This is a genomic window from Actinomyces timonensis DSM 23838, assembly GCF_000295095.1.
In the GTDB taxonomy this organism is placed as follows: Bacteria; Actinomycetota; Actinomycetes; order Actinomycetales; family Actinomycetaceae; genus Actinomyces; species Actinomyces timonensis.
The window spans coordinates 69,042-120,969 of sequence record NZ_JH806634.1 but is presented as its reverse complement, the minus strand read 5'-3'; the positions used below and the strand labels follow the sequence as shown (position 1 = coordinate 120,969).

The window sequence follows — 51,928 nt, the reverse complement described above, 5'->3', positions numbered from 1 at the left end:
TCAATAACGTATCGCGTTATGCATGGGAGGCTGGGTTTTGTCCTGGGGAAAGCGCTCAGAGGTAGTGGGCGCGGAGCTCGGCGGGGTCCTTCGGGGACAGGTCGGCGAGGGTGACGTCGAAGACGGTGCGGGCGCCGGTCTCGCCGCGGGCGGCCATTCGGGCGGCGGCGCGGCCCATGGCGGTCACGACGGAGCCGGTGAACTCGGGGTTGGAGTCCAGGGCGAGCTCGAAGGTGATGCGCTCGGCCACGCCGTCGGAGGTTGTGCCGCGGCGGATGACGGTGCCGCCGTGCGGGATGCCGGCGTGCTTGGCGGCCATCTCCTCGGCGGAGATGAAGGTGACGGTGGTGTCGTAGTCGGCGAAGTAGTTGGGCATCTCCACGATCTCCTTCTCGATGCGAGCGAGATCGGCGCCCTCGGCGGCCACGACGTAGCAGTCGCGGCGGTGCATGGAGCGGGTGGTGAGCTCAACGTCCTCGCCGTTCTTGACGGCGTCGACGGTCTCGGGCACGGGGAGCGTGTACTGGCGGGCGTCGAGCACGCCGTCGATGCGGCGCACGGCGTCGGAGTGGCCCTGGGAGACGCCGGGGCCCCAGAAGGTGGTGGTGGTGCCGTCGGGGAGGACGGAGTCGCCCAGGACGCGCAGCATGGAGAACAGGCCCGGGTCCCATCCGGTGGAGATGATGGCGAGGTGGCCCGCGCCCTTCGCGGCGGCGTCGACGGCGGCGAAGTAGGTGGGGATCTCGGCGTGGGTGTCGAAGGAGTCGACGGTGGTGAAGTGCGCGGCCGCGGCGGGGCCCTGCTCGGCGAGGTCGGTGGCGGATCCGCCGCAGTTGAGGCAGACGTCGACCTTGTCGGCCCAGGCGGGCATGTCGTCGATGTGGGCGACGGGGGCGCCCTGGGTGGCGATCGAGGCGGGGTCGCGCCGGGTGAAGACGACGAAGAGCTCCATGTCCTCGCTCTTGGAGATTGCCTGCTCGGCGCCTCGTCCGAGGTTGCCGTATCCGTTGATCGCGACCCTGATCATGAGTCCTCCTAGGAGTTCGTCGTGCCGTCCCTTGGCGTTTGGGCCACGGCGCGGGCAGGGGCCTGGCCGGGGACCGCAGAAGCGTAGGCACCGCCCATATGTCCAGCGCGTGACGACCGCTCTGCGGACGCCGCGGGGAGGAGGCGGGCGGCCCGACGGCGCTGGCAGGCCGGGCGGAGGCCGGGAGGCAGTTGGACAGCACCCTTGGCCCGGCGTTGCGCCCTCAGCCCGCCGTTGCGCCCTCACCCCGCTCCCGCCGTCTCATCCTCGCAGTTCGAGGGCGCAAGGGCGGGCCGAGACGGCGGGAGCGGGGTGAGGGCGCGTTTGAGGCCACGAACCGGAGCCACATGGCCCCGGCGCGTCTCACGCCTCTCAGTGCCGCGCCTTGCCCCCGGGCAGGAGGCCGGCGTCCTGGAGGAGCTCGGCGATCCAGGTGCCACGCAGGCGCTTGAGGGCCTTCGTCTGGACCACTTTCGGCAGGCGCATGGGCAGGGGCTCCTCGAGGATGGTCTTGCGGTCGCGCAGGTAGTAGGTGGCTTTGAGCAGCTCGCGCAGGTCGTAGGCGGAGGAGAAGACCTCGGGCACGCCGCGGTCGACGTCCATGAGGGCGTAGACGGCCTCCATGGCGGTGCGCACGGAGTACTCGGTGGTGAAGACCGTGTCTCGGGTGGGTGATTCGGCGAAGTTGCCGATGAAGGCGAGGTTGCGCGAGCCGGCGGGGACGACGTCGGGGCGGTCGCCGGGGCGGCGAGGCATGAAGTAGGAGGTGATGAAGGGCATGTAGCAGGGAACCGTGTTGACGGATTCCTGCCTGGCGAGCTCATCGATGCGGTTGGGCTCGACGCCGAGGTGGTAGAGCCACTCGCGGGTGATCTCCTCGCCGGTGCAGTCGACGATGCGCTTGTGGACGTAGTCGCCCTCGGTGTCGGAGTAGAGCCCGTAGATCCACACGACGGTCTGGTTAGGGGCCTGCTCTTTGAAGTGGGGCTGGCGGTGGATGGCGAAGCTGAGCATCCAGCTTGAGTCGGTGATGGTGATGATGCCGCCGGTGTTGACCTTGCCGTCGTGGAGGTCGCGCTGGGTGAGCCGCTCGATGTAGGAGTCGATCTGCGTGTTCTCGATGGTGGCGGTGGCGGAGATGAACCAGGAGCGCTCGGGCAGGTCCTTGTAGAAGACACTGGGGCGGCCGAAGTCGGGGCTCTGGGCGGCCAGCTTCTCCCACAGGGTCCAGGAGCCGCCGGGCTCGCTCGTGGCGGGGGCCGGGGTGTGGTGATCGCCGTAGGTGGTGGACTCGGTGATGGAGCCGTTGGTGATGAGGACGAGGTCGTCCTCGCCCAGGGCGATCTCCTTCTCCTCGCCGTCAACGGTGACGAGGAGCGCGGTGGCGGTCTTCTTCCCGCCGTCGGCGCTCACGCGCACGTCGCGGGCGGCGGTCCCGTAGCGGATGTCGACACCGTGGTCCTTGAGGTAGGCCAGGAGGGGTTTCACCATCGACTCGTACTGGTTGTACTTGTTGAATTTCAGGGCGGTGAAGTCGGGCAGGCCGTTGATGTGGTGGACGAAGCGCAGGAGGTAGCGGCGCATCTCGGCCAGGGAGTGCCAGCGCTCGAAGGCGAACATCGTGGCCCAGTAGGCCCAGAAGTTGGACTCGAAGAACTCCTCGGAGAAGTAGTCGTCGATGGTGCGGGCGCCGACGCTCTCCTCGCTCATGAGGAACAGGCCGACGATCTCCTTCTGCGAGGCCTCGGAGAGGGTGAAGTCGCCGTCATCGGCCACGCGCTCGCCGCGGTTGTGGATGAGGCGGCAGTTGGAGGAGTTGGGGTCGTCCTTGTCGAGCCAGTAGTACTCGTCGAGGTAGGAGGCGCCCTCGACCTCGAGGGACGGGATCGAGCGGTACATGTCCCACAGGCACTCGAAGTGGTTCTCCATCTCGCGCCCGCCCCGGGTGATGAAGCCGACGTCGGGGCGCTTGACGCCGTCGAGGGAGCCTCCGGCCAGGGGGAGCTCTTCGAGGAGGTGGATGCGATCGCCGGGGACCTGGGCGTCGCGGATGAGGAAGACGGCGGCGGATAGGCCGGCCAGTCCGGTGCCGATGATCCAGGCGGAGGCTCGCTCCGCGCGCTCGGGCTTGCGAGGGCGGGCGAAGGCCTCGTAGTTGCCGCTGGAGTAGTACATGGCGCATCTCCTTCGGTGCGGGTGACGTTCCGGGGTCGTGTCCAGGGCGGCCTCGGGCTCGCACAGCATTGTGCTCCCATGGGGCGCCCGGCGGTGGGCGCCCTCGGCCCGGCGTTGCGCCCTCGGCCCGCTCCCGCCGTCTCATCCTCGCAGTTCGAGGGCGCAAGAGCGGGCCGAGACGGCTTCTGCGGGGTGAGGGCGCAAAGAAACGACGACGCCTGCTTGATAAACTTATCAAGGCCCCCCAGTCTTGATAAACTTATCATCGTGCGCACGCCACTCGACTCCCCCTTCAGCCCGGGCTCGGACACCGTCCCCCAGGTCTGGGCGGGCCGCACACCTCAGCTCAGTGACTGGAGGGATGTGCTCAGGCCGCGCAGGATCGCCGGGATCCCAGAGCGGGGCAGAACGATCCTGGGCGAGGCCGGCACCGGCAAGTCGTCTCTCGTGAGGAGGATCGCCACCCAGGCCGCCGCTCAGGGCGACTGGGTGACGCCGCAACTCCGCATCCCCTCGGGCAGCGACCCGATCAAGCGCGTCGCCTCGGCACTCCTCGACCTCGCGGGCACAGCCGGCCTAGCCACAAGGCGCGAGCGGCGCATCGCGGAGCTCCTGAACCGGGTTCAGACGGTCGCCGCCTCGGGGGTTTCTCTCTCGCTACGCCCCGGCGAGGGCCCGGAGCCGTACATGGCGCTGACTGATCTTCTCGTGGAGATTGGCCTGGCGGCAGAGCGGCGCGGCGATGTCATGGTGCTTGTCCACATCGACGAGGCTCAGAACATCCATGACAGCAATGCTCTCTCGCAGCTGCTCATCGCCCTGGGCGATTCGCTCACCTTTGAGCACGAGGCGCGTGCCCCGGGCGGACTGAGCGTCAGCAGGGGCCTGCCAATCGCCGTCTATCTCACGGGACTACCTGAGTTCGCGGAGATCGCGGGAGCCAGAGAGGGCGCGACGTTCGCTCGCCGCTTCCAGACGTCGATCCTGGGCGCAATCGACGACGACGCCCTCATGACCGCGCTTCAGCCCCTGGTCACTCAGGGTTGGGAGATCCCGAGCGATCACGGAGCTCAGCGCGTTTTCATGGAGCCAGCCGCCCAGCGCAGGATCGTGGATCTTGCTTGCGGGGAGCCGTTTCTCTTCCAACTCGCGGGCGAGCGGGCCTGGTACGCGGGCACTGGTGACATCATCACGGATGATGAGGTGACGCGGGGCTGGCGCGATGCGGCATTGGAAGCGGAGGCCCATGTCCTGCGCATCCTGGATCGCCTGCCCGCTCGCGAGCGCGAGTTCGTCGAGGCGATGGCCTCGCTTGAACCGGAGGACCGAACGTTGACGAATATTTCCCGGCAGCTGGGGCACAAGGCAGTGACCGCCGCCGGGCCGACCTCCCAGCGCCTGGACGTTGTGCGCGGGATTATCCAGCGAGGGAAGCCATATCGTTTCCAGCGTCGCGCGGTGGAGACCTATCTGACGAGCGACTGGCCGAGGGCTGCGCGGTAGGTCGACGTACACTTCTTGGCGAGAGTCCCCGCCCTCGCTTCCCCGCTCCCTTGGTTTTCGCAGCCTGGCCGAGGTGCAGGCTCTTGCCCGCATGTCCCACCACTGGCGGTGGGGCACGGGCCGGAACATGGAGGAATCCCATAATGAACCTTCGTCGATCCGCGATCGGGACGATTGCGGCGTTCTCGCTCCTCGGAGCAGTTATCCCCGCCGCGGCCGCGGATGAGCCGCCGTCTCCCGACGCGCCTCTCGCGACGGCAGCGGCGCCGTCGCCCACCGCGATCTGGACGACGGCGCCCCAGCCCGCGCCTGCGCCGCAGGCAGGGTGGGTGTGGAGCAACGGCGGCTGGTACTTCTACAAGGCAGGCGAGCCCAGGACTGGGTGGATTCCCGACGGCGGCGCCTGGTATTTCCTGAAGTCCGACGGCGCGATGGCGACGGGCTGGGCTCATGACGGCAAGGCCTGGTATTACCTCAATGGTTCCGGAGTGATGCAGTCCGGCAGGTGGCTGGACTCGAGCGGGACCTGGTACTACCTGCTCCCGTCCGGGGCGATGGCCGCGAATCAGTGGATCGCCGACGGCGGCGCCTGGTATTTCCTGAAGTCCGACGGCGCGATGGCGACGGGGTGGGCGAAGGCGGGAGCCTCCTGGTACCACTTCACGCCGACCGGAGTGATGGAGAGTGGGATGTGGATCGGCTCGGGGAGCAGTTGGTACTACCTGACGGCGTCGGGCGCGATGGCGACGAGCATGTGGGTGGGTGACTACTACCTCAAGGCCGATGGCTCGATGGCTATTGGTTGGGCGCAAGATGGCGCCACGTGGTACCGGTTCAGCGGGAGTGGGCGTGTGGCGAGTCGCTACAACCCGGGGACGTACACGTGCCCGAGCTGGGCGCAGGTCAAGGGCAACGGGGAATCGAAGATCTACCACCGTCCCGGCCAGCGCTTCTACAACCAGACGAAGGCTGAGGAGTGCTTTGTGAGCGGCGCGGACGCTGAGAACGCTGGGTACCGCGCCGCGAAGGTGTGAGTTCGGCGGGCGCCTTCCCGAGGCGCTACTGAACGGGCGAGGGGGTGCGCGGAGCGGTTGCTCCGCGCACCCCTGCGCGTTGCGTTCGACTGGCCGCCGATGGTTGGCGCCGGTTCAGTCCTCGGTGAGGTCCTTGATCGCGGCGTCGGCGGCGGCGCGCTGGACGGCCTTGGTTCCCTTGACCGCAGCGGCCTTGGTCTCGTAGGCCTGGCCGGTGGCGACGACCTCGCCGTTGCCGGCCTTGAGGCGGAAGCGGAACTTGCCGGAGCTGTCTTCGTAGACCTCGAACTTGCCTGCCATCGTCTTCTCCTCTGTGTCAGGGACAACTTAAAACGAGTATGACACGGCGAGCCCGGCCCGCAAAGAGGCTCGAAGGCCGAAGCAAGTTCGCCCCATGGCAGCGACAGCAGTATCGCCCCGCCTGCCACTCATGTCCGAACAACCGCGCCTTGACGCCACGCCATGCTGAGCAAGGAGCCCCCAGAGACACCCCTGGCCCATCTGCAGCACCATGGCCGACGGAGCCCGACAGTGTTACCTTGGACGCCATGGAGGATCCGATCATCGCTCGGTCCGCGCTCAAGTATGGACTCGATGAGGCCGCGATCCTTCACGCCTACCGGAACCCAATCCGAGCATGGGATCTTGGTGACGGGTTTACGATGATCATCGGCGCAAATGAGGCCGCGCTGATCCTTGAGGTCGGCTACATACGAGCAACGACTACCGTCGTTATCGTTCACGCCATGCAAGCTCGCAAGAAGTTCCTGAGGTGACCATCATGCCGCGCACAGTTGAAGAAATCCTCGCCAGCTCGGACAAACTTGTCGCCCGCTTCGAGGAATACACTCCGTCACCCGAAGATGAACTCGACGTAACCGCAGTGAACGCGCTTCGCGCAGCAGTCGCGGAGCGGTCAAACGCCGAACGTCACCTGAAAGACGTCGTACAAGCAGCCCGGAGAACCGGCATGTCTTGGGATTCGATTAGCACCTTCGTTGGAAGCTCAGCCCAGCGGATTCAGCAAGATTACGGCGATTTTGTCGCCTGACATATGAGCCAATTCGCGGCCGCCAGCCTTACCGCCGCGACCGCTTGCCACCACTAGTGGCGAAGACGCTGGCACAGAGCTTGTCCGTCTGCCGGAGGCCTTTTGGGGCTCTTCCGGTTTGAGGGTGCGGGCGGGATGCTGTGCACGCGGGGCCGAGGGACGGCCTCCTCCTGCCCGAGGCCACCCGACCACGTCCGGAGAACGACGACATCTGCGTCGCTCAGGAGTCGGGTTCTAGAGCCACCAACCACTCGCGCGCTTCCCGGGAGACCGCCCGCAACTGTGAGTTCTCTTGCACGATTTGGCTCTGCCGCTCTGCTGGCAACCCGAGCTCGTGCAGAACATTGAGGATAACGACTGCTCTCGTGGTCTCGACGATCGCCACCAGCTCATCGATAGAATGCTTAGGCGTCCGGCCCTCGTGTGCGAGATAATTACGGGCTTGCGTCGTCCGCTTCGCCCATTGATCGACGTTCGGCACAAGCTGCGCAATTGCTTCCGGGTCCGGGCGAGCGGCGAGGGAACGAAGTCTGTCTCGGAGTGTCGGATCGTTTCTGATCATCCCCTTGAATCTGCTGCGGTGTTCTTCGGGCACCTGGCGGAGCACGGCGTCGCGCATCGCCGCGAAGTCCACCTCGGGGAATGGCTTCTCATCGATGCGGAGGCCACGGTGCAGGACCTCGGCAGCACCTACCGCCATCAGGAGGCTGTTCTCGATGAAGCGGTCCGGCGCGTAGCGCAGACCCAGGATCATGTTGATCGCTGCCTGCAGTCGACCATGCGCCTCGCACCAACGGGGCACGATTTCCTCGAACGGGATTTCGTCACAAGTGAAAAAGACGCGGCGAGGATCCGCAGCCTTCGCGTCATGCTTACCAAGCGCCAGGGGAGAATAGAGGACATCGGCCTTCCTGCGCGGAACCCGCTGACCGTTCCGGCGGACCGACTCGGTCCCAGCAACCTCCAGCTGGAGCCAGATCACGCCAGCGGCGCGGTGCGTTGCCAGCGCGATCAGATCCTGTATGAGGTTCGCCGCCTCCAGCGCCGCCCTCAGGGCGAACGGCTCCGCCCGGCACACACGGACGGAGACCGTCTCGCGCATGCGTCCGACGGTTTCACCCTTGCGCCAGTTGAAGTACGGCAGGGTGTGAGTGTGCACGAGGCGGTATTCTGTGCCATCGACCGTCACCGCCTGGGGCTCGACCGGTTTCACCGAGATGGTCCCACTCCCGTCAATCTTGTCTCCGGAAGTACCGACCGTGGTCTCGAACACAGACGATGCAGCCCAGTACGTCAAGTCTTCAACCGAGACCTCGGCCGCCGCGAACGCCGCGCCCTCTTCTCCGCTGACGTGCGCACCGATGATCGCTATCGTCGCGGTCACGGTCTGCGTATCTGGGCTCTTCCCCTGCACCAACACGGCCCGTTTCGAACGGATAGGGATGCAGCCCAGGAGCGTGACCTCACGTTGCCCGGCCATACCGTAGATGACCTCCCACGTCCTGGCGCCCTCATGAACGACCATTACCCCCGGTTCCGGGTTAGAGGTGATGCGGTCCTCGAATGCGCCGATCAATGAGAGTGAAGGGTTGCCTTCTCCGTCGTACCGCATGACGCCTGGGAGCTGATTCTCAGGGTCGTCCGGCAGCCACCACAAGCCAGCCCACTCGGCAGCCTCATCGAGATTCAGAGGATCTCTGGCCATCGCTCTCCCATGGCGACTACTTTTCCCACTAGATGTAAGCCCAACTCACACATTGAACCGGAACTCCACTCGATAGCCGCCACCTTCAGGTTCGTTCAGGACCGTCCGCCGACACGGATCGAACCTCGACGACGACTCGCGCTCTGCAAACGGGAGTCCTGCTCTTCCGGCTCTCCGTCGACAGCAGCGTGCAGCCAAGCGGAGAGGAAGTCCGTGCCACGAACTTCAGCGTCTGCCTCAGACTCGGTGGCCATTGCAATGACAAGTTCCGAGAACTGATATCCGGTCTCTTCCGAAGCAGTACGAAACGCCCGCTGATACACGCGGAGCAGCAGTTCGGCACCAACCGCAGACTGCGTCAGTTCATTCAGCGCAGTGGCACCGACCATTACCGCCGTGTTCGGCGAACAACGTTCGACTGCCCCACGGGAACGGTGACCGCGAAGTGTGTTCCCGACGATCGCGACGTAGAAGGTGTCAGCGCCGTACAGCCCCTCTAGAGCACGCAGCTGCTCACCCAACCTCTTGCCATCCCCGCCTTTAGCCGAGCCGGTCTTGCTCTTGACCTGGAACAGCCGAAGCGCGTCGGGCCTCTCAGGAACGGGCACCTGACCGACATCAGCTCCAGGGAACGGATTGAAGATTGGATGAAGGGCCTCTTTGCCCTCGGCCCCCTGAGGCTCAGGCACTCGAAAATTACCCCGGATATGACCAATGACCCCCTCATGAAGGTGTCCAAGGAGGTCTTCGATCTTCATGAGTACCTTATGGGAGGCCGTGTGGTTGATGGTGCGTTGGAGACTCCTCTCGCTGAGAAGCTCGTAGTTGGCAGCGAGAATGAAGGGATCCAATACGTCCCCGGGGTTCGATCCCACACGCAGGTCTGCCGCCGATGTAGGGAAGCGCTTGACGCTGCCTTCCACAAGGTTGGCGACCTTTCGGGTGACCTCGGCAGGGTCAGCGAACGCCCGACACAGTTGGATCTGGTCAGCCAAGTCGCTCGCAGTGGACGTGCCAGAGGGGTAGTGCGGTTCGAGCAGCGCGAGAAGCTCCGCTCGAGACAGGTTTCCCACTTCTACGGCACTCAGATCCGCGACGACCCCGTCGAGCGGCCTCAACCCGAGCTGGTCCGCCGCCAGATTCAGGAGATCCTGCCCGCTCGCCCCTCGAATCCACTCGATATCCCGATGGGTCTGCTCGATTCGTGCCAGCAAGTCGGGGTTGATTTCACTGAGTCCATCTAGGTAGCTCAAGGCGCGTCATCTCCTCGCGGAGCGTGGGCGACCTTGTTCCGAGCCGAGGCACGCAGCCGCGACACGGCCTGCTGGAGCATGACCTCGGTGCTGACGTTGTCAGCATTGCTTGGCTCGTGGAGGGTGACCCCGATAGCCTTCCCCAGCGCAACCGGAACAGCGTTCCCGATCTGGGTGTACCGATCGGCGATAGAACCCTCAATCACCCAATCATCGGGGAACCCCTGGAGCCGTGCGCATTCGCGCACAGAGAGAGGGCGACTTGCGCTCGGGTGACACATCGCGGAACCCTTGCGGTTTGGCTTCCCGGTGATCGTGGGTGACTGCCCGTCCCAATCGAGCCTCCGGAAGAATCCGGTCTTGCCTCCCCCGGCAAGGAGGCTCTTCTCCCCCATGGCCTTGACTGCTATGTCGGGGGGCAGGTCACGCCAGTTACCCCCTGGCGGAACCAAGTCGAAGAAGGCCTTGGTCTCGGGGGTGTAAAGGGAGCCTGGCCCAGGGTCGTCGAGCAAGTCACCAATCGCGTCCCGAACGGTGACGCGCCGCTGTTCCGGAGTTCCATGAGTAGGCTCGATGAAACGTGGCGGCGCGGTGTCACGGAAGCCAAGCATGACAAACCGAAGGCGGTTCTGAGGCGCTCCATAGTCCGCTGCGTTGAGGATGGCGAACCTCACTTGATAGCCAAGATCAGCGATAACGGTCGACAGCAGATAGCGAATGGCACTGCCGGATTGCTCGTCCTCCGCAAGGGGAGCAGGCTCCCCCGCGACCTCGAAGAGGGTGGGTGCGAGCGAGCTCGAATACGAGGATAGGTTCCAGGACTTTCCAGGACGTTCTGAGATGGGCCGGTGGCGCACTGCCGCTGTGACGAGGTTAGCCACATTCTCGAAGACAAACATTCGGGGGCGAACCTCTGCGATGAGTCGCAGGTACTCAAAAATGGCGTTCCCACGCGGGTCGTTGAGTGCCGCCCGGTTACCGCCGGTCGAGAAGCTCTGGCACGGCGGCCCCCCAACCATGAGGTCAACGTCCCTGACGCCGGTCATGCGGTAGAGCTCATGGGCATTGAGGTCGGCGACGTCTGATTCGAGGACCATGGTAGACGGCCGATTACGGCGAATCGTTGAGCAGAACTTCGGCTCAATCTCAACCGCTAACGACGGATGCCACCCCGCCGCCTCCAAGCCGAGGTCGAGCCCCATGGCGCCCGAGAAGAAGGACCAGACGATTGGCGCGTCGCCGTGGCTCCGTGCGGCGCTCATTTCTTGCCACCAGACGTTAGTCCAGAGCGGAACTCCACCACGTCGCCGTCGGCCATGATGTAGTCCTTGCCCTCCATGCGGACCTTGCCAGCGGCGCGGGCGTCGGCCACGGAACCATATTCCATCAAATCATCGAAGGAGACGATCTCCGCCTTGATGAAGCCCCACTCAAAATCCGTGTGGATGACGCCAGCAGCCTGAGGCGCCGTCGCGCCCTTGCGGATCGTCCACGCGCGAGCCTCCTTCGGGCCCGCCGTCAAGTACGTCTGCAGGCCCAGAGTGTCGAAGCCGACCCGCGCGAGCTTGTCCAGGCCAGACTCCTCCTGCCCATTCTCATGCAGCATCTCCGCAGCCTCCTCCGGCTCCAGCTCCACGAGCTCGGCCTCGAACTGCGCGTCCAGGAAGATCGCCTCAGCGGGCGCCACCATCTCGCGCAGCTCCGCCTGTCGAGCCTCATCAGCCAGCCCCGCGTCATCCGTGTTGAACACGTAGATGACCGGCTTCGTCGTCATGAGCTGGAAGGAGCGCAGCGCCTCCGCGTCCACCCCCGCCTTCTCCGCGGCGCCCGAGGCCACAGCGGCGGACAGCATCGTCCCCTCCTCCAGGATGGCCAGCGCCGCCCTCGCCGTCTCCAGCACCACCGGATCCGTCTTCTTGCCGCGCACCTCCTTCTCCAGACGCGGGATCGCCTTCTCCAGCGTCTGAATATCCGCCAGCACGAGCTCGGTGGCGATCGTCTCGATATCCGAGGCCGGGTCCACCTTGCCGTCCACATGCACGACGTCAGGGTCATCGAAAGCCCGCGTCACCATGCAGATCGCGTCCGCCTCGCGGATATTCGCCAGGAACTGGTTGCCCAGGCCCTCGCCCTCGCTCGCGCCGCGCACGATCCCCGCGATATCCACGAAGGAGACCATCGCTGGGACCTCCCGCTCGCTGTGGAACAGCTCCGCCAGGCGGCCCAGCCGCTCATCGGGCAGGGGGACGACGCCGACATTCGGCTCGATCGTCGCGAACGGGTAGTTGGCGGCCAGGACGGTCGCGCGGGTCAGAGCGTTGAACAGGGTGGACTTGCCGACGTTGGGCAGTCCGACGATTCCAATAGTGAGTGCCACGAGGCGAGTCTAAACGCGCCCACTGACCTGCTCGTACCGCGCGCGCACCACATGCGCGCCCGGCCGCCCCGCTCAGGCGAGCGCGAGAGCGAGGTCCTGGATGGCGATGGACCAGGTCGGGAAGAAATCACCGATCCGGTTGCCCACCAGGGCGATCGCGAGAGTCCCAGCCAGGCAGGCCAGGGCCAGCACCGCCAGGCGCGCCCCCACCGGACGAGCCCCCCGAGCCCACGCCCCAAGTGCGCCCAAACGCACTGGCTTCGGCGCATTCTCGGCACCCCCAGCGCGCCCCTCCGACTCCTCCGCTTCCTCCGGCGTCTCCAGCGAGTCCTTCGCTCCCCGGGCACCGTCGGCTTCGTCCATCGCCGTCGACTCCGTCTCCGCGGACTCCCCCACGCCCTGGGCCTCAGCGGCGCCGCTGCGGCTGACCATGCTTCGTATCCGGCGCCACAGCGCCCGGAGGCCGCCCCGGCGCCACGGGACGATCGCCGCCACGCTCAGCACCAGCGCCGCGATCCACATGAGGATGATCGTTCCGGTCCCCTGGATGCCGGTGAAGACCTCCCGGATGACCTCCCAGGTGCCCGGATCGGCCTCATTCCCGGCGCCCGCCGCCGACTCCCCACCGGACAAGCCGTGGATCTGCTGCGCTGAGGACGGCTCCTCGGCGCTCGGGGTCGACAGCGGCGCATCAGCCGCCACCGGGGACGTCAACTGCGTGCCCCACCATGTCAGCGCCGTCGGGAAGGTCTGGCGCCACAAGGTGGCCGAGTGCCCACCGGACTGCGGGGTGACCATCTCAAGGGTGTCTGTGGGCGGTACCGCCGCCGGGAAACTGGCGCGCAGATCAGCGGTGCCTGTGTCGTCCTTCGCGGCCATCTGCCAGATCCGCAGGCTCTGGTGGACGCGGGTGCGCAGGAGGGTGCTCAGGGTGTTGGAGCTCTTGAGCTCGTTGCTCGTGGACATCGACCCGGTGAAGGGAACGTCATAACCGGACAGGGAGATCACATAGCCGTAGACGTCTGAGCGCATGATCGCCGTCCAGGTCGAGCAGAAGCCTCCGGAGGACACACCCCCGATCGCCCAGCCCGAGCGGTTCGGGCTCACGTTCGGGAAGGAGGCCCGCACGATCGCCGGGATATCGTCCTGCACCCAGGTCCCCACCTGGGCGTGCCCGACGACGTCCGCGCAGTCCGGCATGGCCGTCTGCCTCTTGTCCGCCTTGAGGCTCGGCAGCACGAGGATCGCCGGGGGCATCTCCCCCGAGTCGATCGCCGCCTGCATGGCCGAAGCCGCCTTGAGCGCGCCGACGACTCCGTCGGGGCTGCCGGGATCGCCGTGGAGCATGACGAGCACGGGGTACGTCTTCCCATCGGTCGGCGAGTAGCCGCGCGGGGTCCACGCCCACACCTCCTGGGTGACCCCGCTGCGCTGGCCCGTCACGGTGGCCTTCGAGAAGCCCGTGTACTCCGCGCCGCCCTTGATCGGCGCGAAAGTGGCAGCATCGGCAGAGGTGGGCGCCGCCGGGGAGGCCGGCACCGACGTCGGCTCCTCAGGGACGGAGAGCACCACGGGCCCATCGTCGGAGAAGGCGCCCGAGCCCCGGATCTGGGCGACGACGTCCCCCACAGTCCGCACGAAGCCGAGGTGCGCGTTCGCCCGCGCGCTCACCGCGCCCACCACGAGGATCTGAGTGAGGACGACGGCGAGCAGCGCCCCGAGCAGCGAGGCGCGCGGGAAGCGGCGCCGCCCCGGGCGGATCCGCGCCCACAGCAGCACGGCCGTGGCGAGCACGGCGACGACGGCGGCGATGCCGAGTCCCCTCACGAACCAGGGCGAGACGACACTGACCTCGGAGATACCCGCAGGTGCCAGGCCCGCGGCAGTGGGGCCGTTGAGGGAGGCGAGCGGTGCGGACGCGGCGAGGGGAAGGGAAAGCACGGAGCACATGATGCAACACAAGCGCGGCGCATCTGAAGTGAGCCTTAACGCCTCCGCATTGGTGTCAGATCCCTATGGTGCTATCAGTCCATGACCGATATCTTCCCCCTCCTCGCAGCCCTCCTCATCGGCCTCGTCCTGGGCCTCCTCACCGGGGCAGCGCTCGGCAACGCCCGGGCGATTGCCCGCTCCACCACCGCGCTCACCAGCGGCGATGACGCCACGTCGCGGTTGCGCGCGGAGGCCGCCGGGTGGCGCGCCCGCGCCGAGGAGCTGGAGTCACGCGCGCAGATCGCCGAGGAGCGCTCCGATCGGGACGGCTCCGTCCTACGGGCCCTGGCACCCGTGCGCGCGCAGCTGGAGCAGGTTGGGGCGCGCGTGGAGGAGATGGAGCGCCAGCGCGCCGCGCAGCACGCCACACTCACCGAGCAGTTGCGCGCCGGCGCGGCCTCTGAGAAAGAGCTGCGCCGAGCCACCACCGCTCTGGAAGCGGCGTTGCGCTCCCGCAGCGCCCGGGGACTGTGGGGAGAGGTGGAGCTCGCGCGAGTCCTGGAAGCCTCCGGGATGATGCGGCATATCGACTTCTCCGAGCAGCGCGGATTGGCCGGCCTGGCCCCGGCCGGGGCTCGCGCCACCGGAGGCAGTTTCACTGGTCGTCCCGACGTCGTCGTCCACCTGCCGGGGCAGGCGCACCTGGCGGTGGACGCGAAGGTCCCGCTCGATTCCTACCTGCGGGCCTGTGGCCTGGACAGCTCGCCAACGGCGGGCGCCGCCCACGAGCCCACGGAAGCGTCGCACGCCGAGGCGGGCGGGGCGCGCGCCGTCCCGCCCTCCGAACGCGACCGGCTTCTCAAGGCCCATGCCAAGGCGCTGCGCTCGCATATCGATGCCCTGGCGGAGCGCCACTACGACCGCTCGCTTGAGGGCTCGCCCGAGATGGTCGTGCTCTTCGTCCCCGCTGAGCCGATCCTGTCCGCCGCGCTCGACGCCGATCCGACCCTCATGGAGCACGCCCTGGATCGCGGCGTCGCGCTGACCACGCCCGCCTCGCTCCTCGCGTTGCTGCGCACCTGCGCCCTGGCGTGGGCGCGCACAGCCGTCAACGAGGAGGCCGCCGAGCTCCTGGCCCTGGGTCGGACTCTCTACCAGCGGCTGGACACGGTGGCTGAGCACCTCACCGCCCTCGGCAAGGCGCTCACCCGCTCCGTGTCCGCCTACAACAAGGCGGTGGGCTCGGTGGAATCCCGCCTGCTCGTCACCGCCCGCGGATTCGAGTCCCTGGGCGAGGGCCTGTCCCGCCCCTCCCCCATCGGCCTCGAGGACGCCCAGGTGCGCGCCTTCAGCGCCCCCGAGCTCACATCCAGCGAAGCGGAGTAGGCAGAACGGGAGGTGAGGGGGATGCGGCCCACAGGGGCGTCAGCAGGTGTGGTCGGCGACGGGCTCGCGGCGGCCGTGCTCGGAGGCGGAGTCCCCGGCGGCCGCCTTGAGGTCGGCGCGCAGGTTCTTGGGCAGGGAGAAGGTGATCTTCTCCGTGGCCGTGCGCACCTCCTCCACATCCGTGAAGCCCAGGCCCCCCAGGTACTCGATGACCTCGCGCACGAGGATCTCCGGCACCGAGGCGCCACTGGTCAGCCCCACAGTGCGGGCGCCGTCGAACCAGGCGTCGTCGATCTCGCGGGCGTAGTCCACGCGGTAGGCCGCCGGGGCCCCGGCCTCCAGGGCCACCTCCTTGAGGCGCACCGAGTTCGAGGAGTTCCCCGAGCCCACCACGAGCATGACGTCGGCATGCGGCGCGATCGCCTTGACCGCCGCCTGGCGGTTCTGGGTGGCGTAGCAGATGTTGTCCGTGGGCGGGTCGATGAGCCCGGGGAAGCGCTCGCGCAGGAGGCGGACCGTCTCCAGGGTCTCATCCACCGAAAGCGTGGTCTGGCTGATCCAGGCCACCTTCGAGGGGTCGCGCACGACGACGCGCTCCACCTCCTCGGGGCCATTGACCACCTGGATGCGCTCCGGCGCCTCGCCCTGCGTGCCCTCGACCTCCTCATGGCCCGTATGGCCGACGAGGATGATGTCGTAGTCATCCCCCGCGAAGCGCACCGCCTGCTTGTGGACCTTGGTCACCAGGGGGCAGGTCGCGTCGATCGTCTGGAGGTGGCGGGCCGCGGCCTGCTCATGCACCTCCGGGGCCACGCCGTGGGCGGAGAAGACGACGCGCGCGCCCTCGGGCACCTCATCGGTCTCGGAGACGAAGATCGCGCCGCGCCTGGTGAGGGCCTCCACGACGTACTTGTTGTGAACGATCTCCTTGCGCACGTAGATCGGCGTCCCGTAGTGGGCCAGGGCCTGCTCGACGGCGTCCACCGCCCGGTCCACCCCGGCGCAGTAGCCGCGCGGCGAGGCGACGAGGATCCTCTTGGCCCCGTCCGCGGGCGGGATCACGGGGGCAGTGGAGGGCGCGGGGGAATCTGTCACGGTCTCACTGTGCCACAGCGCCGCCCAGGCCCCCAGGCGGGAGCATGGCACAGTGGTGCATGTGACACAGCCCCCCGCCCCGGGCCAGGCCCGGCCGCTCGCCCGCCTCGCCCGCGAGACCACCGCGGAGAACCCGTGGCCCCTGCGCCTGCTGGCGACGAAGATCGAGGAGTACGTCTCCAAGATGACGCAGGTGTGGGTGGAGGGCCAGGTGGTCCAGCTCAGCCGCCGCCCCGGCGCCGGCATGCAGTTCCTCACCCTGCGGGACACCGACGCCGATGTCTCCATCTCCGTCTCCCTCTACACGCGCACCCTGGCCGCCATCGACCGCGTCCTGCCCGAGCCCCTCGACTCCGGCGCCCGCGTGGTCGTCCAGGCCCGCCCCACGTACTGGACCAAGCGCGGCACCCTCCAGCTGCTGGCCGAGGACATCAGGCTCGTCGGCGTCGGGGACCTCCTGGCGCGCATCGAGCAGCTGCGCCGGATCCTCGCCGCCGAGGGCCTGTTCGACGCCGAGCGCAAGCGCCCCCTGCCCTTCCTGCCCCGGAAGGTCGGCCTCGTGTGCGGGCGCGGCGCCAAGGCCGAGGACGACGTCATCGTCAACGCGCGCCTGCGCTGGCCGGGGCTCCCCTTCGAGATCCGCGAGGTCGCCGTGCAGGGCGCGAGCGCCGTGCGGGAGGTGACCGCCGCGATCCGCGAGCTCGACGCGATGGACGATATCGACGTCATCGTCGTGGCCCGCGGCGGCGGCGCCGTCGAGGACCTGCTGCCCTTCTCCGACGAGGGGCTCGTGCGCGCGGCGGCCGCGGCCCGCACCCCGCTGGTCTCGGCCATCGGCCATGAGACGGACTGCCCCCTGCTCGACCTCGTGGCCGACTACCGCGCCTCCACCCCCACCGACGCCGCCCGCAGGATCGTGCCCGACCTCGCCCAGGAGACCGTCGGGCTCGACAACGCCCGCGCCCGCCTGCGCGAGATCCTCACCCAGCGCCTCGACACCGAGCAGCGGGGCCTCGATCAGGTGCGCGCCCGCCCGATCATGAACGACCCCTCCGTCATCATCCGCGACCGCGTCACCGAGCTCGACGCCGCCCGCGAGCGCATCCGCCGCGGCCTCGACCATGCGCTCACCCTGGCGGCCTCGGACCTGAGGGCGGAGCGGGCACGGCTGACGGCCCTGTCCCCCCAAGGGGTGCTCGACCGCGGCTACACGATCCTGCGCAAAGCCGGGGGCGCCGTCATCACGAGCGCGGAGGACGTCAAGAAGGGCGACCTCATCGAGGGGATCCTCGGCTCGGGGCGGCTCGTCGCCCAGGTGGTGGGCGCCACGAAGCCCGCCTCGCAGATCCCGCCGAGCGATTGAGCCCCCACGCCCGCATGACCCCGTCCCCGCCCGGCTTGGCGGCACGATGCCACCCCACGGGGCCGATGGCGTGCGACAATCGCGCCATGAGCCTGAGCCCCGACTCCCCCGCGACCGCCTCCGGCGACAACGACGACGTCGCCACCCTGTCCTATGAGCAGGCCCGCGAGGAGCTCGTCGGCGTCGTGCAGCGCCTGGAGGCCGGTCAGGTCCCCCTGGAGGACGCGCTGTCCCTGTGGGAGCGGGGCGAGGCGCTGGCCGCCCGCTGCCAGGCCTGGCTCGACGACGCCCGCTCGCGCCTGGCCGCCGTCGCCTCCCCGGATCAGGACCAGGACTGATCGCCCGACCAACCGCCGTCATTGGAGCGAAGGAGCCCATCATGACCACTGCGACCACCGAGAACGCCGTCCCCACTCCCGCCGCTCCCGGCCCCGCCGGGACCGCGCTCGTCATCGGGGAGGCCCTGGTCGACGTCGTCATCCACCCCGGCGCCGAGCCGGTGGACATCCCCGGGGGCTCGCCGGCGAATGTGGCGCTCGGCCTGGCCAGGCTGGGACGCGACGCCGAGCTCGACTGCTGGATCGCCGACGATGCGCGCGGCCGCGCGGTCCGCTCCCACCTGGTGGCCGACGGCGTGCGCATCACCCCGGGCTCCGACGGCGCTGAGCGCACCTCCACCGCGCAGGCGACCATCGGCGAGGACCGGGCCGCAACCTACGTCTTCGACCTCGACTGGAACCCGCCCTACCCGGCCCCCGCCGAGCCCCCGATCCTCGTCCACACGGGCTCGATCGCGGCGATCCTGGAGCCGGGCGCGCGGACGGTCGAGCAGGTGCTGCGCGACTTCCGCGCCTCGGCGACCGTCTGCTACGACCCCAATGCCCGCCCCCAGCTCATGGGCTCGCCCGAGGAGGCGCGCGAGATCGTCGAGCGCCTCGTCGCCCTGTCCGACCTGGTCAAGTGCTCCGATGAGGACGTAGCCTGGTTCTACGGCATCGATGAGGACGACGACGCCGCCCTCGAGGGCGTCCTGCGGGGATGGCTTGAGATGGGCCCGGCGATCGTCGTCGTCACCCGCGGCAAGCGGGGGGCGCTGGCCCTGACGTCCTCGGGACTCCGCCTGGAGGTGCCAGCGGACCCGAGCGTCATCGTGGCGGACACCGTCGCCGCGGGCGACTCCTTCATGGGCGGCCTGGAGGACGGCCTGTGGTCCGAGGGGCTCGTGGGCGCCCAGCAGCGCGAGGCCCTGCGCGCGATCGACGCCGCCGCCCTGGAGCGGGTGGTCCGCCACGCCTCGCGTATCGCGGACATCACCGTCTCCCGGGCCGGCGCCAACCCGCCCACCCGCGCCGAGCTCGCCTGAGCGCGATCGCGCAGCGCGTCTCAGCGGCCCATTCGGCGCTCGCGCCCGGCGTAGTCGCGCAGGGCGCGCAGGAAGTCGACGCGGCGGAAGGCCGGCCAGTTGACCTCGCAGAAGTAGAACTCGGAGTGGACCGACTGCCACAGGAGGAAGCCTGAGAGGCGCTGCTCGCCAGAGGTGCGGATGAGCAGATCGGGGTCGGGCTGGCCCTTGGTGTAGAGGTGGTCGGTGATGTCCTCCTCGCTGAGGGAGGCGGCGACCTCCTCCAGGCTCGCCCCGGCGGCGGCGCGCTCGCGCAGGATCTCGCGGACGGCGTCGGCGATCTCCTGGCGACCCCCGTAGCCGACGGCGATATTGACCTCCATCCGCTTATCCGGCTCCCCCGCCTCCCCGGAGTCGGCGCCCGGAGCGGTGGCGGACACCGCGTCGCGCAGGCGCGCGGCGACCTCGGCGGGCAGGAGGCCGGTGGCGCCCATGAGGCGCAGCCGCCACCGGCCGGTGCCCGCGAGGTCCTCCACGGCCTGGGCGATGATGTCGAGCAGGGGGGCGAGCTCGGAGGGATCACGGGAGAGGTTGTCCGTGCTCAGCAGCCAGAGCGTGACGACGGTGACGCCCGCGTCATCCGCCCAGCCGAGGAACTCCTCGATCTTGTCCGCCCCGCGCTTGTGCCCTTGGGAGGCGCCGATCCCCAGGGCCTTGGCCCAGCGGCGGTTGCCGTCGAGGATGACGCCGACGTGGCGGGGCGCGCGGGAGGAGTCGAGGCGCGCGGACAGGCGGCGCTCATAGAGCCCGTAGAGGAAGCCGTCCGCCATGTCTCTCCTTCGCACGCGCGCGTGGGCCCGGCTGGGTGATGGCCCGGGCTTCGCCTTAGAAGCAACGGTATCGTGCGCGCCGCCCGAAAGTGGCGGTCCTTCCTCCCCATCCGAACCTACGGTACCGTAGGTTCGGGTCGCCGCCCCTGAGCCCATCGTCGGCGCCCTCCAGGAGGTTCGATGCGCACTGACGCTGACCCGCGCCGCGACGCGGGCGAGACCGCCCTCTCCCGCGAGCGGGGCGCGGGCCGCCAGCCCGCGCGGGCGCTGGCCAGGATGAAGCCCGTCAAGCCCCGGCTGCGCGGGTGGATCCACGCCATCACGGCGCCCTTGGCACTGGCGGCCTGCATCGTCCTGACCGCCCTGGCCAGCGGCGCGGCACTGAGGTGGGCCAGCGCCGTGTACCTGGCGTGCTCACTGCTGCTGTTCGCCAACTCGGGCCTCTACCACCTGGGCAACGGCCATTTCCCGCGAGCCGTCTCCGGTGCGCTGCAGCGCATCGACCACGCCAATATCTACCTGCTCATCGCCGGCACCTACACGCCCCTGTCCGTGGCCCTGCTCGATTCCGCGACGGAGCGCCTCGTGCTCGGCATCGTCTGGGGCGGCGCGGCGGCGGGGATCGCCATGTCCCTGGTGTGGCCAGGGGCGCCGCGCTGGCTGAGGACGGCCCTGTACATCGTGCTGGGCTGGGTGGCGGTCTGGTTCCTGCCCTCGTTCTGGCGCTCAGGCGGTCCCGCGATCGTGTGGCTGCTCGTGGCCGGGGGCCTGACATACACGGTCGGCGCGATCGTGTACGCGCGCAAGCGGCCCGACCCGCTCCCCCGCTGGTTCGGCTTCCACGAGGTGTTCCACACCTGCACGGTGGCGGCCTGGGCTTGCCACGCCGTGGCCTGCTACATCGCGGTGCTCGGCTGATCCCGGCCGCCCCGGCTCAGCCCTGCGACCGGAATCCTGCGGGCAGGCGCGATTCCCAGGCCGGTCTCAGGTCGACCGATGTAGACTCGCCCCTCATACGACCAACCCCGAGCGCCGCCGGTGCGCGTCGGGGTTGTTGCCGCGACACCGTCGTCGGCGCATCACTGACCACCACATCGAGGAGTACCCCCATGGCAGCGGACACCGAGAAGCAGGGAACCTGGCTGACCCAGGAGGCCTTCGACCGCCTGACCGCCGAGCTCGAGCACCGCAAGGGCGAGGAGCGCAAGGAGATCGCCCAGCGCGTCGAGGCGGCCCGCCAGGAGGGAGACCTGCGCGAGAACGCCGGCTACCACGCCGCCCGCGAGGAGGCCGCCCTCAACGAGGCCCGCATCATCGCGCTGACCGAGACACTGGAGAACGCCCAGATCGGCGAGGCCGCCGCTGACGGCACCGTCTCCGCGGGCACGATCGTCACCGCGAAGGTGGCGGGCAAGGAGCAGCGCTTCGCCCTGGGCGGCCAGGAGATCGCCGAGGACGTCCCCGAGGGCGTCAAGGTCTTCTCCCCCGACGCCCCGCTGGGCAAGGCCCTCATGGGGCACGCCGCGGGCGAGAAGGTCTCCTACGACGCCCCGAACGGCAAGAAGATCACCGCGGAGATCCTCAAGGTCAGCCGCGTCTGAGCAGGCTGCGAGCTGGGGCGGGGGATTCCCGCGCCTCGCCTTGAGCGAAGGGCGCCGGACCGACGGGGCTCACCGCACTGCGGGACGGTAGCGTTCTCATATGACCGCTCCGTCCCGCAATCACGTTATCCCCGGCCACGAGACCCCTGTGCTCCCCGAGCCCGGCAGCCACGTCGTCCTCGGCACTCCTCTGACCGGCCCCTGGCCCAAGGGCACCGAGGTCATCTACCTCGCTGGCGGCTGCTTCTGGGGCGTGGAGCGGATCATGTGGCGCCAGCCGGGCGTCGTCGTCACCTCGGTGGGCTACATGGGCGGGACCACGCCCAACCCCACCTACCAGGAGGTCTGCACCGCCCAGACCGGCCACGCGGAGACGGTGCTCGTCGCCTACAACCCCGTGGTCGCGGGGCGCGGCGGCGAGGCGCTGCTGCGCGCCTTCTGGGAGAACCACGACTCCACCCAGCTCAACCGCCACGGCAATGACATCGGCCCCCAGTACCGCTCCGCCGTCTGGACAACGACGCCCGAGCAGTACGCGGTGGCCACCGCCACGCTCAAGGCCTTCCAGAGCGAGTTGAGCCGGCTCGGGCTGGGCAGGAGCACGACGACGATCGATCCGGCGTCGGTGCAGTACGCGGAGTTCGGCGGCCCCTACTACCTGGCGGAGGACTACCACCAGGGCTACCTGGAGAAGAACCCGGGCGGCTACTGCAACCACGGGCCCAACGGCGTCACCTGCCCCGTGGGCGTCGCCAACCTGCCCGCGCAGACGGATGTACTGCCCCCTCAGTAGCCCGCGATCACGGAATGTGGCCAGGTTTGAGGATCCCTTTTCCTGACACCGCGTCACGTCGCACGTCGCCGCAGGTCAGAGAGGGTTGATCGCGAACCCCCTCTCGGCCCAGGCGGTTTCCGCCCCGAGCAATCCTCAAAGCTGGCCATTCTCACGCGCCGGTGGCGAGGTGCCAGGCCACGAGGAGCATGATGACGCCGACGAGCGCGTCGATCACCCTCCAGGTGCGGGGGCTCGCGAGCAGTCCGGACAGCGCCCGCGCCCCGAGGCCGAGCCCAGCGAACCAGATGACGGACGCGGCGGTGGCTCCCAGCGCCGCCCACCAGCGATCGGGGCCGAAGTGGTTGGTGACCGTGCCGAGCATGAGCACGGTGTCGAGGTAGACGTGGGGGTTGAGCCAGGTCAGGGCGAGCGTCGTGAGCGCGACCGAGCCCGCTCCTCCAGCGCCCCCGGCCGCAGCGCCGAGCGGAAGGAGTTGATCGCGAAGAACACGAGGTAGGCGACGCCGCCCCAGCGCAGCGCCTCCAGTACCCAGGGGGCGAGGGAGGAGACAACGCTGATCGCGCCCGTGCCCACGGCGATGAGGACGGCGTCGGAGATCGCGCAGATGAGCATGACCAGCCCAATGTGCTCGCGGCGCACGCCCTGGCGCAGCACCCAGGCGTTCTGCGCGCCGATGGCCACGATGAGCCCCAAACCCGTGCCGAGTCCGGTGAGCGCGGCGGCCAGGGAGGCGGGCAGTCCAGTCATGACCCGGGATCGTAGATGACGCGCCCACCCTCGCCCGGCGCCCAGTCGGATAACGGTCAGCCCGTCACTCACGACGGCGCGGCGCTCAGGCCGCCGCTTTCCAGGCCAGGCGCAGGAGTGGGAGAAGCGAGCTCGCGGCAGCGGCGGGCTCGACGGCGGCGCCCTCGGGGCCCAGCGGGGCGAGGTGGACGACATGCGTGGCCTGGGCGAAGCCCTTGGCATCCTCAAGGCGCGGGTCGTCGGGGACCTCGCCTCGGAAGCGCAACCCCACGCGGAGCCGGCCCTTCGTACCCGGCCCGACTGCGGCGAACTGGGTGCGGCGGACGACGGGGATGTAGGTGGCCCGTCCCTGCGCCTGCGCGCCGTCGAGCGAGAGCGCGGCGGCCAGCACGGCGTCGTGGAGCGGGCGCAGCGGCGCCTTCTTCCCGGAGTACATGGCCAGCACGTAGTCCTCGATCGTGGGCGGGACCCAGCCGGCACGGCGGGCGACGGCGTCGGCCACGGCCCATTGCGAGTTCTGGGGCAGGCCGTGGGCCTCTTTGAGCCAGGCCCGCACGCCTTTCTGGTCGAGGGGGTCGAGATCGCCCGCGCCGGCTCGCGCCTCGACGAGGGCGCACCAGGCCTCCAGGTCTCGTCCCGTGCGGGCCTCCATGGAAGCGGCGACGGCGCTCATCATGTCCTTCGGCTCATTCATGGCCTCAGTGTGGGGGCCGGGGACGCCGGATGGCGAACCCGCGCGCGCCGTGTGCCAGGATCTGCCCATGAGCGATGACAGGTACTCGGGCAGGGACGGCGGCTACGGCAGGCGCGACGATCAGCGCGGGGGCGATCGCGGATACCGGGGCCACCGTGACTACCGTGACTCCCGTGGCGATCGCGGTGGGTACCGCGACGGCGGTTACGGGGGCCGGGGCGGCTCCGGCTATCGCGACGGCGGGCGCCGCCGCTACGACGACGAGCCGCGCGATGGCGCGCTGAACGAGCTCGTCGGCCACCTCCACGCCCTCGATGGCCGCGCCTACCCGGCCTACCGCGCGATCGTCGGGCGCTACCTGGCCCCGGAGGGCTGGACGCTCCACATCGACCGCGTCCAGTCCGATCCCTACGCCCCGCCGACGCGCATCCGGGTCACCGCGCCCACCAACCTTCCCTCGCTGGCGCTCCTGGCCGAGGAAGGGCTACTGGCGACGGCGGACCGCCGCCTCGCGCTCGCCGACTTCCTCACCCGCGAGATCCACGCGGGCTTCAAGGGCACGGCCCTGTCCATCGCGGTGCCGGGCCAGGAGATCCTGGAGCGCTCCGCCGTCGTCCTCCTCCCGGCTGCCAACAGCCCCGACGGCCCAGACGACTCCGACGGCCGTGCCGACGCCGATAACCCCAGCAGCACGAGCGCCGCCGACTGGACCATCGAGGTGCGCGCCCGCATGTCCCTGCCCGCCCAGGGCCGCTCCATCCAGGGCCATGAGGCCGCCCGGATCGTCGGCCGGGACCTCACCCGCGAGATCGAGGAGGCCCTCGACCTCACCGGGGCGCGCGCCGAGCGGCTCCTCGCCCATGTGGAGGCCCTGGAGGACCACCGGGCGCTCACCGCCGCCGTCCGTGAGGCGGGATGGGTCTCCTTCCTCGCCGACGGCTCCCTCCTGCCGCGCCGCTCGGGCGTGAGCGATGAGCCGCTGCGCTCGGGCGCCGTGGCCTTGCGGGCCCCGGACTCCCTGGCGGCCACCGTCGAGCTCCCCCATGCCGGCGCGGTGCGCGGCACGGCGGTTCCCGCTGGCGTGACGGTGATCGTGGGCGGCGGCTACCACGGAAAGTCCACGCTCCTGGCGGCGATCGAGCGGGGCGTCTACCCGCATGTTCCGGGCGACGGCCGCGAGCTCGTCGCCACCGTCCCCGACGCCGTCAAGGTGCGGGCCGCCGATGGCCGGGCCGTCACGGGCGTCGACCTCACGCCCTTCATCTCCCACCTGCCCGCGGGCAGGGACACCGCCGCCTTCACCACCCGCAACGCCTCGGGCTCGACCTCCCAGGCGGCGGCGATCATCGAGGCCGTCGAGGCGGGGGCCACAGCGCTGCTCCTCGATGAGGACACCTCGGCGACGAACCTGCTCATCCGCGACGCGCGCATGCGCTCCCTCGTGGCCGCCGAGCGAGAGCCGATCACCCCGCTGGTGGACCGGGTCGGAGCGCTGTCCTCGCGCCTGGGCGTCTCCACGGTCATGGTCATGGGCGGCTCCGGGGACTACCTGGACGTGGCCGACCACGTCCTCCTCCTGGACTCCTACGAGCTGCGCGACGCCACCGAGCAGGCGCGCGCCGTCGTCGCCGATCAGCCCAGGGAGACGACGGCGCTGGACGACTTCCCCCTCGGGCCCGGGCGCGTCCCGGCCCCCTCGCCCGCGCGCACGCGGCGCGGCCCGATCCGCACCCGGGCGCGGGGCACCGACTCCCTGACCCTGGACCGCGAGGAGGTCGACATCTCGGATGTGGCAGGGATCGTCGACCCGGGCCAGGCCGAGGCGACGGCCCACGCCCTGCGCGCCCTGCTGGAGCAGCGCTTCGATGCGGCCTCCACGCTGCGCGAGTGCCTGGAGGACTTGGAGGCCCTGCTCGACGACGAGGGGCTGGACGCGCTCGACGAGGGCGGGGCGTTCCTCGTGCGGCCACGGATGGTGGATGTGGCGGCGGCGGTCAACCGCTACCGGCCGCTCGAGGTCGACTGAGCCCACGGGGCAACGGCCCACCGGACGCTCACAGCCCTCACGGCCCTCACGGTGAGAGAAGCGGGCCCGGTGACCATGTGGTCACCGGGCCCGCTCGCGATGCGGAGTTCCCGCTGGGCCCAGTGGCCCAGCGGCAGCCCCCAGACTCTCGGGCGCTCAGCGCAGGGTTGCGAGGGCCTTGTCCTGGGCGACGAGGGCCTGGACGAGACCGGCGACCTCGCCGTCGTGGAAGGCGGCGGGGGCGAAGGCGCCGCCCGCGAAGTCGGTGGCGAGGTGCAGGTTGACCTGGGCGCCGACAACGCCGGTGGTGAAGTTGGCCAGGATGGCGCGCAGGTGCTCGATCTGGCGGTGGCCGGCGGAGTAGGAGTAGCCGACGAGGCCGACGGCGCGGTTGGCGAGCACGGAGGGGGTGATGAAGTCGATGGCGTTCTTCAGGCCGCCGGGCACCGAGTGGTTGTACTCGGGGCTGACGATGATGAAGGCGTCGAATCCGGCGAGGGCCTCGTTCCACGCGACGGCGGCCGGATCCTTGGCCGGGGCCATCATGGGGGGCAGCTCCTCGGTGAAGATGGGCAGGTTGAAGGCGGCGAGGTCGAGGATCTCGGCCTGGACTCCCTCGACCTCGTTCGCCTTGGAGGCGACCCACTCGGCGACGGAGGCGCCAGCGCGGTTGGGGCGGACGGATCCGAGGATGACGGCGATCGTGGTCATGACAACTCCTTGATGTCTCGGGGTACCGCGTCTGCAGTACTTGAATCATCAAACAGTCTAGGCCTTTCTTCCCACCGCGAGGGCGCCGGGGGCCATGACTCGCGACACAGTCGTGAGGCCGGGAGGGCGCCGTCGAACCGCGCGACGGGGAGGCCCGGCCGTCTACGACGACCAGCGACAGATAGGCCCGAAGGACACCGGAGCACGGAAAACGCCTCTCGCGCGGGCCAACAGGTTGGTCCGCGCGAGAGGCGTGGCGCCCCGGGTGGCGCCGTCGCGGCGCTTCACCCCCGTGTCAGGTCACCGGGGTCAGCGCTGCGGTGCGTCAGGGACGGGCAGAGAGCATCAGTGGGTGGCGGCGACGATCGCCTTGACCATCGCCGGGACCTCGCCCTCGTGGAAAGCCGCGGGGGTGAACTCGCCGTCGGTCCAGTCGGTCGCGACGTGCAGGGCGACGTGCGGGCCGACGACGAAGGAGTTGAAGGAGCCCAGGACCTGGCGCAGGTGCTCGATGGCGCGCAGGCCGAGCTGGTAGGAGTAGCCGACCATGCCGATGGCCTTGCTCTCCAGGACGGAGGGGACGAGGTAGTCGATGGCGTTCTTCAGGGAACCGGGGATCGAGTGGTCGTACTCGGGGGTCACGAAGATGACGGCGTCGTAGGAGCCGAGTTTCTCATTCCAGGCCACCCCGGCGGGGTCCTTGGGCATGGCGATGGCCGGCGGGAGCTCCTCGACGAAGAAGGGGAGATTGAAGTCGGTCAGGTGAAGGACCTCAGCCTCGACGCCCTCGACCAGGCCGGCCTGGGCGGCGACCCAGTCGGAGACGGCGGCACCGGCGGAGGTGGGGCGGACGGAGCCGTGAACGACGGCGATACGGGTGGTCATGAGGGACTCCTTGCAGGAATTGCGAACGTTTAAAGCATTAGCCAATAAGACCAATGCCTTCTAGTCGATACGCGAATCAGTTTAGTGGCCGGGCCCCACTTGTCAAAGCCTCCTCACATGGCCCTGAGACCACATATAGGCTTGTCATGACCCACATATCTCGAGATGCTCCGGTTCGGCGCCCTGTTGAGGAGGGTTCCTCTCGGGGCGCGCGCTCTCAGCCTAGCGTCGTCGGCATGAGCACAGTGAGACCAGCACGACACCATTCCCGCCAGCACCACTCCAGTTCCCGATCAGCGCGCTCCCGCCGTGCGGCGGGCATCGCCGCCCGAGCCGCCTCCCGCCAAGCACTCCCCTCCTCTTCCCCGCCCGATCCCTTCCTGCCCGACCTCTCGGTTCGCGACGCCGACTGGCTGCGCGCGGAGATGCTGCGCCAGGTGGGCCTGCGCTTCCCCGGGAGCCGGCTCGATTCCCCCGTCTCCCTCCGCACGCCCCAGGGGGCGAGGCTCGTCCTGCACCGCATCGCGGCGTGCCTGGCCCGCACGGAGCGGGACCTGTGGGAGGAGGCGGTCGGCCACCACATCAGCGGGCTCATGGCGGCCGTGCGCCCCGATGGCACGCCGCGCGAGCTCGAGGACTACTCGGACGAGGAGATCCTGGGCGCCCTGCGGCTGCGATTGGTGCCGCCGAGCAGGAACATCCCCGCGGAGGCCGATGAGCCGGAGATCGCCCCAGGCCTGCGCCTGACCCGCGTCATGGATATCGGCGGGCTCCTGCTGTCCCAGCCCTCGGCCCGCCTCAACGAGCGCCTGGGTGAGGAGCGCGTGGATGCCGCCGCCGTCGCCAACGCGCGCATCGTCCTGGACATGGCGGAGCATGTGGACACGGGCGAGGGAATCCACCTCATCGGCTCGGAGTCGATGCTGACCGCGGCGCTGGCGATGAGCCTGACCGAGGTCTGCGAGCAGCGGCGCATTCCGCATCCGCCCGACGGCTTCGTCCTGGCGCTGCCGGAGCAGGAGACACTCGGGATCCTCCCCCTGTCCGAGGGAGTTGATGAGGCGCATCTCGACGCGCTGCTGACGTGGTCGCTCACCCGGTGGGGGCACGCGGAGCACCCGCTGTCACTCCTGCTCTACCACGTGAGCGCCGACGGCGTCTGGTCCCCGCTCATGGCGCCGGGGCCCTCCATCGAGCGGCCGCTCATCACCCTGCGAGATCTGCCCGAGTCGATCTGGCGCCACTTCGCCTGGTTCTTCACGCCCTATGACGACTACCCGCCGGACGCGCTGCCCGGCATGGCCTTCGGGCAATGAGAGCGCGTCTCCCGGCCCGGGGGCGCTGGCGCGGCAGGCGGCGGCGCGGGTGGGCCTCAGCGCGCCAGGAAGAATCCGGCGGCGGGATCCTCCGTCTCCTCGTGGTAGGCGTAGCCGAGGCGATCCATGTGCTCGCGCAGCTCGCGGGCCTCCGCCTCTGGGCTGAGGCCCCGCTGGCCCACCTGGAAGGCGCACAGGATGCGGCCGTAGTCGGCGCCGTCGGTGCGGTAGTGGAAGAGGGTGACGTTCCAGCGGGTGCCGAGCACCTCGAGGAAGTGGACGAGGGCGCCGGGCGACTCGGGGAACTCGAAGCTGAAGAGCCGCTCGGCCACTCCCGCCGGGGCCCGCCCGCCGATCATGGATCGCACGTGGACCTTGGCGAGCTCGTCGTCGGTGAGGTCGACGACGCCGTACCCGGCCTTCTCCAGGTCGGCGACGATCTCGGCGCGCTCCTCGCGCCCGCGGCTGAGCCCCACGCCCACGAAGATGCGGGCGGGGCCGGACTCGAGGGAGCCGTCGGAGCCCGCCGCGACCCGGTAGTTGAACTCGGTGACGCTGCGGCCGCCGAGGATCCGCGCGAAGCGGAGGAAGGAGCCGCGCTCCTCGGGGATGGTCACGCCCAGGATCGCCTCGCGCTGCTCGCCGATCTCGGCGCGCTCGGAGATGTAGCGCATCTGGTGGAAGTTGAGGTTGGCTCCCGACACGACGCAGGCCAGGCGCTCCCCCGTCAGGCGGTGCTCCAAGGCGTAGCGCTTGAGGCCCGCCAGGGCGACGGCGCCGGAGGGCTCGGAGATGGCGCGCAGGTCCTCGAAGAGGTCCTTGACGGCGGCGGAGACCTCGTCGGAGGAGACGGTGATGACGTCGTCGAGCAGCTCGGAGCACAGGCGGTAGGTCTCGTCCCCGATGCGGCGCACGGCCACGCCCTCGGCGAAGAGCCCCACGCGGCCGAGGGTGACGGGCTCCCCCTCGGCGATGGCCGCGCTCAGGCAGGCCGACTCCTCGTGCTCGACGCCGATGACGCGCACGTTCGGCAGGAGCTGCTTGATGAGCACGGCGATGCCGGAGGCCAGACCGCCCCCGCCCACGGGCACGAAGACGCGGTCGAGCCCGGCGTCCTGCTGGATGATCTCCAGGCCGATGGTTCCCTGGCCGGCGATGACGCGGGGGTCGTCGAAGGGCGCCACATACGTCAGGCCATCCTCGTCGGACAGGCGCTGGGCCTCGGCCTTGGCAGCGTCGAAGTTCTCACCATGGAGCAGCACCTCGCCCCCCAGGGCGGCGACGGCGTCGACCTTGATGCGCGGGGTGACGGTCGGCATGACGATGAGGGCGCGGCAGCCGAGCAGGGCCGCGGAGCGGGCGACGCCCTGGGCGTGGTTCCCAGCGGAGGCGGTGACGACGCCGCGGGCGCGCTCGTCGTCGGAGAGCATGCGCATGCAGGTGTAGGCACCGCGGATCTTGAAGGAGTGGACGGACTGCAGGTCCTCGCGCTTGGCGGCCACCTCGCAGCCCAGGCGCGCGGACAGGGAGTCCATGCGCTGCAGGGGCGTGTGCTCGGCGGCCTCGTAGACGGGGGCGCGAAGGATCGCGCGCAGGTACTGGGAGGAGTCCCAGGGAGTGTCGGTGCCGGCGGGTTCGTTCACGCCGTCAGCCTAGAGGAGTCCGCTCGCCTCCCCGCTGGCGGCGCCAGTCCGTGGGCGCCGCGCGCCCTGGCGGACGGGGCGGAGGGCGTCAGACGGCGGCGAGGCGGTACCCAATGCCCCGCAGGGTCTCCAGGCTGTGGCGCTCGAAGGGGATGTCGATCTTGCGGCGCAGGTTGCGCATGTACGCCTCGACGATGTTCTCGCTGCCCTCGAAGTCGGAGCCCCACACGTTGTCGAGGATCTCCGCCTTGGAGACGGGCTCGCCCACGTGCCGGGCGAGGTAGTGCAGGAGCGCGTACTGCTTGGCGGTGAGCGCCACCTCCTGGCCGGCCACGCGCACGGTCTTGGCCACTGGGTCGAGCGCGAGGGCGCCGGCCTCGATGACGACCGGCCTCTCGGGGGCGCCCCGGCGCACGAGGGCGCGCAGGCGGGCCATGAGGACCACGAAGTGGAAGGGCTTGGTGAGGTAGTCGTCGGCACCCAGGTCGAAGGCGTCGGCCTCGTCGTACTCGCCGTCCTTGGCGGTGAGCATGAGGACGGGGGTCCACACGCCCGCGGCCCGCATCCTCTCCAGGATCGTGTACCCGGAGTGGCCCGGCAGCATGATGTCCAGGACGACGACGTCGTACGGGTTCTCTGTGGCCAGCCATAGGCCGTCGACGCCGTTGTGGCAGATGTCGACCACCATGCCCTCCTGGGCGAGGCCGCGCTGGATGGCCTGGGCGAGGGGGACCTCGTCCTCGACGAGCAGGATTCTCATGGCATTGCTCCTGTGGGGTGGGTGGGGACGGCAGGGGGCGCCTGCTCGCCGTCGATGCGGGGCAGGGTGAGGGTCATGCGGAAGCAGCCCTCGGGGGACTCGCCGGCGACGAGGGTCCCCCCGTGGGCTCCCGCGAGCATGCGGGCGATGGCCAGGCCGAGGCCGGAGCCGCCGCGGTCGCGCGACCGCGACTCGTCGAGGCGGGCGAAGCGCTCGAAGACGCGCTCGCGCAGCTCGGGGGGCAGGGCGGGGCCCTCGTTGTCGACGTGGACGCGCACGATGTCCGCGCCGCCCTGACTGGTGGGCTCGACGGTGACGGCGATCCAGCCGCGCGAGTGGCGGTTGGCGTTGTCCAGGAGGTTGCGCAGGACCTGGGCGAGGCGGCCGGCGTCGCCGCGCACCTGGGCAGCGTCGAGGCGCAGGCGCACCTCGTGGTGGGTGACGGCGCGCAGGCGGCGGACCTCGGCCAGGACGACGTCGTCGAGGTCGCAGTCGGCCATGCGCAGCTCGAGGCCGCCAGCGTCGCCCTTGGCGGCGGTGAGCAGGTCCTCGACGAGTCCGGCCAGGCGGCGGACCTCCCCGGAGACGACCTCCCTGTCGATGAGCGCCGTGGCCCCGGGGGCGGCTGGGGCGCCCGGCGAGCCGGGGGCGCCCTGGGGGCCGGCGGGCCCGGGCGGGGCGGTCTCAACGTGGATCTGGAGCGTGGCGACGGGGCTGCGCAGCTCGTGGGAGGCGTCGGCGATGAAGCGCTTCCGGGCGGCATCGGAGCGGGCCAGGCGCTCCAGGGTGCCGTTCATCGTGCGCGCGAGGTGGGCGATCTCGTCGTCGGCGGCGGGCACGCGCACGCGCCGGTCCTCCCCCGCGTCGGTGATGGCGGCGACGTCGTCGCTGATGCGCACGACGGGCCGCAGCGCGCGGTGGACGGCCAGGCGCACGAGAACGGCGACGATGGCGGTCATGCGCCCGGCGGGGGTGCGGGTCGCCTGGGCGGCGACGACGCGGGGAACGGCGCCGTCGGCATCACCGGGCTCCCCGCCGTCCCTGCCGTCAGCCCTGCCGCCGGTGCCGTCGAGAACGGCGGTGGCGGGCTCGTCGTCGGCGGGTGGGGCGATGAGGGGGGGTGGCGGGCAGGCCGGAGTCCTCGGGGGCGCTCACCGACCCGTCGGCGGCGATGATCTGGAGCTCGCAGCCAGCGGCGATCTCATCGGGGGCGAGGATCTCGGAGGCGGGGGTTCCAGCGGCGAGGCGGTCGGCGGCCTGGGCGGCGCAGTCGAGGGCGGCCGCGCGGGCGTCGTCGATGAGGGAGGAGCGCAGGGCATGGGCGACCACGGCCGAGCCCCCTCCCAGCGCCGCCGCGGTGCAGAGCGTCGCGACGGCGGTGACGCGCGTGGCGATGCCCCAGCGGCGCCATCCGCGCGGGCGCCCGGCGCGGGGGCTCCCGTTGGCGCGTGGTGGCTCATTCGCCGTCTCCTCTCTTCTGCTCTGCCAATTGTCCCCGAGCGGTGCGATACCGCGAAGAAGCCTGCTTCAGGCTGCGTTCAGCGGCCCTCGGGCAATCTCGTATCACCGCAAGGCGCCGGACGAACCGGCCACCACCACACCGCGCAGCAAGGAGAGCATCATGCGTATCAACCTCAAGAAGACCGCCATCGGAACCGCCATCGCCAGCGCCGTCGTCGCCGGGGGCATTGGCCTCGGAAGCCTGACGGCGCAGGCCGCCCCCACTGACACGGAGCCTTCCGCGGTGAGCGTCGAGCAGGCCGAGGCCGAGATCCAGGCCGACCTGAAGGCCGAGACGACGATCAGCCAGGAGCAGGCCGAGCAGGCCTCCCTGGCGGCCAACCCCGGCGCGAAGCTCGCCGGCGAGACCGCGCTCGCCTCCTGGGATGAGGAGACCGGCCCCGCCGTCGTGTGGGAGGTCCTGGTCACCGACGCCAACGGCCAGGAGGTCGCCGTCATCGTCAACGCCGCCGACGGCAGCGTCATCGAGTCCGAGGCGCAGGCCTGCCCCGGTGAGGGCGAGACCGAGAGCGTCGACGCCGCCGAGGCGTCCAACGCCCCCGCCGCCCCGGAGGGGGAGGGCGCCCAGGGCTGATCCACTCACTGACCTGACTCCCGCAGGCGGGCCCGGGCATGGGCCTCGCGCCTCGGGTCCGGGCATTGTCACTCACGGGTCCCGCCCCGCTCCTCATCGTCACCGAGGAGCGGGGCGGGATCCGTTGCGACTGAGAACCGCGGAGATCAGCAGGCCCATCGTCGCGCGCCACTGACCCCAGGGCGGATCACCCACGATCGCGCCGCTGATAGAGTCGATGGGTGGTGCTGTTCGAGATGGCGCGGATCCAGGGCGGCGAGTTCGTGATGCGCGACGCCCGGACCTCCTCGACGCGGGCCGTCGCGGTGGAATCGTTCAGGCTCTCAGCAACACCTGTGACAGTGGCGCAGTTCTCCGAGGTCCAGATCGGTCATGCCACCGATGATTCAGTCAGCGCCCCGGTGCGCGGGGTGTCGTGGATCGAGGCGGTCCGCTGGTGCAACACCGCATCCATCGCCGAGAACCTCGACCCCGCGTACCGGATCGGCTGCGCAACCGTGTTCTGGGATGTTGGTTCCGACGGGTACCGGCTCCCCACTGAGGCCGAGTGGGAGTGGGCCTGCCGCGCAGGCACGGAGGGGCCTCGCTACGGGGAGGTCGGGGATATCGCATGGACGGAGAAGGACGGGCTCGACGGCCCCGCACCTGTCGCGACCAAGCAGCCCAACGCGTTCGGACTGTACGACATGCTGGGGAACGTTTGGGAGTGGTGCTGGGACTACGCCGATCCCGCGCGGTACGCGGACTACTGCTCCCTCCGAGGAGGCGGATGGGCGGACAAGACGTGGAGTTGCCGCGCTTCCGTGCGACGCGGGAGCATGCCCACAGCCCGGTTGGACGACGTCGGATTCCGTGTCGCCCGGGGCGCCATGGAGCCGTCAGGTGATGACGAGGTCCAGGGCTGGTCCCACCAGCGCGACGTCGCGCGAGCGAGCATCACTGGGCCTATCCCCTACGGTTGGACACCGCTCCGCGAGATCACCTAGAGCGGGGATCTCATGATCATCGGCATCATCCCAGCACGATGAGCCCCGGGCGCGTCCGCAAACGAGACCAGTCCCGCACAGCGGTGCGGCACGGCGCCATCGCAATGAAAAGCGGAAGAGCCCGCCAAGGGCCAACCGCTCCAAGCCGGGGCGAGGTGGGTGGTCGAGCGCACGAACTCGTGGCATAACCGGGGCTTCAAGAAGCTCCTCATCTGCACCGAGAGGCGAACCGTCGCGATCGAGGCGTTCATCGCGCTGGCCAACGCCATCATCATCACCCGCAGGCTCATCGGCGAGGCCTGGACTCGCTACCGCTGGACGAACCGACCAAACCGGAAGCCCTGACCTACCGGCGCGACCTCTAAGCCGGAGTTCCACCGAGCCCAGTACCCGGTTCCAGTGTGAGCAGGCCCTTCCTTCGGAGGTCGGAAGAGATCAGGCGACCATCTCACCTGTAGACGGATTCATCTACACCGTCTACGCTTGACGACATGAGCGAGACCACCACCATTCGCGTGAGGCGGCAGACGCACCACCGCATCACGCGGCTAGCCAAGCAGAACAATGAAAGCGTTGACCAGACCGTGGATCGCGCCCTCCGCGCCTTGCGCCAGCTGTCGATAGGCCGCGATCTGAACGCCGACCTGGACCCGGATGAGAAAGCGTGGCTCAATGCTGAGCTCGGGTGACATCGTCGAGGTCGATCTTGGCACGCCCATCGGGAGCGAAGCGGGTCTTCGCCGCCCCGGTGTCGTCGTCACCGCGGACGGCGTCCTGCAAGGCGATCCCAACGTGGTGCAGGTGGTCCCGCTGACCCGGACCATCCGGCCCAGCGGGGCGGAGGTCTACATCGAACCCGATGGGCAGAACCAGCTCACGGCCCCCTCAGCGGCGCAGTGTCAGCATGTGCGGTCTGTCTCCGTCGCGCGGCTGTCTGATAACCGAGGAGTCGTAGGGCCAGTTCTCCTCAGCGAGATCCGTGAGGTGCTCGGGCTGCTCCTGGATCTGTGAAAGCCTCGACACCCCTCGTACCCCCGCGCCCACCACTACGTCCACACTTTCAAACCGGAAGAGCCCGTTTTCTGTTGGCTCTGGTGTCTGCTGGCGCTGGGGTCGATGGCCCGGTCGGCGGTCTCGGCGGGTGCGCGGAGCACCGGCGGCTGCGCGGAGCACCTTCGGCTGCGTTCCCACCGCGCCCCACGGTGCAGGAGGCACCCCGCGGCGGACTCCAGGCGCTGGCCGACGACGCCCACGCCCCGCTCCGTGCGGACTGTCTGTACGCGGGTTCGGGGCACAGGACGGGGGTTCGGGGCACAGGACGGGGTCGCTACCCCCGTTCAGTGGGGGAAGACCCCGGACAGAGCGCCGAACCCCCGTCCAGAGGGCCACGACGGCCGCCTATCGGAGGAGGCTTCACCTGGGCTCACTCATGGGCTCACACGGTTGACGCCCCGCCCCCGCACTTGCGGATGCGCGCCGGGGTTGTGGACGTTCCCCCGGGGCGCGTCGGCAACCCTGAGGCGCGTCGGCAACCCCCGGGCGCGTCCGCAAACGAGGCCAGTCCCGCACAGCGGTGCGGCACGGCGCCATCGCCACGAAAACCCACCGTCCGCCCAGCACAAAGCGCCCCATACGCCCGCAATTCCATGTCGGTGCGCCGCCCTGAATTGGAACGCCTTTTTCCGGCACCTCCTCCCGGAACACTTCCGTGTCCTTGCCGGGGAAGGAGGGAGCCAGGGAGGAGGTGAGGGCCGTGAACCGTCCGAAAGGCCGGCACGCCAAAGTCCGCAAGGACAAGGAAACGGCCCGGCAGGTGAGCGACGTCATTAGCAGTATCGCTCGCCTGGTCCGGGCCGTCGGTGTCCTTGTGGATGCCCTCGGTCGATGGTTCACATGAGTCACCGGCCTCGGGGACCCATCCGGGGATGCATCCGGGTGGGTCCCCACCATTGTGGCCCACACGCGGCTGGAGTGTCCACGTGAGGAACAGCGGGTCCGGCGCCCTGACAGGCGCGCTGCCCCGCCCGCGCCTCACATGCCGAGTCTGGACAGGTCCCGGACGGCGCCGAGGTCGGCGCTGGTGGCAAGCATGGCGTAGGCGCGCAGGGCGGCGCTCACGTGGCGCTGGCGCTCCTCGTGCGGTGTCCAGGCCTCGCTGCCCCGGGCCTCCTCTGCGGCGCGGCGGGAGGCGATCTCGTCGTCGGACAGGCGCACGGAGATCGAGCGGGCCGGGATGTCGATGTCGATGATGTCCCCCGTGCGAACGAGCCCGATGAGCCCGCCCGCCGCCGCCTCCGGGGAGACGTGCCCGATGCTCAGCCCCGAGGTGCCGCCGGAGAAGCGGCCGTCGGTGAGCAGCGCGCACTCCTTGCCCAGGTGCATGGACTTGATGTACGTCGTCGGGTAGAGCATCTCCTGCATGCCGGGGCCGCCGCGCGGGCCCTCGTGGCTGATGATGACGACGTCGCCGGCCTTCACCCTCCCACCGAGGATCCCCTCGACCGCCGCGTCCTGGGACTCGAAGACCACGGCCGGCCCGGAGAAGGTGAGGATGGAGGCGTCCACGCCCGCGGTCTTGACGATGCAGCCCTTGGCCGCCACGTTGCCGAAGAGGACCGCCAGGCCGCCGTCGCGCGAGTAGGCGTGCTCCAGGTCGCGGATGCAGCCGGATGCGCGGTCGACGTCGTGGGCCTCCCAGCGCGAGGCCTGGGAGAACATCTCTGTGGTGCGCACGCCCGCGGGCGCCGCGAGGTAGCGCAGTCGGTCCGCCTCGCTGACGCCGGAGCCGGGCGCGCCGTCGTCGCCGGGGCGGGCCAGGTCGAAGGCGGCGAGCTCGTCGTCGAGGGTGCCGCGGAGGACCGTGCGCGTGGAGGTGTCCAGCAGGCCGGCGCGGCCCAGCTCGCCGAGGATGCCCATGATGCCGCCGGCGCGGTGGACGTCCTCGATGTGGTAGACGCTCGTCGACGGCGCGACCTTGCACAGGTGCGGGACCTTGCGGGAGAGGCGGTCGATGTCGGCCATGTGGAAGTCGACCTCCGCCTCCCGGGCGGCGGCCAGCAGGTGCAGGACGGTGTTCGTGGAGCCGCCCATGGCGATGTCCAGGCTCATGGCGTTCTCGAAGGCCGCCTTGGTGGCGATGGAGCGCGGGAGGACGGAGGCGTCGTCGTCCTCGTAGTAGGCGCGGGTGATCTCCACGATCTGGCGGCCGACGGCGTCGAAGAGCTCGCCGCGATCGGAGTGCGTGGCCAGCAGCGTGCCGTTCATGGGCAGGGCCAGGCCCAGGGCCTCGGTGAGGCAGTTCATGGAGTTGGCGGTGAACATGCCCGAGCAGGAGCCGCAGGTGGGGCAGGCCAGGCGCTCGATGGCGGAGATCGTCTCGTCGGACACGGTGGGGTCGGCGGCGTCCATCATGGCGTCGATGAGGTCGAGCTTGCGGGTGGTGCCGTCCGCAGCCGTCATCTTGCCGGACTCCATGGGGCCGCCGGAGACGAAGATCGTGGGGATGTTGAGGCGCAAAGAGGCCATGAGCATGCCGGGGGTGATCTTGTCGCAGTTGGAGATGCACACGAGGGCGTCGGCGCAGTGGGCGCCCACCATGTACTCCACCGAGTCGGCGATGAGGTCGCGGCTGGGCAGGGAGTAGAGCATGCCGTCGTGGCCCATGGCGATGCCGTCGTCGACGGCGATCGTGTTGAACTCCTTGGCGATGCCGCCCGCGGCCTCGATCTGGCGGGCGACGCGGCGGCCGACGTCGCGCAGGCCCACGTGCCCGGGGACGAACTCGGTGAAGGAGTTGGCGATGGCGATGATGGGCTTGCCGAAGTCGGAGTCCTTGACGCCGGTGGCCCGCCACAGGGCGCGGGCGCCGGCCATATTGCGGCCGGAGGTGGAGGTGGCGCTGCGGTAGACGGGCATGAGGGCTCCTGTTCTCGGATCAGCAGGGCTGACGGCGATGAGATCGCCCCCAGGTTAGCGGGCACGGTGTCGTCTCAGCGCGGGCGGTCACTCTCCGGAAGGGTGGGGGATCGCGGGGATCGAGGCGGCGGGCGGGGCCGGGCCCGGCTTCGCCCGCCGCCCTCAGGCGTAGTCGGCGCGGATACGACGGGCGGCGGCGTCGACCGTCATGGTCCCGCCGTGCGGCAGGATCCACTGGGGCCGCGTGTGCCCGAAAGGCACACCGACGCACACGACCGCCCCCGGGTTGTAGGCGCCCACCATCTCGATGACCGCGTCCCTCTGCTCGGTTCGGCGGCGCTCCCGGGTGGCGGCGTCAGGGCGCTCCCCTGGCGAGGAGACGGGCGGTCTGGCGACGACGACGGCGCGGGCGGCAGCGAGCAGGCCCCTCTCCCCCAGCGCGCGCAGCATCATCCTGACCTCGCTCGCCGAGGGAAGCAGCTCGGAGGTCTCCAGCAGCATGACTGCGCCGTCCAGGACGTGGGGATCCGCCGGGAAGCGGCCGGCGGCGAGCACAGCTTGGAGGACTTCCAAGCAGCCGCCCCAGGTCGGGCCGGTGACAGCGCGCTGCGGGCCCGCCCAGGCCCAGGGGCCGGTGGCCTCCCGCTCGCCGTTCTCTCTCAGCGCTCGCGGGTCCAGCCAGTCGACGCCGTAGTCCTCCGACTCCCCCGGCTCTGTGATCTCAAGGGTCTCGCCAGTCAGGAGCGCTGCGCGCAGGGAGGCCAAGTGGATGGGATCGACCCGTGAGCCGGGTCCCAGGTGGACCTGGGAGGAGCCGCCGTAGAAGCTGGCAATGCCGTTGTCCCACAGCCACTGGTGCAGGTTCGTGTTGTCGGAGTAGCCGAGGAAGGGCTTGGGGTCGCGGCGCGCCGCCTTGGCGTCGAGGTGGCGGATGACGGTGATCTGGTCCTCCCCGCCGATGGTGGCCAGGACGGCCCGGATGCTCGGGTCGGCGAAAGCGGCGTTGAGGTCGCGGGCGCGCTCAGCGGGCGAGGCGCCCAGTTGGCGGGTGGTCGGGTACTCGACGGGCACCAGGCCGGTCAGCTCAGTCAGGCGCTCCATGGCCTGCTCGTGGACCTCCGGGGCGAATCCCGGCGCCGCCAAGGACGGGGAGAGGACAGCGATCCGGTCTCCGGGGCGCGCTTTGGGCGGGTGCAGCAGGTCCATGCCCCATTGGATCATGAAGCACCTGTGCCCCGCCGGAAGGGCGCTCCTGTGGGAGGATCGTCGCCGCCGCTCGCGCCCAGAGCTGCCGGACAAGGAGGACCAGTCATGCGCATCGTCGTCGGAGCCCCGGGGAACGGGACCATTCTCAAGGACGCGCTCAAGGAGCGCCTGGAGGCTGATGGGAGGGTGGACGCCGTCGTCGACCTCTCCGCCCCGGAGATCACCTACCCGCAGGTTTCCTTCGCCGCGGCCCGCGAGGTCGTCGAGGGGCGTGCGGACCGCGCGATCCTCATCTGCGGGACCGGTGTGGGCACCGCGATCGCCGCGAACAAGGTGGCGGGCGCGAGGGCCGCCACGGCGCACGACCTGCTGACGGCGCGCGGCGCGGTGGAGAACTACGACGCCCAGATCCTGTGCATGGGGCAGAACGTCATCGCGGCCCCCGCGGCGTGGGCGCTGGTGGACGTGTGGCTGGACGCGCGCCACGACCCGTCGGGCTTCTACGGCCCGAAGGTCGAGGAGATCCGCGCCTTCGAGCGCGAGGGTTGAGGTCTGGGCTCGCTGGCCGACGGCGTCGCCGCAGCGGCGCCGGGTGCCTCCCGCACCGGTGGTTGCGCCCAGCACCGACGGCGACATTCTCCCCCGGTGGTTGCGCCCAGCACCCTGGGGTGCGTTCTCACCGCAACCGAAGGTGCTGGAGGCAACCACCGGTGCTAACGGCAACCACGGGTGCTCGGCGCAACCAGCGCGACGCCCTCCAGCCCCCTCCCACACCGCCGGACAACGAATCAGGGCATCTGGGACGTTCGCGCGCATCCCAGATGCCCTGATGCTGTGGCTCTCCTGCCGACGCGAACCGGTCTCGTTCCTGATTTCGCCCGGTTTCGCCGTGCTGTTCGCCCGGTCTCGGCGGAGGGGGGCGCGGCTCACATGACGCCGAGGATCTCCGTGACGAAGACGAGAGTGGCGCCGCCCTTGATGCCGGCCTGCGGGACGCCGCGGTCGCCGTAGCCGAGCTCGGAGGGGATGGACAGCAGGACGCGCGAGCCGACCTTCTGGCCGACCAGGCCGTCGTCCCAGCCGCGGATGACCATGCCGACGCCGATCTGGAAGCTCAGCGGCTGGCCGCGGTCGTAGGAGTTGTCGAAGACGTCGCCGTTCCAGGACTGGCCCAGGTAGTGGGCGACGATCGTGTCGCCGGCCTCGACGACCTGGCCGTCGCCGGCGTCGAGCACCTGGACCTGCAGGCCCTCGGGGGCGTCCGGGCCGGGGAAGGTGAGAACCGGTTTGGTGCCCTTGGCACCCTCAACAGTGGGCATGTTCGTGTTGATCATGGTCGCCAGCCTACGCGACGGCCCACGACCCGCGGAGGAGGAGCGTCACCGCTGCGCTGGTAGCGCAGAGGCTGGTAGCGCAGAGAACGGGGCCGGCCAGGCGCTCGCCCGGCCGGCCCCGCGCCCCCATGAGGGGCGAGCGACGCTGGCAGGATCAGTCGTCGTAGAAGATCGCGAGGATCCGCAGGATCTCGACGTACAGCCACACGAGGGTGACGACGAGCCCGAAGGCGCCGGCCCAGGCGTAGCGGGTGGGCAGGCCGGCCTCGACGCCGTGCTGGATGGACTCGAAGTCCATCGCCAGGCTGAAGGCCGCCATGACGACGGCGAGCAGGCCGATGATGATGCCGATCGGGATGCCAGCGATCTCCATGGAGCGCAGGCCGAAGGGGCCGCCAGCATTGGAGAACAGCATGACGCCGAAGTTGAGCAGGCAGAACACGAAGTAGCCGCCCATGGCGAGCAGGAGGATCCGCTGCGCCTTGCCCGACACGCGGAAGCCGCCGATCTTGTAGGCGCCGAGCATGACGGCGAACACCGCCACGGAGGCCAGGACGGCCTGGATGACGATGCCGGGGAACCGCGCCTCCATGACGCCGGAGAAGGCGCCGAGCATGGCGCCCTCGCAGGCCGAGTAGGCCAGGATGAGCGCGGGCGAGGGCACCTTCTTGAAGGAGTTGACCAGCCCGAGGACGAGGGCGCCGATCGCCCCGCCGATCATGAGGAGGAAGCCGATGGGGGCGGTGGAGGAGGAGGTCGCCATGACCCAGGAGACGGCGCCGACGGCGAGGATGACCGCGAACATCGCGGCCGTGCGCATGATGACGTCGTCATAGGTCATGCGGCCGCGGTCCACGTTGGTGGCGGCCGGGGCCCCGTACTGGGCCTCCATCTGGCCCAGCTGGGCCGGTGTCACCTGGCCGTAGCCCGCCTGCTGGGGGGCGCCGTAGCCCGGGTACTGCTGCGCCACGGGCTGGCCGTACTGCTGCGGGGCGCCGTAGCCCGAGTACTGCTGTGGCTGCCCGTACTGGCCGGGCTGGTACCCGGGCATAGCGGGGTAGCCAGCAGGGGTGGTGGCAGGCGCGACGGCCGTGCGCGACTGGCCGTTGAAGGCGGGGTTTCGATCGAAGAAGGGGTTGCTCAAGGTGTGTCCTCTCTGGACGGGGACTGCCGACGGCGCGGCCCGACTCGGGCCCGCTATCTCAACGCCTCAATCCTGCCGCACATTCCCCTGCGCAGTCGACCTCGCCGGTCGGGCTCCCCACCGTCCCAGCGCCGTCCAGTCCCATCCTCCTTGAGGAGGAGGCCCTCCATCGCGAGTCCTAGTCCCGCGCGCTCGCAGGATCATCCCGGGCGCCGATGGATCCGCGAGGGGCGCTCACTAGCCTGGTATCACTCCGTCGGGGCCAGCACCGTCACCTCTCTGGCCCCGATGGCGTCCACAGATTCCTCTCCGGCTGGCACTGGCCCGCGCGGGACAGCAGCAGCCCCCTCACCCCTTAGGAGCCAGGACCATGATCGAAGCGCGTGGATTGACGAAGCGCTACGGCGACAAGCTCGCCGTGGACAACATCTCCTTCACCGTCGAGCCCGGCACCGTCACCGGATTCCTTGGCCCCAACGGCGCGGGCAAGTCCACCACCATGCGCATGATCATGGGACTGGACAAGCCCACCGCCGGCACCGTGACCGTCGCCGGCAAGAAGTACAAGGACTTGAGCGCTCCCCTGTGCTCTGTTGGCGCCCTCCTGGACGCCAAGGGCCTGCACGGCTCGCGCTCGGCCCGCGCCCACCTCACGCAGCTGGCCGTCTCCAACGGCATCCCCGTCAGCCGCGTGGACAAGGTCCTGGAGATCACGGGCCTGACCCAGGTGGCCAAGAAGCGGGTCAAGGGGTTCAGCCTCGGGATGGGCCAGCGGCTGGGCATGGCCGCTGCCCTCCTGGGCGACCCCGACATCCTCCTCTTCGACGAGCCCGTCAACGGCCTCGACCCCGAGGGCGTCATCTGGGTGCGCGAGACATGCCGAGCCCTGGCCGCGGAGGGACGCACCGTCTTCATCTCCTCCCACCTCATGAGCGAGATGTCCCAGACCGCCGACCACCTGATCGTCATCGGCCGCGGCCGCATCATCACCGCCGGACCGCTCAAGGAGGTCATCACCTCCGCGACCAGCGACACCGTGCGCGTCGCCTCGCCCCGGGCCACCGACCTCGCCGGCCTGCTGGCCAGCCAGAACATCGCCGTCGAGAGCCCCGAGCCCGGCGTCCTGACGCTCACCGCCGCCCCCGCCTCCCTCGTCGGGGAGCTCGCCGCAGCCCATGGCATCGCCCTGCACGAGCTGACCACCATGAAGGCCAGCCTCGAGGACGCCTACCTCGAGCTCACCGGGGGCGCCGTCGAGTACTCGACCGGCCCCGCCGGCCAGAACGGCCGAGGCGCCCAGCCCGCGCCCCAGCAGCACTCATCCCACCGCGCCTGAGCCGCCCCACATTCTGAGGAGAATCCCATGACCGCCATGACAGCCCCCGGCGCGGCGCCCCGCGCCTCCCGCGCTCCCCGCATCAACGGCAAGCAGACCTTCGGCCGCGCGCTGCGCTCAGAATGGATCAAGCTCCGCTCGCTGCGCTCCACCTGGATCACCTCCGCCATCGCCATGGCCATCACTGTCCTCTTCGGAGCGGGCATAGCCATCGCCGAGAGCAGGTCGTCGGAATACTCCGCCCAGGCAGCGGACGCCATCGTCCAGGGAACATCCTTCGGGCAGATCGCCATCGCGGTGCTCGCCGCCCTCATCATCACTGGGGAGTTCAGCTCGGGCCAGATCCGCTCCACCCTCGCAGCGACCCCCCACCGATCCCGTGTTTTCGCGGCCAAGGCCGTGATCATGGCGCTCTTCTCCTTCCTCCTCGGATCGCTGTCCGTCTTCCTCGCCTGGGCGTTTTCCGCCCCGTTCATGGGGGACCACGCGGTCTCACTGACCGACGGCGAGTACGCGGGATACATCTGGGGCGCAGGCCTCGGCTTCGTCGCCATCGCGCTCTTGAGCATGGCGCTGGGATTCATCTTCCGATCCACTGCGGGGGCCATCTCCTTGGTCGTCGTCCTGCTCTTCGTCGTCACGATCCCCCTCAGCATCATGGCCACGCAGTGGGACTGGGCGGGCAAGCTCATGGCTTTCATGCCGCTCCAAGCCGTCGTGGCCATCACCGACCCGTTCTCCCGGGGAACCTCGTGGGGATCGCTGGAGGCAGCCTCATTCCTCCAGCACTGGCAGGGCGTCGTCGTTGCCTGCGCCTGGTTCGTCATCCCGATGGCGATCGCCTATGTGGTCTTCTCCCGACGTGATGCCTGATGATCTCCTCATGAGCACAGCGCGCAGCAGCGAGCCCGTCGCAGCCCTCCCCGGGGCCGCGGCGGGCTCCGCCGTCCCCTCCGACGATGCCCCCGACCACGGCGGTCCTCTGAGCCGCCTCCGGTTATCACGCCACACCTCGTTCGACCTGTGCCTCGCCCTGGCAGTCGGCGCGTTCGGCTTGATCGTATGCGGCATCGTCCTCGCCCTCGTTCCGAAAGCAATCCCGCCCTGGCTGCCCATGTCGCTCGTGGCAGCGATCCTCATCTGCCTGGGGCTCTTCCTGCGCCGCAAGCGCCCCTTGGCCGCGTGGCTGCTCGTCACCTTCGTCCCCGCCGCCCATTACCCCCTCATACGCATGTGGTGGGCCGATTACCCAATGAATGAGGCCGGGCCTTTCCTCCTCCAGCCATTCTCGCTGGCCGCGGTCCCGATCATCCTGGGCACTCTCGCCGCCAGAGAGCCGCTGAGCCTGACGTGGACAGCCGCGCCGACCACCGTGCTGAGCCTCTCCCTGCTCGAGGCATGGATGGAGTCCTACGTCCCCGACGCGGATAAGCAGATCGTCCCCGTATTCATCACCGCGCTGTTCCCCTACACCATTCTCAGTCTCGTGGGCATCACGGTGGGGCTCACTATCCGCGCGCAGCGCACCCGCCTCACCCAGGAGATCGAGAACGCCAGGAGACTCGCCCTGGAGCACGAGCAGGCGAGCCTCCTGGCCGTTTCCGCGGAGCGCTCCCGCATCGCGCGGGAGATGCACGACATCGTCGCCCACTCCTTGGCCGTTATGGTGACCATGGCGGACGGCGCTTCTGCCGCCCTCGACCACAGACCCGAGACCGCCCGTCAGGCGCTGACCGCCCTGGCCGAGACCGGCCGCAGCGCTCTTGCCGATACCCGGCGCCTCGTGGGCGTGCTGCGCGAGGATCCTCAGGTCAGCACTCTCACCATCTCCTCCGTCTCCCACTCCGACGGTCCGCTGACCGACGCCCAGGGCCGTCATATCAAGGATCTCCCAGTCCCCGAGTTCGCTCCCCCTGGCGCGGTCACGTCGCACCAGCCCACGGCTGCCGTCGCCGACCTGCGCCAGACCGCCACCGCGCAGACGGACAGCGGCTCCACCGACAGCGCCCCGATGAGGCCGGCCCCCGAGCAGTCGGACCTCCAGATCCTCGTCGACCGCTTCGCCGCCGCAGGTGTGCCCATCACCTACAACTGGCGCGGCCGCGACCTGCCGGAGGACCGCGGTCTGCAGATGACCGTTTTCCGGATCGCCCAGGAGGCCCTCACCAACGTACTGCGCTACGCGCCGACCACCGCGAGGGTGAGCGTCGACGTCGAGAGGCATATCGGAACGGTGATCCTCACGGTTGAGAACGACGCCGCCCCCGGCGCCTCGCCCATGCATGGCTCGGGGAAGGGACTGATCGGTATGAAGGAGCGCGCCGCGGTCTATGGTGGATCTGTCCAAGCGGGGCCCCATGCCGGCGGGTGGCGCGTGCGCACCGTTCTGCGATGGGACGAGGAGGATCAGGAGGGATCAGCGCCATGGCAGATGCCCATGTGACTGGCGCCGATGCGGCCAGTCAAGCCAAGGCCGCGACGATCGGGGGGCCGGTGGTGTCAACGGCGTCCCCAGAGGGCTCCGGCGCCCCGGTGCGCGTGATCCTGGCCGACGACCAGTCGCTCATGCGCATGGGTTTCCGCATGGTCCTCGACGCCGAGGACGGCATCGAGGTCGTCGGCGAGGCCTCTGATGGCACGGCCGCCGTCGCCCAGGCCCGGGCGCTCAAGCCGGACGTCATCCTCATGGATGTGCGCATGCCCGGCATGGACGGCATCGAGGCCACCGCGCGGATCACCGCCGGGTGCCCCCACACGCGCGTCCTCATCCTGACCACCTTCGACCTCGACGAGTACGCCTTCGCGGGCCTGCGCGCCGGGGCCTCGGGCTTCCTGCTCAAGGACACCCGGCCCACCGAGCTCGCCGAGGCGATCCGCACCGTGGCCAGCGGGGAGGCGGTGGTCTCGCCGCGGATCACGCGCCGGATGCTGGAGATGTTCGCCGGTAACCTGCCCAACGCGCTCAGCGCCCCCGACTCCGAGGATCCGCGCCTGGCATCGTTGACCCCGCGTGAGAGGGAGATCCTCACCCTCATGGCCCAGGGCATGAGCAACCAGGAGATCGCGGACGACCTCGTCGTCTCCGCGACCACCGTCAAGACCCACGTCGGCAACGTCCTGGCCAAACTGGACGTGCGGGACCGGGTGCAGGCCGTCGTCGTCGCCTACGAGACGGGGCTCATGGCGCCCTGAGGGGGCAGGTGGGCGAGTGGGGCTCGGGGCGCTGACCGCGTCGCTGGGCCCGCCTCTCCCCCGCCCCTCCCCCTCAGGCGGAGTGGAGCCTGAGCTGCGCGGCGTCGAATCCGAGGAGCGCCACGGACTCGACGGCGTCGGCCGCCTCCTCGCAGGTGACCGCCCAGTCAGCGCGCTCGCGCGCCGGGAAGTCGGACAGCACGAAGTCGGCCGGGTCCTGACGGCCGGGCGGCCGGCCGATACCCACGCGCAGGCGGGCGTAGTCGCGCGTCCTCAGCGCCTGGGAGATGGAGCGCAGTCCGTTGTGCCCGCCCTCGCCGCCACCGCGCTTGAGGCGCAGCTCGTGGGGGTCGATGTCGAGCTCGTCGTGGATGACGAGCAGACGGGCGGTGGGGTCGATCCCGTAGAACCGCACGAGGGCCTTGACCGGGCCGCCGGAGACGTTCATGAAGGCGTCCGGGCGGGCGAGGATGACGCGCGGCCCGGGAGCGCCGCCGGGCAGGACGCCCAGGCGCGCGTCGGCGACGCGGGCGCGGGACTTGTGGCGGGAGAGCCGAGACCCGGCGCGCCCTGCCAGAGCGTCGATCACCATGTGACCGACGTTGTGGCGGTTGTGGGCGTACCGGGCCTCGGGGTTCCCCAGCCCGACGATGAGCCAGGGGTCGCTCATGAGGGATCAGCCTCGCGACGGCGTCACTCGGCGGCCGGGGCGGCCTCGCCCTCGGCGGTGGCCTCGACCTCCGCGGGCTCGCCCGCGTCGCGGGTCGTCGGGATCGTCACGTTGACGACGGCGAGCTCGGCGCCGGAGATCGCCTCGACGTCCTTGGGCAGCGCCAGGTCCGCCACGGTGATGATGGTGCCGCCCTCGACGCCGGTGATGTCGACGTCGATGGCCTCGGGGATGGCGATGGCCGGCACCGTGACCTCGACGTGGTCGAGCTCGATCATGTGGATGGTGCCGGGGGCGGAGGTGCCGATGACGTTGACCGGGACCTCGATGTCGACGCGCTCGTTGCGGTTGACCAGGAGGAAGTCGACGTGCTGCACGCCGGGACGGATGGGGTGGCGCTGGATGTCCTTGACGATGGCGAGCAGGTCCTCGCCCTCCAGATCGATGTTGATGAGGGCGTTCTCGTTGCCGCGCAGGGCGAGGCGGGTGGCGTGCTCCTCGAGGAGGATGTGGCGCGGCTCGGAGCCGTGGCCGTAGACGACGGCGGGGCACTTGCCGTCGCGGCGGGCCTGGCGGGCAGCGCCCTTGCCGGAGCCGGTGCGGGCGGTGGCCTTGAGGGTGATGGCGTTGGACATCTGGGTCTCCTCGGGAGGGGCGGGGCGGGCCCCGCGCGTCGGTGGTCCGGCGTGGCGCGACGACGCGCAGCACTCTCCGGTGCCACCACGTCGATCACGGATGCACGCGCTCGCGCGTGTCCCTCGCCGGGGTATCGGGGCAACAGTACGGCACAGCGCCGCGCCCGGGCCAGGCGGGAGCCGGTGAGCCGGGCCACCCCAGGCGGCAGCCGAGCGGCCGCCCGGACCTGAACACACCCAATGCCGCCAACGTAGCAACAAGTGCTACGCTGTCGACATGACAGCGGTCATCGGTCAGCGCGAGCTGCGCAACAACAGCGGTGCCATCATGCGCGAGCTGTCGGGGGGCAAGACCTTCATCGTGACTCGCAACCAGGCCCCGGTCGGCGAATTGCGGCCGCTGCGGCGTAGTCGGACAGTCCGGCGAGAGGTCCTTCTCGCCGCGCTCGCAGGCGCTCCCGACGTCGATCGCGAGCGATTGATCGCGGATCTTGATACGTCCATTGACCAGGACCCCCAGCCCCGTGCCTGAGTTCGACGTCGCGCTCCTGGACACCTCCGTCGTCATCGACCTCCCGCGCGTCGATCAGTCGCGGTTGCCCGCGGAACTCGCGATCAGCGCCGTCACCCTGGCCGAGTTGAGCGCTGGCCCGGCATTCACTCCCGACCCACTCGAACGGGCGCGCCGTCAGGCGCGTCTCCAGCTCGTCGAGTCGCTTGTCGATCCCATTCCGTTCGGAGCGGAGGCCGCCCGGGCCTACGGAGTGATCGCTGGCGCTGTCATCGCGGCAGGGAGACAGCCCCGTCGCCGGGTCGCCGACCTCATGATCGCCGCGACCGCCCTCGCCGAGGACATGCCACTCCTGACGCGCAATCCGGAGGACCTCCGGGGGCTCGAAGAATTGATCACCGTCGTCGAGCTGTAGCGGGGCACGGCGAGGCTCTTTGTCTCCCCATCCAGCGCGGATGAGTCGAGGATCAGCCGGCCTGTGGAGAACCGCCCGGTTTCGCCGTGCTGTTCGCCCGGTCTCGGTGGGAGAGGAGGGTGGCGATGGTGGACTGGCCGGGGGCGGAGGCGGCAGCGGGGTCCGCGCTGACGGTGGCGAAGGTGAGGGCGGAGCCGTAGCGCCAGCCCTCCAGGCGGCTGCGCTGCCCCCGCTCCCCCATGGAGATGACCGCCACGGGGATGCTGAGCGAGGCCCGTGCCCGCGCCGCGACGTCGAGCGCGCGGGCGACGTCCTCCTCGCAGCGCGGCATGACGGCGATCTTCGCGCAGTCGGCGCCGCCGGCCTCCATCCGGGCCAGCCGCGCCAGCATCTCCCCCTCCGGCGGGGTGGCGGTGAAGTCGTGGCTCGAGGCGACGACGGCGATCCCCGCCTCGTGGGCCCGCCGCGCGAGGGCGGGCAGGGCCTCGGCGGACAGCTCGACGTCGAGCGCGTCGGCGATGGGGCGCTCACCGCGGCAGTCGGCCTGCAGGGCGATGAGCTCGCCGAGGGCCTCGGCGTGCTCGCGGGGCCCCAGGGCCGCGTCGCCGCCCTCGCGCTGGGAGCGCGCGGTGGCGAGTAGGGGCGTGCCCGTGGGGGCGAGGTGGGCGGCGAGGGAGAGGATCGCCTCGTGCCAGAAGGCGGCAAGCGCCGCAGGGGCAGCGGGAGCCGCGGAGTCTGTGGGGGCCGGCCCCTCCGCGGGCGGAGCGAGCAGGTCGAGTCGGAGCTCCACGAGGTCCGCGCCAGCAGCCGCCGCCGCGAGCGCCTGGGCGAGCGCGCCGTCGGAGGCCCCCGAGCCCTCGACGGCGTCGGCGGTCGTCGCCACGGCGATGACCGCGTCCTCCCCGCCGAGCTCGGCAGTCCCGATCCTCGCGGGGCGCGGGCAGCGCGGGGAGCCGGGCAGTGGGGCAGGCTCCGCGCCCGCTGCGGCGTCAACCATCGTGCTGCGCCCCGCCGTCTGCCAGGGACAGCGCGATGCCGTCGAGGATGTCGGTGAGAGAGGTGACCGTGGAGCCCAGGGGGCGCCCGGCCTCAGCCGTGCGCTCGGCGACCCTGCCGATGACCTCGGACCACACGAGGGCTCCGGCGGCGATGACGTCGCGCCGCCCCGGGCGCAGGTAGTCCCAGGACTCGCGCTCGGCCGCCGTCGAGCGCAGGATCGCGTCGCAGGAGGCCAGGACGGTGCCGAGCGGCAGGCGGGAGCCGTGGATCGAGTCGGGCTCGAAGTCCGCCAGGCTGAGGGCGTGGGCGGTGATCGTGGTGATCGTGCCCGCCAGGCCCACGAGCTCCTCGGTGGCGCCCAGGTCCATGACCCCCTCGGCGCGGTCGAGGAGATCGCGCACATGGGCCCGGGCGGCGGCCTCGGCGTCGGGGGTGACGCCGTCGGCGAGGTAGCGCTCCGTGACGCGCACGGAGCCGGTGTCCAGGGAGATCGCCGCCTCGGGCGCGCGCGTGCCGAGGACCAGCTCGGTGGAGCCGCCGCCGAGGTCGACGACGAGGCGCCGCCCCTGGCCCTGCGCGCCCAGGAGCGAGCCCGCGAAGGACAGGCGGGCCTCCTCGTCCCCGGAGACGACCTCGGGCTCGATGCCGAGGCGCTGGCGGACGCCGTCGACGAAGACGTCCCGGTTGCTCGCGTCGCGGGTGGCGGAGGTGGCGACGAAGCGCACGCGCTCGGCCCCGATGGCCTGGATCCGCTCGGCGTAGTCGGCGACGACCTCCAGGGTGCGCTGAAGCGCCTCGTCATCGAGGCGCCCAGTCTTGTCCACACCCTGGCCGAGGCGCACGATCTTTGAGCGCCGCGCGACCTTCTTCAGGCGCCAGCCGGTGGGCCCTGAGTCGGGGTCGGGGTGGGCGTCCGCGATGAGCAGGCGGATCGTGTTCGTGCCGCAGTCGATCGCGGCGACGCGGGTGGGCGCCATGGGTCCTCCGAATGGGGTGGCGGTGTCAGCAGCTGCAGCGGCGATCGTCCCACAGGCCGCGCTCGCGCAGTGCCTCCAGGGTGAGGTCGCCGATCGGGTTGATGCCCGGGCCCGCGGCCAGGGCGTGCCCGAGGAGAGCGTGGAGGCATTTGACGCGGGTGGGCATGCCTCCCGCGCTCACGCCCTCGATCTCATGAGGGGAGCCGAGCTCGGCGCGGGCCGCGAGGTAGTGCTCGTGGGCGCGCCGGTAGGCCTCGGCGAGGGATTCGTCCTGGCCGAGTCGGGCGTTGAAGTCCTCCATGAGGTGCTCGGCCTCGAGGGTGGAGCAGCCGCGCACGGCGGCGGGGTGGGTGAGGTAGTAGCTGGTGGGGAAGGGTGACCCGTCGGGCAGGCGGGGAGCCGTGCGCACGACGGTGGGGCGGCCGCAGACGCAGCGGGCCGCGATGGAGACGACGCCGCGGGGCACGCGCCCGAGTTGGGCGGCCAGGGCGTCGAGGTCGGCCTGGGAGACCTCCGGATGCGGATCGGGCGCGGCGGTCCCACTCATCGCGGGGGTCGTCGCCTGCTGGTCCTGCGCGCTCGGCGGGGTCTGGTCAGCGCTCATTTGGTGGCCTCGGGGGTGGCGGGCGCCGCCGGGGAGGCGGTCGGGGTCGCGGAGGGGGTGGCGGCGGGAGTCGCGGCGCCACCGGCGACAGCGGCGGACTCGGTGAGCGCGTCATACCAGGGGGCGCGGGTCTCCTCCTTGGCAGCGGCCTGGGCGTCGGCGTCGGCCTGCGCCTGCACGTCATCTGCCCCGACGACGACGTAGCTCTTCTCCCCCGGCATGACGTAGGAGAGGCGCTCGCGCGCCTGGGAGCGCACATAGGTCTCGTCCTGCCATTGGGCCGCCTCCTGCTCGAGGGCGGTGGCGGTGGCCCTGGCGGCGTCGATCTGCTGGGTGACTGCGTCGTATCGGGCGCGCTGCGACAGGTAGTTGTTGAGAGTCGGCAGCACGACGACGAGGGCGAGGATGAGCACGGCCGCGAGCACGAGCAGGCGGATGGGAAGGGCGGGCCCCTCGGGGCCGCCGAGGCGCAGGACCATGGGGGTGGGCGCCTGTTCGGCGGCGGCCTGGGTGGAGGCGCGCTCGGGGGTGGCGCCGGGCCGCTCGTCGCGGTCAGTGCGCCCAGTGCGCTCGGATCGCTCAGTGCGGCGGGGTCGGGCGGCGTCGCCAGCCTCAGCGGGGCGCCCGGGCCCGGTGCTGCGGGCGGTCGCGCGCGGG

General features: G+C 70.3%; 51 protein-coding genes and 2 pseudogenes. 25 read left to right on the top strand and 28 right to left on the bottom strand.

Annotation, left to right across the window (positions count from 1 at the left end; all coding sequences use genetic code 11):
• Window positions 1-55: 55 nt before the first annotated feature.
• Together A1QA_RS0110810 and A1QA_RS0110805 are read right to left on the bottom strand one after the other, a co-directional pair.
• A complete protein-coding gene (locus A1QA_RS0110810; RefSeq protein WP_017178922.1) occupies window positions 56-1,027 on the bottom strand; it encodes a diaminopimelate dehydrogenase in 972 nt (323 codons plus the stop codon).
• A gap of 372 nt (window positions 1,028-1,399) precedes the next feature.
• Complete coding sequence (locus A1QA_RS0110805; protein WP_017178921.1) at window positions 1,400-3,202, bottom strand: oleate hydratase; 1,803 nt, start codon at window positions 3,200-3,202, stop codon at window positions 1,400-1,402.
• A 267-nt stretch (window positions 3,203-3,469) separates the two neighbouring features.
• On the opposite strand from A1QA_RS0110805, the gene A1QA_RS0110800 reads away from it, so the two are divergent.
• Together A1QA_RS0110800 and A1QA_RS0110795 are read left to right on the top strand one after the other, a co-directional pair.
• Window positions 3,470-4,705 (top strand): ATP-binding protein, encoded by a 1,236-nt coding sequence (locus tag A1QA_RS0110800; RefSeq protein ID WP_017178920.1) that lies wholly within the window; start codon window positions 3,470-3,472, stop codon window positions 4,703-4,705.
• Between the two features lie 329 nt (window positions 4,706-5,034).
• Window positions 5,035-5,739 carry a sunset domain-containing protein gene (locus A1QA_RS0110795; protein WP_244266146.1) on the top strand — a complete coding sequence of 235 codons (705 nt, stop codon included), beginning with the start codon at window positions 5,035-5,037 and terminating at the stop codon, window positions 5,737-5,739.
• 114 nt (window positions 5,740-5,853) lie between these two features.
• Here the strand turns inward: A1QA_RS0110795 and A1QA_RS0110790 are convergent, their stop codons facing one another.
• Window positions 5,854-6,039: a YegP family protein gene (locus A1QA_RS0110790; RefSeq protein ID WP_017178918.1), complete on the bottom strand. Its 186-nt coding sequence runs from the start codon at window positions 6,037-6,039 to the stop codon at window positions 5,854-5,856.
• 248 nt (window positions 6,040-6,287) lie between these two features.
• Here A1QA_RS0110790 and A1QA_RS0110785 point away from each other — a divergent pair, with 248 nt between their 5' ends.
• Window positions 6,288-6,515: a hypothetical protein gene (locus A1QA_RS0110785; protein ID WP_017178917.1), complete on the top strand. Its 228-nt coding sequence runs from the start codon at window positions 6,288-6,290 to the stop codon at window positions 6,513-6,515.
• Window positions 6,512-6,790, top strand: coding sequence for a hypothetical protein (locus A1QA_RS15535; RefSeq protein WP_154652389.1), 279 nt, complete (start codon window positions 6,512-6,514; stop codon window positions 6,788-6,790). The genes A1QA_RS0110785 and A1QA_RS15535 overlap by 4 nt, the downstream gene beginning before the upstream one ends.
• A 220-nt stretch (window positions 6,791-7,010) precedes the next feature.
• Here A1QA_RS15535 and A1QA_RS0110780 read toward each other — a convergent pair whose 3' ends face one another.
• The 5 genes from A1QA_RS0110780 to A1QA_RS0110760 all read right to left on the bottom strand — a co-directional run bounded on the left by A1QA_RS0110780 (window position 7,011) and on the right by A1QA_RS0110760 (window position 14,066).
• The gene (locus A1QA_RS0110780; RefSeq protein WP_026048877.1) at window positions 7,011-8,495 is read right to left on the bottom strand and encodes an ApeA N-terminal domain 1-containing protein; all 1,485 of its coding nucleotides are present in this window, start codon (window positions 8,493-8,495) and stop codon (window positions 7,011-7,013) included.
• Window positions 8,496-8,590: 95 nt separating this feature from the next.
• Window positions 8,591-9,748 carry a hypothetical protein gene (locus A1QA_RS16035; protein ID WP_154652388.1) on the bottom strand — a complete coding sequence of 386 codons (1,158 nt, stop codon included), beginning with the start codon at window positions 9,746-9,748 and terminating at the stop codon, window positions 8,591-8,593.
• Window positions 9,745-11,010 (bottom strand): DNA cytosine methyltransferase, encoded by a 1,266-nt coding sequence (locus tag A1QA_RS0110770; RefSeq protein WP_017178914.1) that lies wholly within the window; start codon window positions 11,008-11,010, stop codon window positions 9,745-9,747. Before A1QA_RS0110770 ends, A1QA_RS16035 begins: the two co-directional genes overlap by 4 nt.
• Window positions 11,007-12,125, bottom strand: a complete 1,119-nt coding sequence (gene ychF / locus A1QA_RS0110765; protein WP_017178913.1) for a redox-regulated ATPase YchF — start codon at window positions 12,123-12,125, stop codon at window positions 11,007-11,009. Before ychF ends, A1QA_RS0110770 begins: the two co-directional genes overlap by 4 nt.
• A gap of 72 nt (window positions 12,126-12,197) precedes the next feature.
• Entirely contained in the window at window positions 12,198-14,066 is a 1,869-nt protein-coding gene (locus A1QA_RS0110760) for an alpha/beta hydrolase (RefSeq protein ID WP_154652387.1), read from the bottom strand.
• 90 nt (window positions 14,067-14,156) lie between these two features.
• On the opposite strand from A1QA_RS0110760, the gene A1QA_RS0110755 reads away from it, so the two are divergent.
• Entirely contained in the window at window positions 14,157-15,443 is a 1,287-nt protein-coding gene (locus A1QA_RS0110755; protein WP_017178911.1) for a DNA recombination protein RmuC, read from the top strand.
• Window positions 15,444-15,482: 39 nt separating this feature from the next.
• On the opposite strand, the gene A1QA_RS0110750 is transcribed toward A1QA_RS0110755, so the two are convergent.
• Window positions 15,483-16,538, bottom strand: a complete 1,056-nt coding sequence (locus A1QA_RS0110750) for a 4-hydroxy-3-methylbut-2-enyl diphosphate reductase (protein ID WP_051000669.1) — start codon at window positions 16,536-16,538, stop codon at window positions 15,483-15,485.
• A gap of 52 nt (window positions 16,539-16,590) precedes the next feature.
• Between A1QA_RS0110750 and xseA the strand changes: the two genes are divergently transcribed.
• The 3 genes from xseA to A1QA_RS0110735 all read left to right on the top strand — a co-directional run bounded on the left by xseA (window position 16,591) and on the right by A1QA_RS0110735 (window position 19,264).
• Window positions 16,591-17,901: an exodeoxyribonuclease VII large subunit gene (xseA, locus tag A1QA_RS0110745; protein ID WP_051000643.1), complete on the top strand. Its 1,311-nt coding sequence runs from the start codon at window positions 16,591-16,593 to the stop codon at window positions 17,899-17,901.
• Between the two features lie 86 nt (window positions 17,902-17,987).
• The gene (locus A1QA_RS0110740) at window positions 17,988-18,239 is read left to right on the top strand and encodes an exodeoxyribonuclease VII small subunit (protein WP_017178908.1); all 252 of its coding nucleotides are present in this window, start codon (window positions 17,988-17,990) and stop codon (window positions 18,237-18,239) included.
• Window positions 18,240-18,280: 41 nt separating this feature from the next.
• Window positions 18,281-19,264 (top strand): PfkB family carbohydrate kinase, encoded by a 984-nt coding sequence (locus A1QA_RS0110735; protein WP_017178907.1) that lies wholly within the window; start codon window positions 18,281-18,283, stop codon window positions 19,262-19,264.
• Window positions 19,265-19,284: 20 nt separating this feature from the next.
• Here the strand turns inward: A1QA_RS0110735 and A1QA_RS0110730 are convergent, their stop codons facing one another.
• Entirely contained in the window at window positions 19,285-20,073 is a 789-nt protein-coding gene (locus tag A1QA_RS0110730) for an isoprenyl transferase (protein WP_017178906.1), read from the bottom strand.
• Between the two features lie 276 nt (window positions 20,074-20,349).
• Here A1QA_RS0110730 and trhA point away from each other — a divergent pair, with 276 nt between their 5' ends.
• The 3 genes from trhA to msrA all read left to right on the top strand — a co-directional run bounded on the left by trhA (window position 20,350) and on the right by msrA (window position 22,467).
• The gene (gene trhA / locus A1QA_RS0110725; protein WP_051000668.1) at window positions 20,350-20,991 is read left to right on the top strand and encodes a PAQR family membrane homeostasis protein TrhA; all 642 of its coding nucleotides are present in this window, start codon (window positions 20,350-20,352) and stop codon (window positions 20,989-20,991) included.
• 191 nt (window positions 20,992-21,182) lie between these two features.
• A complete protein-coding gene (locus A1QA_RS0110720; RefSeq protein WP_017178904.1) occupies window positions 21,183-21,674 on the top strand; it encodes a GreA/GreB family elongation factor in 492 nt (163 codons plus the stop codon).
• Window positions 21,675-21,774: 100 nt separating this feature from the next.
• On the top strand, window positions 21,775-22,467 hold the full coding sequence (gene msrA / locus A1QA_RS0110715; RefSeq protein WP_026048875.1) for a peptide-methionine (S)-S-oxide reductase MsrA: 693 nt from the start codon (window positions 21,775-21,777) through the stop codon (window positions 22,465-22,467).
• 151 nt (window positions 22,468-22,618) lie between these two features.
• Here msrA and A1QA_RS14470 read toward each other — a convergent pair.
• Both A1QA_RS14470 and A1QA_RS14465 read right to left on the bottom strand, forming a co-directional pair.
• Window positions 22,619-23,217, bottom strand: a pseudogene (locus tag A1QA_RS14470) (LysE/ArgO family amino acid transporter).
• Between the two features lie 85 nt (window positions 23,218-23,302).
• Window positions 23,303-23,911 carry a DUF5655 domain-containing protein gene (locus A1QA_RS14465; RefSeq protein ID WP_154652386.1) on the bottom strand — a complete coding sequence of 203 codons (609 nt, stop codon included), beginning with the start codon at window positions 23,909-23,911 and terminating at the stop codon, window positions 23,303-23,305.
• Between the two features lie 67 nt (window positions 23,912-23,978).
• On the opposite strand from A1QA_RS14465, the gene A1QA_RS0110700 reads away from it, so the two are divergent.
• Entirely contained in the window at window positions 23,979-25,937 is a 1,959-nt protein-coding gene (locus A1QA_RS0110700; protein WP_017178899.1) for an ABC-ATPase domain-containing protein, read from the top strand.
• A gap of 156 nt (window positions 25,938-26,093) precedes the next feature.
• Here the strand turns inward: A1QA_RS0110700 and A1QA_RS0110695 are convergent, their stop codons facing one another.
• Together A1QA_RS0110695 and A1QA_RS0110690 are read right to left on the bottom strand one after the other, a co-directional pair.
• Window positions 26,094-26,648: an NADPH-dependent FMN reductase gene (locus A1QA_RS0110695; RefSeq protein WP_017178898.1), complete on the bottom strand. Its 555-nt coding sequence runs from the start codon at window positions 26,646-26,648 to the stop codon at window positions 26,094-26,096.
• A 345-nt stretch (window positions 26,649-26,993) separates the two neighbouring features.
• A complete protein-coding gene (locus A1QA_RS0110690) occupies window positions 26,994-27,533 on the bottom strand; it encodes an NADPH-dependent FMN reductase (protein ID WP_017178897.1) in 540 nt (179 codons plus the stop codon).
• A 236-nt stretch (window positions 27,534-27,769) separates the two neighbouring features.
• Here A1QA_RS0110690 and A1QA_RS0110685 point away from each other — a divergent pair, with 236 nt between their 5' ends.
• The gene (locus A1QA_RS0110685; protein WP_154652385.1) at window positions 27,770-28,849 is read left to right on the top strand and encodes a hypothetical protein; all 1,080 of its coding nucleotides are present in this window, start codon (window positions 27,770-27,772) and stop codon (window positions 28,847-28,849) included.
• 56 nt (window positions 28,850-28,905) lie between these two features.
• On the opposite strand, the gene ilvA is transcribed toward A1QA_RS0110685, so the two are convergent.
• From ilvA to A1QA_RS16030, 4 genes are all read right to left on the bottom strand, one after another.
• Window positions 28,906-30,492 (bottom strand): threonine ammonia-lyase, biosynthetic, encoded by a 1,587-nt coding sequence (ilvA, locus tag A1QA_RS0110680; RefSeq protein WP_017178895.1) that lies wholly within the window; start codon window positions 30,490-30,492, stop codon window positions 28,906-28,908.
• Between the two features lie 88 nt (window positions 30,493-30,580).
• The gene (locus tag A1QA_RS0110675) at window positions 30,581-31,252 is read right to left on the bottom strand and encodes a response regulator transcription factor (RefSeq protein ID WP_017178894.1); all 672 of its coding nucleotides are present in this window, start codon (window positions 31,250-31,252) and stop codon (window positions 30,581-30,583) included.
• Complete coding sequence (locus A1QA_RS0110670; RefSeq protein WP_017178893.1) at window positions 31,249-32,211, bottom strand: sensor histidine kinase; 963 nt, start codon at window positions 32,209-32,211, stop codon at window positions 31,249-31,251. The genes A1QA_RS0110675 and A1QA_RS0110670 overlap by 4 nt, the downstream gene beginning before the upstream one ends.
• An 88-nt stretch (window positions 32,212-32,299) precedes the next feature.
• Window positions 32,300-32,581 carry a hypothetical protein gene (locus A1QA_RS16030; protein WP_017178892.1) on the bottom strand — a complete coding sequence of 94 codons (282 nt, stop codon included), beginning with the start codon at window positions 32,579-32,581 and terminating at the stop codon, window positions 32,300-32,302.
• A 292-nt stretch (window positions 32,582-32,873) separates the two neighbouring features.
• Between A1QA_RS16030 and A1QA_RS16220 the strand changes: the two genes are divergently transcribed.
• The 5 genes and pseudogenes from A1QA_RS16220 (at window position 32,874) to A1QA_RS0110640 (ending at window position 35,344) form a co-directional block, all read left to right on the top strand.
• Complete coding sequence (locus A1QA_RS16220; RefSeq protein WP_017178891.1) at window positions 32,874-33,347, top strand: PepSY domain-containing protein; 474 nt, start codon at window positions 32,874-32,876, stop codon at window positions 33,345-33,347.
• Between the two features lie 221 nt (window positions 33,348-33,568).
• Window positions 33,569-34,333 (top strand): formylglycine-generating enzyme family protein, encoded by a 765-nt coding sequence (locus A1QA_RS14460; RefSeq protein WP_017178890.1) that lies wholly within the window; start codon window positions 33,569-33,571, stop codon window positions 34,331-34,333.
• Between the two features lie 126 nt (window positions 34,334-34,459).
• Window positions 34,460-34,678: pseudogene (locus tag A1QA_RS0110650) on the top strand (IS5/IS1182 family transposase); the annotation flags it as partial.
• Between the two features lie 146 nt (window positions 34,679-34,824).
• On the top strand, window positions 34,825-35,022 hold the full coding sequence (locus A1QA_RS0110645; RefSeq protein WP_017178888.1) for a hypothetical protein: 198 nt from the start codon (window positions 34,825-34,827) through the stop codon (window positions 35,020-35,022).
• Complete coding sequence (locus A1QA_RS0110640; protein ID WP_017178887.1) at window positions 35,006-35,344, top strand: type II toxin-antitoxin system PemK/MazF family toxin; 339 nt, start codon at window positions 35,006-35,008, stop codon at window positions 35,342-35,344. Before A1QA_RS0110645 ends, A1QA_RS0110640 begins: the two co-directional genes overlap by 17 nt.
• Window positions 35,345-36,364: 1,020 nt before the next feature.
• On the opposite strand, the gene ilvD is transcribed toward A1QA_RS0110640, so the two are convergent.
• Together ilvD and A1QA_RS0110630 are read right to left on the bottom strand one after the other, a co-directional pair.
• The gene (gene ilvD / locus A1QA_RS0110635; RefSeq protein ID WP_017178886.1) at window positions 36,365-38,248 is read right to left on the bottom strand and encodes a dihydroxy-acid dehydratase; all 1,884 of its coding nucleotides are present in this window, start codon (window positions 38,246-38,248) and stop codon (window positions 36,365-36,367) included.
• 162 nt (window positions 38,249-38,410) lie between these two features.
• Window positions 38,411-39,469, bottom strand: a complete 1,059-nt coding sequence (locus tag A1QA_RS0110630; protein ID WP_017178885.1) for a S66 family peptidase — start codon at window positions 39,467-39,469, stop codon at window positions 38,411-38,413.
• 90 nt (window positions 39,470-39,559) lie between these two features.
• On the opposite strand from A1QA_RS0110630, the gene A1QA_RS0110625 reads away from it, so the two are divergent.
• On the top strand, window positions 39,560-40,003 hold the full coding sequence (locus tag A1QA_RS0110625) for an RpiB/LacA/LacB family sugar-phosphate isomerase (RefSeq protein WP_017178884.1): 444 nt from the start codon (window positions 39,560-39,562) through the stop codon (window positions 40,001-40,003).
• Between the two features lie 377 nt (window positions 40,004-40,380).
• Here A1QA_RS0110625 and A1QA_RS0110620 read toward each other — a convergent pair whose 3' ends face one another.
• Together A1QA_RS0110620 and A1QA_RS0110615 are read right to left on the bottom strand one after the other, a co-directional pair.
• Window positions 40,381-40,788 (bottom strand): FKBP-type peptidyl-prolyl cis-trans isomerase, encoded by a 408-nt coding sequence (locus tag A1QA_RS0110620; protein WP_017178883.1) that lies wholly within the window; start codon window positions 40,786-40,788, stop codon window positions 40,381-40,383.
• 154 nt (window positions 40,789-40,942) lie between these two features.
• On the bottom strand, window positions 40,943-41,932 hold the full coding sequence (locus A1QA_RS0110615; RefSeq protein WP_017178882.1) for a Bax inhibitor-1/YccA family protein: 990 nt from the start codon (window positions 41,930-41,932) through the stop codon (window positions 40,943-40,945).
• 370 nt (window positions 41,933-42,302) lie between these two features.
• Between A1QA_RS0110615 and A1QA_RS0110610 the strand changes: the two genes are divergently transcribed.
• The 4 genes from A1QA_RS0110610 to A1QA_RS0110595 are packed head-to-tail and all read left to right on the top strand — an operon-like array spanning window position 42,303 to window position 46,460.
• On the top strand, window positions 42,303-43,268 hold the full coding sequence (locus A1QA_RS0110610; RefSeq protein WP_017178881.1) for an ABC transporter ATP-binding protein: 966 nt from the start codon (window positions 42,303-42,305) through the stop codon (window positions 43,266-43,268).
• Window positions 43,269-43,295: 27 nt separating this feature from the next.
• Window positions 43,296-44,141 carry an ABC transporter permease subunit gene (locus tag A1QA_RS0110605; protein WP_017178880.1) on the top strand — a complete coding sequence of 282 codons (846 nt, stop codon included), beginning with the start codon at window positions 43,296-43,298 and terminating at the stop codon, window positions 44,139-44,141.
• 10 nt (window positions 44,142-44,151) lie between these two features.
• On the top strand, window positions 44,152-45,711 hold the full coding sequence (locus A1QA_RS0110600) for a sensor histidine kinase (protein ID WP_017178879.1): 1,560 nt from the start codon (window positions 44,152-44,154) through the stop codon (window positions 45,709-45,711).
• Window positions 45,693-46,460: a response regulator gene (locus A1QA_RS0110595; protein ID WP_082181222.1), complete on the top strand. Its 768-nt coding sequence runs from the start codon at window positions 45,693-45,695 to the stop codon at window positions 46,458-46,460. The genes A1QA_RS0110600 and A1QA_RS0110595 overlap by 19 nt, the downstream gene beginning before the upstream one ends.
• Before the next feature lie 73 nt (window positions 46,461-46,533).
• On the opposite strand, the gene pth is transcribed toward A1QA_RS0110595, so the two are convergent.
• Window positions 46,534-47,130, bottom strand: coding sequence for an aminoacyl-tRNA hydrolase (pth, locus tag A1QA_RS0110590; protein ID WP_017178877.1), 597 nt, complete (start codon window positions 47,128-47,130; stop codon window positions 46,534-46,536).
• Window positions 47,131-47,153: 23 nt separating this feature from the next.
• Window positions 47,154-47,765 (bottom strand): 50S ribosomal protein L25/general stress protein Ctc, encoded by a 612-nt coding sequence (locus tag A1QA_RS0110585; RefSeq protein ID WP_017178876.1) that lies wholly within the window; start codon window positions 47,763-47,765, stop codon window positions 47,154-47,156.
• A gap of 277 nt (window positions 47,766-48,042) precedes the next feature.
• Here A1QA_RS0110585 and A1QA_RS0110580 point away from each other — a divergent pair, with 277 nt between their 5' ends.
• Window positions 48,043-48,297 (top strand): type II toxin-antitoxin system Phd/YefM family antitoxin, encoded by a 255-nt coding sequence (locus A1QA_RS0110580; protein ID WP_017178875.1) that lies wholly within the window; start codon window positions 48,043-48,045, stop codon window positions 48,295-48,297.
• On the top strand, window positions 48,290-48,691 hold the full coding sequence (locus tag A1QA_RS0110575; RefSeq protein ID WP_017178874.1) for a type II toxin-antitoxin system VapC family toxin: 402 nt from the start codon (window positions 48,290-48,292) through the stop codon (window positions 48,689-48,691). Before A1QA_RS0110580 ends, A1QA_RS0110575 begins: the two co-directional genes overlap by 8 nt.
• A gap of 52 nt (window positions 48,692-48,743) precedes the next feature.
• Here the strand turns inward: A1QA_RS0110575 and A1QA_RS14455 are convergent, their stop codons facing one another.
• From A1QA_RS14455 to A1QA_RS14450, 4 genes are all read right to left on the bottom strand, one after another.
• The gene (locus tag A1QA_RS14455; RefSeq protein WP_017178873.1) at window positions 48,744-49,688 is read right to left on the bottom strand and encodes a type I 3-dehydroquinate dehydratase; all 945 of its coding nucleotides are present in this window, start codon (window positions 49,686-49,688) and stop codon (window positions 48,744-48,746) included.
• Window positions 49,681-50,667 carry a Ppx/GppA phosphatase family protein gene (locus A1QA_RS0110565; RefSeq protein WP_017178872.1) on the bottom strand — a complete coding sequence of 329 codons (987 nt, stop codon included), beginning with the start codon at window positions 50,665-50,667 and terminating at the stop codon, window positions 49,681-49,683. The genes A1QA_RS14455 and A1QA_RS0110565 overlap by 8 nt, the downstream gene beginning before the upstream one ends.
• 25 nt (window positions 50,668-50,692) lie before the next feature.
• A complete protein-coding gene (locus A1QA_RS0110560) occupies window positions 50,693-51,214 on the bottom strand; it encodes a DUF501 domain-containing protein (protein ID WP_026048870.1) in 522 nt (173 codons plus the stop codon).
• 53 nt (window positions 51,215-51,267) lie between these two features.
• Window positions 51,268-51,928 (bottom strand): FtsB family cell division protein (locus tag A1QA_RS14450; protein WP_017178870.1); only part of this gene is annotated, 661 nt, incomplete at its 5' end.

Coding starts and splice junctions, on each gene's coding strand:
- A1QA_RS0110810 (WP_017178922.1), bottom strand. CDS start 1,027: ATGATCAGGGTCGCGATCAACGGATACGGCAACCTCGGACGAGGCGCC.
- A1QA_RS0110805 (WP_017178921.1), bottom strand. CDS start 3,202: ATGTACTACTCCAGCGGCAACTACGAGGCCTTCGCCCGCCCTCGCAAG.
- A1QA_RS0110790 (WP_017178918.1), bottom strand. CDS start 6,039: ATGGCAGGCAAGTTCGAGGTCTACGAAGACAGCTCCGGCAAGTTCCGC.
- A1QA_RS0110785 (WP_017178917.1), top strand. CDS start 6,288: ATGGAGGATCCGATCATCGCTCGGTCCGCGCTCAAGTATGGACTCGAT.
- A1QA_RS0110780 (WP_026048877.1), bottom strand. CDS start 8,495: ATGGCCAGAGATCCTCTGAATCTCGATGAGGCTGCCGAGTGGGCTGGC.
- A1QA_RS0110770 (WP_017178914.1), bottom strand. CDS start 11,010: ATGAGCGCCGCACGGAGCCACGGCGACGCGCCAATCGTCTGGTCCTTC.
- A1QA_RS0110755 (WP_017178911.1), top strand. CDS start 14,157: ATGACCGATATCTTCCCCCTCCTCGCAGCCCTCCTCATCGGCCTCGTC.
- A1QA_RS0110740 (WP_017178908.1), top strand. CDS start 17,988: ATGAGCCTGAGCCCCGACTCCCCCGCGACCGCCTCCGGCGACAACGAC.
- A1QA_RS0110735 (WP_017178907.1), top strand. CDS start 18,281: ATGACCACTGCGACCACCGAGAACGCCGTCCCCACTCCCGCCGCTCCC.
- A1QA_RS0110730 (WP_017178906.1), bottom strand. CDS start 20,073: ATGGCGGACGGCTTCCTCTACGGGCTCTATGAGCGCCGCCTGTCCGCG.
- trhA (WP_051000668.1), top strand. CDS start 20,350: ATGAAGCCCGTCAAGCCCCGGCTGCGCGGGTGGATCCACGCCATCACG.
- A1QA_RS0110720 (WP_017178904.1), top strand. CDS start 21,183: ATGGCAGCGGACACCGAGAAGCAGGGAACCTGGCTGACCCAGGAGGCC.
- msrA (WP_026048875.1), top strand. CDS start 21,775: ATGACCGCTCCGTCCCGCAATCACGTTATCCCCGGCCACGAGACCCCT.
- A1QA_RS14465 (WP_154652386.1), bottom strand. CDS start 23,911: ATGAATGAGCCGAAGGACATGATGAGCGCCGTCGCCGCTTCCATGGAG.
- A1QA_RS0110700 (WP_017178899.1), top strand. CDS start 23,979: ATGAGCGATGACAGGTACTCGGGCAGGGACGGCGGCTACGGCAGGCGC.
- A1QA_RS0110695 (WP_017178898.1), bottom strand. CDS start 26,648: ATGACCACGATCGCCGTCATCCTCGGATCCGTCCGCCCCAACCGCGCT.
- A1QA_RS0110690 (WP_017178897.1), bottom strand. CDS start 27,533: ATGACCACCCGTATCGCCGTCGTTCACGGCTCCGTCCGCCCCACCTCC.
- A1QA_RS0110685 (WP_154652385.1), top strand. CDS start 27,770: ATGAGCACAGTGAGACCAGCACGACACCATTCCCGCCAGCACCACTCC.
- A1QA_RS0110675 (WP_017178894.1), bottom strand. CDS start 31,252: ATGAGAATCCTGCTCGTCGAGGACGAGGTCCCCCTCGCCCAGGCCATC.
- A1QA_RS0110670 (WP_017178893.1), bottom strand. CDS start 32,211: ATGACCGCCATCGTCGCCGTTCTCGTGCGCCTGGCCGTCCACCGCGCG.
- A1QA_RS16220 (WP_017178891.1), top strand. CDS start 32,874: ATGCGTATCAACCTCAAGAAGACCGCCATCGGAACCGCCATCGCCAGC.
- A1QA_RS0110645 (WP_017178888.1), top strand. CDS start 34,825: ATGAGCGAGACCACCACCATTCGCGTGAGGCGGCAGACGCACCACCGC.
- A1QA_RS0110640 (WP_017178887.1), top strand. CDS start 35,006: ATGCTGAGCTCGGGTGACATCGTCGAGGTCGATCTTGGCACGCCCATC.
- ilvD (WP_017178886.1), bottom strand. CDS start 38,248: ATGCCCGTCTACCGCAGCGCCACCTCCACCTCCGGCCGCAATATGGCC.
- A1QA_RS0110630 (WP_017178885.1), bottom strand. CDS start 39,469: ATGATCCAATGGGGCATGGACCTGCTGCACCCGCCCAAAGCGCGCCCC.
- A1QA_RS0110625 (WP_017178884.1), top strand. CDS start 39,560: ATGCGCATCGTCGTCGGAGCCCCGGGGAACGGGACCATTCTCAAGGAC.
- A1QA_RS0110620 (WP_017178883.1), bottom strand. CDS start 40,788: ATGATCAACACGAACATGCCCACTGTTGAGGGTGCCAAGGGCACCAAA.
- A1QA_RS0110610 (WP_017178881.1), top strand. CDS start 42,303: ATGATCGAAGCGCGTGGATTGACGAAGCGCTACGGCGACAAGCTCGCC.
- A1QA_RS0110605 (WP_017178880.1), top strand. CDS start 43,296: ATGACCGCCATGACAGCCCCCGGCGCGGCGCCCCGCGCCTCCCGCGCT.
- A1QA_RS0110600 (WP_017178879.1), top strand. CDS start 44,152: ATGAGCACAGCGCGCAGCAGCGAGCCCGTCGCAGCCCTCCCCGGGGCC.
- A1QA_RS0110595 (WP_082181222.1), top strand. CDS start 45,693: ATGGCAGATGCCCATGTGACTGGCGCCGATGCGGCCAGTCAAGCCAAG.
- pth (WP_017178877.1), bottom strand. CDS start 47,130: ATGAGCGACCCCTGGCTCATCGTCGGGCTGGGGAACCCCGAGGCCCGG.
- A1QA_RS0110585 (WP_017178876.1), bottom strand. CDS start 47,765: ATGTCCAACGCCATCACCCTCAAGGCCACCGCCCGCACCGGCTCCGGC.
- A1QA_RS0110580 (WP_017178875.1), top strand. CDS start 48,043: ATGACAGCGGTCATCGGTCAGCGCGAGCTGCGCAACAACAGCGGTGCC.
- A1QA_RS14455 (WP_017178873.1), bottom strand. CDS start 49,688: ATGGTTGACGCCGCAGCGGGCGCGGAGCCTGCCCCACTGCCCGGCTCC.
- A1QA_RS0110565 (WP_017178872.1), bottom strand. CDS start 50,667: ATGGCGCCCACCCGCGTCGCCGCGATCGACTGCGGCACGAACACGATC.
- A1QA_RS0110560 (WP_026048870.1), bottom strand. CDS start 51,214: ATGAGTGGGACCGCCGCGCCCGATCCGCATCCGGAGGTCTCCCAGGCC.